The organism is Embleya sp. NPDC056575 (genome assembly GCF_042793325.1).
GTDB lineage: Bacteria > Actinomycetota > Actinomycetes > Streptomycetales > Streptomycetaceae > Embleya.
Window position 1 is genome coordinate 230687 of the sequence record NZ_JBHTVA010000004.1, and the last position, 51100, is coordinate 281786.

The following is a 51100-nucleotide window of genomic DNA, read 5'->3' on the forward strand; positions in this document are numbered from 1 at the left end:
ACCCACTTGGCGGTCTCGCCCGCGTACAGCTTCGACATCGAGCCCTCGGCCGCGGTGAACGGCTGTTTCGTCGCGGCCATCCACGAGGCGCGCCAGGTGAGCAGGCGGGCCGCGTCGATCCGGGTGCGCATGTCGGCGATGGTGAACGCGACGCCCTGGTTGTCGATGATGGGCCGGCCGAACTGCTCGCGGATCTGGGCGTATTCCAGCGCCACCTCGTATGCGGCGCGCGCGATGCCGACGGCCTGGGCCGCGACCGCCGGGCGCGACGACTCGAAGGTGGCCATCGCCGCGTTCGAGCGCGCGGAGGTGCCGGACCTGGCCCGCGCGATCCGCTCGTCCAGCTTGTCCTTGCCGCCGAGCAGGCAGTCGCCGGGCACCCGGACGTTGTCCAGGATCACCTCGGCGGTGTGCGACGCGCGGATCCCGTGCTTCTTGAACTTCTGTCCCTGGGACAGTCCCGGCGTGTTCGGCGGGATCACGAAGCTGGCCTGGCCCCGCGAGCCGAGCGTGGCGTCGGTGGTGGCGACCACGACGTGCACGTGTGCGATACCGCCGTTGGTGGCCCAGGTCTTGACCCCGTTGAGGGTCCAGTCGCCGGTCGCCTCGTCGTAGTCGGCCCGGGTGCGCATCGAGGAGACGTCGGAGCCGGCGTTCGGCTCGGACGAGCAGAACGCGGCGACGCGGACGTTGTCGGCAGTACCGAACAACTCGGGTGCCCAGGTGATGATCTGCTCCTGGGTGCCGTTGGCCACCAGGCCCGCCGCGGCGAGCGCGGTACCGGACAGCGCGAGGCCCAACCCGGCGTCGCCCCAGAACAGTTCCTCCATGATCAGCGGAATGCTCAGGCCGGTGGGGTCGAATGCCTGGGTGCTGAAGAAGTCCAGCGAATAGAGTCCGATCTTGGCGGCCTCCTGGATGATCGGCCAGGGGGTCTCCTCGCGCTCGTCCCACTCGGCGGCGGCCGGCCGCATGGTCTCCGCGGCGAAGGTGTGCACCCAGTCGCGGATGGTGGTCTGGTCCTCGTTCAGGGCGAGGCTGAAGGCGGTCATGGGTGGCGGGCCCCCGGGACATCGTCGAATTGTTACCGGCTGGTAGCTTGAGTGTGTCGCCGCCGCCGTGGGGCCGTCAAGGGGCGTCGAGAGGTGTCGACGAATCCGCCCGGCCCCGTCGACGCGACCGAGGCGCGCGGGGCACGGAACGCGGCGCGCCCGACGGTCAGATGCCGGGCCGATACCGGATCGGGTGCTCGTCCGGGACCTGCACCACACAGATGCGTACACCGTCGGGATCGGCGATCCACATCTCGTCGAGCCCCCACTCCTCGCGGCGCGGTGCGCGCAGCACGGTGGCGCCGCGGTCCACGAGTTCGCGGTGGGTGGCCGGCAGGTCCCGCACCTGGAGCCACAACCGCAGATCCTCGCCCCCGGGCCCGCCGCCGGTCGCGGTGCCGGAGACCTCGAGGAAGCCGCCGCCGAGAAAGAACACCGTCCCGCGATGGATCCCGGTACCGAACTCGCGGGCGATCGCGAGGCCGAGCACGTCGCGATAGAAGATCAGCGAACGCTCGGGATCGGCGGGGCGCAGCAGGATACGACCGGAAAGTACGTCCATCCTCCGAGTTTCGCCCCGATTCGGCCGTTTCCAACCCTCCCCGAGCCGAACCCGGGAGAGCGAGTCCCGGGTCGGACGAACGTGCGGGCGGGCGGGCGCGGGGGGTGGGCGCAGGCCCAGGTGGGCGGAAAGCGGCCGGCCCTCGGCACACCGGGCCGGCAGGGTGGGCGGTCGACGAAGGGTGGTATCGCATGGTGGGGAACGCGGAGCGGGTGCGCGGGAGCATGTTCGGGTTGGCGTACGGGGACGCGTTGGGCGCGCCGACGGAGTTCCTGTCGTACGCGCAGATCGTGCGCCGGTACGACCTGCCCGGCCCGATGGACCTGGAGGGCACGCCGGCCCAGGTCACCGACGACACCCAGATGGGCCTGGCGGTGGCCCGGGCGCTGATCGACGCGCGCGCCGACGGCGGGGCGTTCACCGCCGAGCGGCTGACCCCGCTCCTGGTGGACCGGTTCCTGGCCTGGTGGGACTCCCCCGACAACACCCGCGCGCCGGGCCACACATGCATGTCCGCGTGCGCGGAGCTGGCCGCCGGGCGGGCCTGGCCCGACGCCACCCGACGCGGCTCCAAGGGCTGCGGCGCCAACATGCGGGTCACCCCGCTGGGCCTGCTCGACGGCGTCGACGAGGCCGACCGCTGCGGCGCCGCCCAACTCCAGTCCGCGATCACCCACGGACACCCCACCGCGCTGGCCGCCTCGGACCTGACCGCGACCGCCGTACACGCGCTGCGCACCGGCGCGCCGATCGCCGAACTCCCCGCCCTGCTGCGCGCGCACGCCGAGGCGCGGCGCGAGGTGTACCGGGGCGACTGGCTCGGCGACGACCTGTGGCGCGGCCCGTTCGCCGACACCCCGGAGGGGTTCGTCGCGCGCGGCTGGGACGAGTGCCTGGCCGTGCTCGACCGGTTGGACCAGGCCGTGGCGGAGGGCGACCGCCGCGCGGACCCGTGTCGGATCACCGGTGCCGGGTGGATCGCCGAGGAGGCGCTGGCCACGGCGGTGTTGTGCGTCGTGCTGTATCCGGACGACCCGCGCTCGGCCGTCGCCCGGGCGGCCGGCTCCTCCGGCGACTCGGACTCGATCGCCGCGTTGGCCGGCGCCATGATCGGTGCCGCGCACGGCATCGACGCCTGGCCCGCCGCGTGGTCCGAGCGCATCGAGTACCGCGCCGAACTCGCCGAGACGTCGGCGGCCCTGGCCCGGTAGACCCGAGCACCAACGGGTTCGAACGTCGGATCGACGCCCGCCTTGCGTGTCCGTCGGGATTCTTTGCGAAGATTCACGGATGGGAAAGATCCATGCCGCCGACCGGGCGGCCTTCGCGTGGGTGGCCTCGCATCATGTGCCGTGGGCGAACAAGGCGTTGCCGGCCTTGTCCCGGGCGGCCAACCATTCGCGCCTGTGGGCGGTGACCGGCGCGGGGATGGCGCTTTCCGGCGGGCGCAGCGGACGCAGGGCGGCGTTGCGCGGCCTGGGTTCGGTGGCGCTGGCATCGACGGTGAGCAATGTGCTGCTCAAGAGCTGGGTACGCCGGCCGCGTCCGGTGATCGACGCGGTGCCCTTGTCGCGTCGGCTGAGCCGGCAGCCGTGGACCACCTCGTTCCCGTCCGGGCACGCCGCGTCGGCGGCGGCGTTCGCCACCGGCGTCGCGCTGGAGTCGCGCCCGCTGGGCGTGGCGGCCGGCGCGCTGGCCGGCTCGGTGGCCTTCTCCCGGGTGTACACGGGTGTGCACTACCCCGGTGACGTGCTCGCGGGCGCGGCGCTCGGCGCGGGCCTGGCGGCGGTGACACTGCGCTGGTGGCCGACCCGCCCGGTGGAGGCCGCGACCGCACCGCAACCCCGCGGCAAGGTGCCGTCGCTGGTCGACGGCGACGGCCTGGTGGTCGTGGTGAACGCCTCGGCCGGCCCCGAGGGCGACACCGCACAGCGGCTGCGCGAACTGCTGCCCGCCGCGAAGGTGGTCGAGCGCGGCCAGGACGGCGACCTGGTCGCGCTGCTGTGCGAGGCTGCCCGGGAGGCGCAGGTGCTCGGCGTCGCGGGCGGCGACGGCAGTGTGAACTGCGCGGCGCGGATCGCGCTGGACCGGGGCATGCCGCTCGCCGTCTTCCCGGCGGGCACGCTCAACCACTTCGCGGGCGACCTGGGGCTGACCCGGCTCGACGACACCGCGCAGGCGCTCACCGCGGGCGAGGCGGTCCTGGTGGACGTCGCCGAACTCCAGCGCGACCACTCGCACCCGTTCTCCGACGACGGCGAGGAGCTGGGCCCGGAGTTGTTCCTGAACACGTTCTCGCTCGGCGTGTATCCCGATCTGGTGCGCTTCCGCGAGGAGTTGGAGCGCAAGATCGGCAAGTGGCCGGCCATGCTGGTCGGCCTGGTCCGGGTGCTGCGGGACGCGGGTCCGGTGAAGATGCGGGTCAACGGTCGACCGAGGTCGTTGTGGCTGATCTTCCTCGGCAACGGGGAGTACGCCCCGGAGGGCTTCGCGCCCACCTATCGCCCCGACCTCACCGACGGCCTCCTCGACGTACGCATCGTCGACGCCTCCCGCCCGCTGGCCCGCACCCGGCTGGTCGCGGCCGTACTGTCCGGCACACTCGGCACCTCGCGGGTCTACGAGGCGTCCACGGCGCGCACGATGCACCTGTCCGAGATCCAGGAGGGCGCCGAACTCGCGGTGGACGGCGAGGTCCGCCCCGGCGCCTCCCAGCTCCGCATCGCCAAGGGCCGCCGGCTGATGGTCTACCGCCCGGACGGCGCCCTCCGCGACTGAGCACGTTCCGGCGGGGCCCGCCGGGGCGGCCCGGTCGCCGGTGGGCCGCGAGCCGGGCCGGTTCGACCTGCCGTCGCGGCCGGCCGACGTGAGGGCCTTCCCGATAGCGGACGCGGGGGTCCGTGGGGGCTAATGGTGCGGGCGGGGACGCCTGTGCGGGTCCCGGGGACCCCCGGTGGAAACCGGCGGGCGGGTTCCGCGCGTGGTGGGGGTGCGGGGCCCGAACGGGGGCACCGCTACGGTGTGGGCCGCCGGTCGATGGGCCGGGGGTACAGGCAGGTTTCGATCGGGGGCAGTGGTGGCGGTTTCGGGCGCGATATCCGGGTCGGCCGGACGCGTGGCGACGGTGTTGGCGGCGGGCCGGATGGCCGCCGGGGTGGTGTCGTTGGTGGCGCCGCGCGGAGGGGTGTGGTTGCGGCCCACGGCGGCCCGCGAGGCGTCGCTGCTCGGCCGCGGTCTGGGTGCGCGCGACGTGTTGTTGGGCGCGGGTGTACTGCGGGCGCTGGCCTCCGGGCGCGGCACCGCCGAGTGGGGCTGGTTCGCGGCGGCGTCGGATCTGGTCGACGGGGCGGGCGGGGCGCTCGAATGGCGGCGCCTGACCCCGGCGGAACGCACGTGGGTGGGCGCGGTGTTCGCGCTGGCCGCGTGCGAGGCGGCGGTGGCGCTGTCGCTGGCCGGCGGGGACACCGGGGCCCTGGATGGCGTCATGCCCGTCGTCCCCGACTAGCGCGTCACCGCGCGACCGGCTCCGTCGCGTCGGCGTCCTCCGTACCGCATCCGCCACGCCGGGTCCCCGTCCCGAACGGCCGCCGTCCACAACACGGTCGGCCGCCCGTCGCACGGGTCCCGGCTCGACCCCGAGGGGACCCCACCGTGGCCGTCAGCCTCAACCACACCATCGTCCCGGCGACCGACCACCGCGCCGCGGCCCGCTTCTTCGCGACCGTCATGGGCTTGGAGGAACTGCCCCCGGCCGGCGCCGCCGGCCACTTCGCCCCCGTGCGGGTCAACGAGCAGCTGACGCTCGACTTCATGACCGTGGCCGCCCCCGAGGGGCATCATCTCGCCTTCGACGTCGACCCCGACACGTTCGACGCGATCCTGGCCCGCATCCGTGCGGCCGGGATCCCGTACGGCAGCGACCCTCGCGACCGGACCAACGGCCGCATCGACCACCCCCTGTGTCCGCGCGGCCTGTTCTTCACCGACGACTCGGGCAACCTGTACGAGGTCATGTCCCCGGCCTGACCGACCGAACCGGCCCGACCCGCCCCGGCCCTTGCACCCCGATGCAAACCTTTCGACCGGGGCGTCGGGGTCGCTACCGTGGCGTGGGGGCCGTTGAAAGGATTGTCGCGGGGGTAGCATGCTCCGGTTCCACCTGACCGGCGAGGATCTCCACCGGTTGCGGTTGGCCGATCGGCTCGACCCGATGTGGGAGATCGCGTTCACCCTGCATCTCCTGCAAAGCCGGGAGCCGGACCTCGTGTTCGCCGCGTGGCGACAGGAGGTGTGCGCCGCGTTGGAGTCGGCCGACCTGACCCGGGCGGTCCGCGAACTCGCCCGGCTGTATCCCCGATCCGAGCCCTTCCCCGACTTCCTGGTGCCTCCGGGTACGGCCGGCGACCTGGATACGGGCATCGACCTGGTACTGGCCACCCCGTCCGCCACGATCGCCGCCGAACTGGCCCGACCGGCGTCCGGCAAACGGCCGTTGCCGAGTTGGGCGGCGGCCCTGGCCGATGGCGACGCGGCCGGTCTGCGGCGCTTCGGCCGACTGCTGCGCGCCTATCACACGATCGCGGTCGCCCCGTACGCCTCCCGGGCCGCGACCGCGTTCGAGGCGGATCGGGCGCAGCGCGCGGAGGCGGTGCTCTCCGGCGGGGTACGCGGCCTGCTCGGCAGCTTCCCGCCGCACCTGATGTCCTGGCACGACGACATCCTGAGCGCGCCCTGTCCGGTCGACGCCGACATCCGCGCCGAAGGTCGGTCCATCGTGATGATGCCGTCGTTCTTCTGCGGCCCGAACCTGTTCGCCGCGGTGCGGCCCGAATTCCCCATCGTGCTGACCTATCCCGTGGCCCGCCCGGCGAACTGGCTCGCGCGGGGCCGCGAAGCCCTCGACACGTCCACCGTCCCGCTCTCCCGACTCGTCGGCTCCGCTCGGGCCGCCGCGCTGGACGCGATCGGCAGCGGGGTCAACACCTCCCGCCTGGCCGCGATCATCGGCGTGTCCATGGCCACCGCGAGCCGCCACGCGAGCGTGCTGCGTGAGGCGGGCCTGGTCTCCTCCGAACGCCGCGGCCAGTCGATGGTGCACGTGCGTACCCGTCTTGGCACCGCGCTGCTCAACGGCCGGGTCCCCCGGATCTGACCGGCTCCGACGGCCGGCGGCGGCGCCCGTCGCGGGCGGTCGCCGACCGGAACGTCGGCGGGCGGGTCGTGTCACCCGTTTGCCCTATGCTCAACTCCCATGGTGGCGCGGCCGTTGGGCGAAATTGTCGAGGCAGGATGGGCCAAGGCCCTGGAACCGGTGGCGGGTCGCATCGCCGCCATGGGCGACTTCCTGCGAGGAGAGATCGCCGCGGGGCGACGCTACGTGCCCGCGGGCGCGAACGTACTGCGGGCGTTCATGCAGCCGTTCGCCGATGTGCGCGTGTTGATCGTCGGCCAGGACCCCTACCCGACCCCCGGGCACGCGGTGGGCCTGAGCTTCGCCGTCGCCCCGGAGGTGTGGCCGCTGCCGCCGTCGCTGATCAACATCTTCACCGAGATGAACCGCGACCTGGACGTGCCGCTGCCGACCAACGGCGACCTGACTCCGTGGACCAAGCAGGGCGTTCTGCTGCTCAACCGATCCCTGACCACCGCTCCCGGGCGCTCCAACGCACACCGGGGCAAGGGCTGGGAGGAGGTCACCGAGCAGGCGATCCGGGCGCTCGGTGAGCGCGGCACACCGCTGGTGACCATCCTGTGGGGCCGCGAGGCGCGCAACGCCCGGCCGCTGCTCGGTCCGGGCGCGGCGGTGGTGGAGTCGACCCACCCGTCGCCGAAGTCGGCCGACTACGGCTTCTTCGGCTCGCGTCCGTTCTCCCGCGCCAACGACCTCCTGGTCGCCCAGGGCGCACAACCCATCGACTGGCGCCTGCCGTAGCGCGGGGCGACCGAGACGAAACGCGCCGCCGACCGCCCGACCCTGGCGGAACACCCGCCCCGCCGACCGGCTCGACCGCAACCGCGACGACCGGCTCGGGCGTCCCCTCTCATGCACATCCCGTACACACCGTCGCCGGCGACGGAAGGGCGGATGATCTCGATAGGGTGGCGGCCGGTACACCCGGTCATGGGCCACCGCCGGTCGGGGCCGTCGCTTGGAGGAACCTTCTTCGATGTCAGGCAATAGCGTTCCCGGCCAGGGGGCCGCGCCGCGGCGCTCCCCCGAGGCGTTGCCGCCGCGTTCCAAATTGGCGATCACCGCGAGTCGGGTGACCGCGGCCATCTCGCGGCGCGCCGGCAAGGGCAGCGGCTCGGTCATCGGCGGCAAGCTCGCGCTGCGGCTCGCCCCGGACCTGCTCGCGCAGTTGTCCGTGGGGTTGCAGGTGGTGCTGATCTCCGGCACCAACGGCAAGACCACCACCACGCGTCTGGTCGCCGAGGCGATGCGCGCCGCGGGTCCCGTGGTGTCCAACGCGCTGGGCGCGAACATGCCTGCGGGAATCACCTCCGCGCTGGCCGGCGCGGGCGACGAGGCGCGCTACGGCGTGATCGAGGTCGACGAGAAGTACCTGGCCGGTGTCGCCCGCGACTCCGACCCGGTGGCCATCGCGCTGCTCAACCTCTCCCGCGACCAGCTCGACCGGGCGGCCGAGACCCGCATGCTCGCCGAGAAGTGGCGCGAGGGCCTGCGCGGGCGCGACGCGATCGTGGTCGCCAACGCCGACGACCCGCTGATCGTGTGGGCGGCCTCGTCCAGCAAGGACGTGCTCTGGGTCGCCGCCGGACAGACCTGGCAGGAGGACTCCTGGTCCTGCCCGCAGTGCGGTGGCGTGATGCAGCGTCCGGGCGACGACTGGTTCTGCTCGCAGTGCGACTTCCGCCGCCCCTCCCCCACGTGGTCGCTCGCCGGGGACCAAATGGTCGACCCGGACGGGCGGATCTGGCCGCTGCACCTGCAGCTGCCCGGCCGGGCCAACCGGGCCAACGCGGTCACCGCGGCGGCCATAGCGTCGTTGTTCGGCGTGCCCGTCGAGGCGGCCCTGGAGCGGATGAAGCACGTCACGGCCGTCGCCGGTCGCTACGACGTGGTCGACTACATGGGCCGCAAGCTGCGGTTGCTGCTGGCGAAGAACCCCGCCGGCTGGGTCGAGACGTTCTCGCTGATCAACCCACCGCCGACGCCGGTCATCCTGTCCGTCAACGCGCTGGACGCCGACGGCAAGGACACCTCCTGGATCTGGGACGTCGACTTCACCCAGCTCGCCGGCCGTCCGCTGTTCGTCCTCGGTCAGCGCCGCCTGGACCTGGCCGTGCGCCTGGAGGTCGCGGGCCTGCAGTTCCAGGTCTTCGAGACGGCCGCCCAGGCGGTGGCGGCCTGCCCGCCCGGCCAGATCGAGGTCATCGCCAACTACACGGCGTTCCAACAGCTGCGCAAGACGATCAAGGAAGCGGCACAGGCATGATCGGTGAGAGCAGGCTGCGCCTGGTCTGGATCTACCCGGACCTGCTCAGCACATATGGCGACCAGGGCAACGCGCTGATCGTGGAGCGGCGCGCGCTGATGCGCGGCATCGAGGTCGAGCGCGTCGACGTACGCTCCGACCAGCCCGTGCCCACCTCCGGCGACATCTATCTGATCGGCGGCGGCGAGGACCGGCCGCAGCGCCTGGCCGCGGAGCGGTTGCGCCGCGACCCGGGCCTGGCCACGGCGGTGGGCGCGGGCGCCGCGCTGCTCGCGGTCTGCGCGGGCTACCAGATCATCGGTACCGAGTTCATCGACGACCTGGACCAGCCCGAGGCGGGCCTGGGTCTGCTCGACGTGCGCTCCGGGCGCGGCGCGCCGGGCAAGCGCTGCGTCGGCGAGGTGCTGGCCGAGGTCGACCCGGCGCTCGGGCTGCCGGTGTTGTCCGGCTTCGAGAACCACCAGGGCGTCACGTACGTGGGCCCCGGCGCCAAGCCGCTGGCCAGGGTCACCCACGGCAACGGCAACGGCACGGGCGACGGCACCGAGGGCGCGTACGCGGGTCGGGTGATCGGCACGTACATGCACGGCCCGGTGATGTCCCGCAACCCGGCGCTGGCCGACCTGCTGCTGACCTGGGCCACCGGCGTGCCGCTGACCCCGCTGGGCGACCACTGGCACGAGCAGCTGCGCTCCGAGCGCCTGCGCACCGTGCGCGCCGCCGCCTCGAACTGACCCGCCCCGCACCCACATCGGGCCCGCATACCGTCGAGGTATGCGGGCCCGATCGTGTCTCGCCCCGGGCGGGCGCCGGTTCAGGGCGTGTGTACCGCCCCGTGCGGGTCCTCGCAGTGGCCGCGCGTGGCGCCGATGGACAGCACCGCCGGGTCGGCGTGGTCGACCTGGAGCGTGGTGTGGCTGATCGAGTACCGCTCGCGCAACCGCTCCTGCAGCCGGTCACGGACCCGGTGGCAGTCGTCGCCGGGCTCGACCAGGACGTGCGCGGACAGCGCCGGGAAGCCCGACGTGATGGTCCAGATGTGCAGGTCGTGGATCTCGGTGACGCCCTCGACCGAGGCCAGGTCGGCGCCGACCTCGTCCGGGTCGACACCCGTGGGGGCGGCCTCCAGGAAGATCCGCCACGACTCGCCGACCAGCGTGATCCCGGACTTGAGCATCAGCGCCGCCACGACCAGCGACGCGATCGCGTCCGCGCGGGCGAAGCCGGTGGTGAGCACCACGATGCCGGAGACCAGGGTGGCGATGAACGCCCACAGGTCGTTGAGGATGTGCTGGTAGGCGCCCTCGACGTTGAGACTGGAGCGGTTGGCCTTGGAGATCAGCCAGGCCGCGATCACGTTGATCACGATGCCGACCGCGGCGGTGACGATGACCAGGCCGCCCTCGACGTCGGGCGGCGTGATCAGCCGGCGCACCGCCTCGTAGGTGAACCACACCGCGAGCACCAGGAACGTGATGCCGTTGACCTGCGCGGACAGGATCTCCGCCCGCTTGAAGCCGTACGTCCACCGCCCCCGCGCGGGCCGGGCCGCGAGGCGCATCGCCACCAGCGCCAGGCCGATCGCGAACGCGTCGGTGACCATGTGGCCGGCGTCGGTGATCAGGGCGAGCGAACTGGCCAGGATGCCGACCGTGACCTCGACGACGATGAACGCGCCGATCAGGACGAGCGCGGCGGTCAGGTAGCGCCGGTCGGCGTCGGCGGCGACGCCGTGCGAGTGCCCGGCGTGGCTGCCGCCGCCGTGGTCGTGCCCGGCGTGCGCGCCGTGGTCGTGGTCGCGGGTGCTCATCGGGCCCCTCCGGGGATCTCGGTCGCGCAGCCGATGTGATCGGTGGCCGGGGCGTGGCCGATGTGCGCCAACGCCACGTCCAAAAGCAGGCGCACGTGGGCGTCCGCGAGGCGGTAGTAGGCCAGCCGCCCCTCCCGGCGCACCGTCACCACCTGGTGCGCGCGCAGCAGCCGCAACTGATGGGAGACGGCCGATTCGCCCTGCCCGCACGCGGCCGCGAGGTCGCGTACGCACAGTTCGCCCTCCAGGAGCGCGACCAGCAGGGTCAACCGCCCCGGGTCACCGAGCAGCGCGAACACGTCGGCCGTCTCGGCCAGGTGCGCGCCGTCGGGCAGCCGCGACCGCACCGAGTCCACCAGATCGGCGTTCACCGGCTGCGCCATCGGGCCACCTCCGTCGTCATTCCCATATGCCACCTCGCATCGGCTTCCACATCGTAACGTCTGAATAGATCTTCATACGAACACCTGCGCAAAACATAGGGGCAGGGGGTATGCGTTCGCAAGCGGGACGGGGCCGTTGGGGGGTTACCCCCACCCGAGACAGACCGGCTCGCGCGATGTCGCGCCACCCCGGAGCCGGCCGATCCTGGTGCACGCGGGAAGCACCGATTCGATCGCTCGACCCAAGCTCGTACCGCATCGGAACAGGAACCACGATGACCAAGCTGTTCGGCACCTGTGCCACGGTGGCAGCCGCCACCCTGCTCGCGACCACCGCGGGCATCGCGTCGGCCACGGCCGACACCGCGCCTCGCGAGCGCCCGTCACCCCACCAGGACGGCGTCTGGCGGGTGGACGGCTACGGCACCGTGCTGACCATCGAGAACGGCACGTTGCAGCAGTACGACACCACCACGATCAGCTGCCTCAAGGGCTCGACCGCGACCCGCGCGACGGTGGAGGGCGACACAGTCGGCTACCGGGCCGACAACAGTCGTGTGCTCGCCGTACGGGTGAACCCGAACCGCGGGCAGGCCACGCTGCGGTTCACCGACGCACCGGACCACCGCAACCTGCGCCGCGTCGCGGCCCTGCCGGCGGCCTGCTCCCGTCCCCTGCCCGGGGACCCGCGCACCACGTTCGACGTCTTTTGGCGGACCTTCGCCGAGAACTACCCGTTCTTCGCCGCCAAGGGCGTGGACTGGCGGGCCGTCGGCGATCGTCACCGGCCCCGGGTCGGCCCGAACACCACCGACGACGAACTCTTCGCGATCTTCCGGGAGATGCTGGACCCGCTCGACGACGCGCACCTGTACCTGAGCGGCGGCCCGAACCGCTTCTTCGCCGAGGCCCGCCCCGGCACGACCGCCCCGACGCCCGAACTCGACACGAGGATCAAGGCGTACATCCAAGAGCGCGACCTGGGCGCCGATCACCCGCTGACCGACTACGGCCAGGGTCGGATCAGCTACACGGACCTGCCCGACGGCCAGGGCTACCTGCGCGTCTCCGGCTTCCTCGGCTACGTCGAGGACCCCAAGGGCGGCTACAGCGTCAACGCCGCCGAACTCGACCGGGCGCTGAACTCCATCCTGACCACCGAACGGGTGGGGCGACTGCGCGGGTTGATCGTCGACCTGCGCGTCAACGGCGGCGGCGCGGACAACCTCGGCCTGAACCTGGCCGCCCGCCTGACCGACCGCCCCTACTTCGCCTACGCCAAGCAGGCCCGCAACGACCCCCTCGACCCCACCCGCTTCACCCGCGCCCAGCCCATCCAGGTCCGCCCCACCCCGGACGTACCGCACTACACCGGCCCGCTCGCGGTCCTGACCGGCGGCTCCACCGTCAGCGCCGGCGAGACCTTCACCCAGTCCCTGATGAACCGCCCCGGCCACACGGTCCGCATCGGCGAGGCGACCCAGGGCGTCTTCTCCGACGTCCTCGACCGGGCCCTCCCGAACGCCTGGCGGTTCGGCCTCCCCAACGAGGTCTTCCGCACCCGCGACGGCCGCACCTTCGACGGCACCGGAATCCCCCCGCACATCACCGAACCGGTCTTCACCGACGAGGAGTTCACCCACCACAGGGACTCCGCCTTCGACCGCGCGACGGCCGAACTCCGCGCCCGAACGCACTGACCCCGGCCTCTCTTCGGGACCTGCGCGGCGGGCCACGCGGCGCGGGTCCCGAGGACCGTCCGGAAAACTCGGGTGCGAGGGTCGTGCGTCACGCCTAGGCTGCACGTTTTGGACTCGGACGGGCGTCGAAACGACGGTCGGCGGATCGGAGACGCACGAGATATGACCAGTCGACTGTTCGCCGTCAGCTTCCGCGCGACCGACCCGACGGGCCTTGCTCGGTTCTGGTCGCGGATCCTGGGGTGGGCGACCGACACCGACAGCGCGGGCGAAGTCGCGATCCTGCCGCCGGATCCCGCCGGGTTTCGGGTGCGTTTCCTGCCGGGTCGGGAGCCGAGGATCGGCCGGAATCGTATGCACTTCGACCTGACGAGTGCCTCCCCGGAGGACCAGTCGCAGACCGTGGCGCGGGCGCTGGAGCTGGGCGGCCGGCACCTCGACGTGGGTCAACTCCCGGAGGAGACCCACGTGGTGCTCGCCGATCCGGACGGCAACGAGTTCTGCGTCATCGCGGCGGGCAACCGGTTCCTGTCCGACACCGGTCCCGGCCGCGTCGGCGCGCTCTCCTGCGACGGTACGCGGGAGGTCGGTTACTTCTGGAGCAAGGCGCTGGGGTGGCCGCTGGTCTGGGACCAGGACGAGGAGACCGCGATCCAATCCCCGGACGGCGGCCCGAAGATCACGTGGGGCGGCCCTCCGGTGGCGCCCAAGGCCGGCCCGAACCGGCTGTACCTCGACCTGGCGCTGCCCGCCGACGCCGACCGGGAAGCGGAGATCGCCCGGCTGATCTCGCTCGGCGCGACGCGCCCGGACGCCGCCGAGGACGCGGCCGGCCGGGTGTCGTTGATCGACCCCGACGGCAACGAATTCACCCTGCGCCGACCCCGATAGCCGCCTGTCGTCGGCGTTCGCTAGCTTTCGGGCATGTCGATCACTGCACACCCGGGCGACTCGGCGCGGCTGCCGGGGGATGTCCCGGTCGACCGCCATGTCGTGGACAAGCGTGCGAACGGTTCACGCCGCGTCCTGGTTCGGCGCGGGCACCGGCTGGACGTCCACGACGTGGACGAGTTCCTCGCGGGCGCGCCCGCCCCGATGGCCACGTTCCCCGTCCCGTGGCCCGGGTGGGAGCACGGCGCCGACGCGCTGAGCCCCGACGCGTCGTTCGTGGTGTTCTCCGGTCAGCGTGCGGTCACGGCCGTGGGCGCCGACGGCGAGCGGTTGTGGGAGTACCGGCACAGCTGTTGGGGACCGGTGGTCGGGCACACCCACACGGGCGACGAACAGCAGGTGTGTCGCGGCTTCGAAAGCGGCTCCTGCCACGTCTCCGACGACGGCCGACACGTCTGGGCCCACGTCGTGGTCGGCGGACACGACGTGGACTGGGACGACTGGCACGAGTGCTGGGTGGTCCTGGACGCCCGGGACGGACGGGAACTCGCCCGCATGCGGCTGGACAGCGCGGCCGGCGGCTCACACCACCTCTCCCACCCGGACGGAATCCACGTCGGCCTCTGCATCGGCATGGGCCAGGACGGCATCCTGCTGCACTGGGCCCGCCTGGACGGCGACACGCTGACCGGGTGGGACCTGAACGACGACATGGACCGCATCCTGACGGACGTCCACCCGGGTCACGACGGCTTCCTGACCGTCGAACACGACGGCGCCGACCTGCGACTCCACGCCCTGGACGGCACGGTGCTCGCCGAGGCGGACCCGGAGCCGAACGACGACGAGTCCCCGTCCTGGTGGGACCACACCTGCGGCTTCGTGGACGCCGACACGGTCATCGCCACCACGATCGATGCCGACGACGACGCGGATCGCCCGGTTCGACACTGGCTGTTGGACGCGCGGACCCTCACCGTCCGCGGCCCGGTCGCATACCCCACCGGCCCCATCACCGCCTACCCGTGCCCTCTCGGTGACGGGACCTGGCTGACCTACGACAGCGCGAGCAGGACGTTCGACCGCTGGAGCGAGACACCCTCCTGATCGCGGCGGACGGGGCCTCGGCCGGGCGGTCGGGGTCAGGGCAGTCTCGGGTCGCGGTCCAGCGCGGCCCACCAGCGGGCGGCCGGGGTGTGGATCTGCCGCCAGGTGGTGATGAACAGGTCGTTCGCGGTGCCGCCGGGCCAGTCGATCGGGAGTAGCGCGGCCGGCAGCCGTGGGTCGCGTTCGAAGGTCCGGCGCCACGCGTGCACCATGCGGGTGCGCAGGACGAAGGCCGCTTCGTCGGAGTCGGCGCGCGCGTCGGCGAATCGGGCGACGAAGTCGTCCAGGATCGTGCGCACCGCGGCCAGGTCCCACGCCTGTTCGACCAGCGCCCGTTCCCGCGCGGCGTCGCACACGGTCGACGTCATCCACGTCGCGTGTGCCGACAGGCCCTGCTCGGCGATCAGCGCGCGCAGTGCGTCCACCCCGCCCGGGTCGGCGGCGATCCACACCCCGCGGCCCAGGTCGCCGAAGCCCTCGAAGGCCAGTTGCTCCTCGACCACCGCCCGCGCCTCGCGCAGCGCCGCCGGTGGGCGGAACAGGAGTTGTCGCCACTGCCCCGACCAGGCCGTCTCCCGGGTCGCCCGGGCCAGCCGCTCGGTCCAGCCGGTCAGCAGGCGATACAACGACGGCGCGAGGGTCAGCCGGGTGTAGCGCCCCTCGGACCGGGCAAGCAGCCACCCCTCCCGGGTCAGCCGGGTGATCGCCCGCCGGGTCGCCGCCTCCGGCACCCCGAGCGTGTCGAGCGCGGCCACCACCGTGGGCGACCACACCCCGTCGTGCCCCGGCCAGCGCACGTACTCCCCCAGCACGGTCAGCAGCAGCGTGCGCGCACTCGGCCCGCCGTCGGCGGTGCGCCGGGTGCGCGGGCCGGTCGAGGTGCCCGCGGCCGACCCGGTCGGCGTCCCGCTCGCGCCCCTTGTTTCCTCGCCATCCGCCATGTAGGACATAACTCATCCAAGCACGTTCTTGTGTCCTGTGAAAGTCCCACGCGTCCGACGAAAGGCCAGCCCGTGTCAGAGGCCGCCCCACCGACCCGCTTCGGCGCGTTCATCGCGCCCTACCACGGCATCGACGGCAACCCCGCGCTGCAACTGCGCCGTGACCTCGACCTCGTCGGGCACTTGGACGCCCTCGGCTTCGAGGAGGCGTGGATCGGCGAGCACCACTCGGCCGGCTACGAAACGATCGCCTCCCCCGAGGTGTTCATTGCCGCCGCGGCCGAACGCACCACCCGGATCCGACTCGGCACCGGCGTCAACTCGCTGCCGTACCACCACCCGCTGGTCCTGGCCGACCGCATCGTGCAGCTCGACCAACAGTCGCGCGGGCGGGTGATGTTCGGCTCCGGGCCCGGCCAACTGGCCTCGGACGCCTTCATGATGGGCATCGACCCGATGCGCCAGCGGAGCATGATGGCCGAGGCGCTGGCCGCGATCGTCCCGCTCCTGCGCGGCGAGACGGTGACCATGAGGACCGACTGGTTCACCCTGGACCAGGCCCGACTGCACCTGGGCCCGTACACCCGCGCGGGCATCGAGACCGTGTGCGCCTCCACCGTCTCCCCGTCCGGATCGGTCCAGGCCGGCACCCACGGCATGGGCCTGCTCTCGCTCGCCGCCGCCGACCCGTCCGGCTTCGCCGCGCTGGCGACCAACTGGGACGTCTACGCCAAGACCTGCGCCGAGCACGGCCATGTCGCCGACCGCGAACGCTGGCGTCTGGTCGTCCCGATGCACCTGGCCGAGACCGTCGAGGCGGCGCGCGCGCAGGCCGAGTACGGGGTGCACCACCTCGTCGACTACATCCAGGGCCTGTCCGGGATGACCATGCCGTGGGGGGCGACGCCCGAGGCGGCGATCGCGCAGTGGACCGGCGAGGGTTTCCCCACCTTCGGCGTCGCGATGATCGGCACTCCGGCGCAGGCGATCGAGCGGATCACCGCGATGGCGGAGCGGTCCGGCGGCTTCGGCACGCTGCTGCTGCTCGACCTGCCGATCGCCCGGCCCGCCGACAAGTGGCGCAGCTACGAGTTGTTCGCCGAGTACGTGGTGCCGCATTTCACCGGTGCCAACCGCCCCCGACAGGCCTCGATGGCCTGGGCGAACGCGAACAGCGAACGTTTCATCGGCGCGCTGCGCCAGGCGGTCGTGGCGGCGATGACCGCGCCGGCGTCCTGACCGACCCCACCCGAGCCCCATCCACTCGAAGCCCAGGGAGACGCCCATCATGCGAGCAGCGGTACTGCGCGGCGGCACGTTCACCGTCGAGGACATCGCGGCCCCCGAACCCGGCGAGGGTCAGGTCCTCGTGGAGACGGTGGCCTGCGGGATCTGCGGCTCGGACCTGTCCGCGTACAAGCACACCGCCGAATTCCTTCGGGCCTCGATCGACTCGGACACCCCCTCGTTCGTCTTCGACCCGGACGCCGACCTGGTCATGGGCCACGAACTGGCCGCGCGTGTGGTGCGCCCGGGTCCGGGGGTGACCGGGTTCGAGCCGGGCGAGGTGGTGGTCGGGCTGCCGTGGGCGCTCGACGGCGGCGGTGTACCGCGCACCATCGGCTTCTCCAACACCTTCCCCGGCGGCTTCGGCGAGCGCATGGTGATGCAGGCCGCGGCGCTGGTCAAGGTGCCCGGACACGTACCGCCGCACGTCGCGGCGCTGACCGAGCCGCTGGCCGTCGGCTTCGGCAACGTGGCCCGCTCCGGCGCCGAACGCGGCGGCGCGGCGATCGTGATCGGCGCCGGCCCGATCGGCCTGGGCGCGGTCGCCGGGCTGATCGAACGCGGCGTCGCGCCCGTCGTGGTCTCCGAACCCTCGCCGCGCCGGCGCGCACTCGCCCGCGCGTTCGGCGCACACGTGGTGGTCGACCCGGCCGAGCGTGATCCGTTCGACGCGTGGCGCGAGGGCGCCGAGCCGGGGCAGCCGCTGACCGTCTTCGAGTGCTCCGGCAAGGCCGGCATGTTCGACCGGATCACCTACGCCGCGCCTCGCGGCGCCACGGTGTTGCTGATCGGGGTGTGCATGACCGAGGACACCTTCCGGCCGGTGGTGGGGATCTACAAGGACCTCACGGTGAAGATGTGCCTGACGTATCCGCCCGAGGAGTACCCGAAGACCCTCGCCCGGATCGCCGCCGGCAGCGTGGACGCGGCATCGCTGATCACCGGTCAGGTCGGCTTCGAGGGGGTGGCCGCGGCGATCGACACCCTGGGCCGCCCCGACGAACACGTCAAGGTCCTGGTGCGCCCCCACCTGACCGGCACGGAAGTTCATCCGCCCGAGGCGTGACGAACGCCGACCACCGGGCGTCAGGCCCGGCGGCGCTCGCCCCCGGAGCGGTGGGCGCGCGCAACACGCATCACGCGTACGGGTGGACCCGGGACGGCCGCCCCTGGCGCGCGCCGTGCGTGGACGGCGCGCTCGCCAGGGCGTTTCACCGACGCGCGCCCCCGAACGCCCCGCCGAGGCAGGCGTGGAAGTGTCGCAAACTGGACGCGGCGGGTGTCGGAATCGGTACGCTCCGAGGGAATTCCCTCGGAAGATCCGTACACCCGCCATCGGGGACATCATGAGCCACACCAGGCGCCGCAACGGCGCCGTGTCCGTCCGTCACGTGACCGCCACCGGCTCGGGAGGCGCGGCATGACCGTGCTCAACGATGCCCATCCGGTGTGTCGATTCGACCTGCCGCCGCACGAGGCGGAGGTGTCCGCTGCCCGTCGCAAGGTGGTCGCGATCGCCGTCGAGTGGGGCATGCCCGCCCACGGCGATCTGGTGGACACCCTGCGTCTGGTGGTCTCCGAACTGGTGACCAACGCGATCCGACACGCGGGCGTACTGACCCCCGCCATCGCGGTGACCGTGCGCGGCACGACCGAGGGGGCGCTCCACGTCGGCGTGCACGACCGACATCCGTTCTGCCCCAAGGCCCTGGTGGAGACGGTCGACGACGACAGCGGCCGCGGCCTGCTGATCGTGAAGACCCTGGTCACCGAGGCCGGCGGATACGCGGGGATCCAGCCGGACGCGACCGGCGGCAAGACCGTGTGGGTGTGCCTGCCGCTGCGCTGAGCCCCCGCGCGGGGCCGGGCCGGCCCTCGGTTTTGTCACATCGCCTCGCTCCCATCGGTCATGTCCGTGACACGACACGTGGATCCGGCTCGGCGGTACGGACGTGCGCGAGAAAGACAACCTGGGCGGCCGGCTGACCACGGTGGTCGCCCGGGTATCGCTGAACATGCCGCGTTCGCGCCGGACCCGCCGCGAGGATGCGCCGGAGGCGTTCGTCGCGGACCCCACGGTCTGCGCGGCCGAGGGAAACGACCCCGAACACCAGGCGCTGCTCGCCGACTCGGTCGGCACGGCGCTGCTCGTCGTCCTGGAGACCCTCGCACCGGCCGAACGGCTCGCCTTCGTGGCGCACGACATGTTCGCCCTGCCGTTCGACGAGATCGCACCCATCGTGGACCGCACACCCACCGCAACCCGACAGTTGGCCAGTCGGGCCCGCCGCCGGGCCCGGGCCGCACGACCGGCCCTGCTCGACGGCATCGCCGTCCTGGCCCGGGCACCGGGCGGCGAACCCAAGGTCGTCTTCGGATTCATCATCGCGAACGGCCGCATCGTCGGCATCGACCTGCTGTCCGACCCGGCCTACCTGCGCGACACGGATGTGCAACTGCTGGACGGATGAAGCCGCCGGACAGTCGCGGACCGGGCCCGGGCCAAGCACCGAACCGGGCACACGCCGGGGTTCGGTCCCGAACGAAGGCCACCACGCCGCGCCGACCCTCTCCGCTCACCACTTCAGATCGAACCGCTGCTCCACGACGTCGATCCCCCACGTGCGCGCGGGGCGCTCCTCGGTCGGGGTGAAGCCCGCCTGCTCGTACAGGTGTCGGGACGCGCCCAGGCCCGCGATGGTCCACAGATACACCCCGGCCGCGTCGCGCCGGCGGCCCTCGGTCAGCGCGACGTCGAGCAGCGCGCGGCCCACGCCGTGCCCCCGGGCGACCGGGTCCAGGATCACCCAGCGCAGCCGCATCAGGCCGTGCTCCTCGCGGGTCAACCCGACCGCGCCCAGGACCCGTTCGCCGTCGTCGGCCACCCACATCCGCCCGGGCCCGTCGTCCCCCTCCCGGGCCCGCGCCAGCGCCAGTTCGGCCATCCCGGCCGCGACCGACGCCTCCATCGTGGCGTCCATGCCGTACTCGCGGCTGTACAGCACCCCGTGCAGCGCGGCGACCGCGCCCAGGTCACCGGGGCGGTCGGCGTCCCGAATCCGCACGGTGCGCGGGCTCGATGTCGACGTCACGATCTCGAAAACCTTCACGAACGCCGCACCGACCCTCCACTGAAACAGTCGTTTCAGTGCAGGATATGCGGATGACCGCCGACGCGAAACCCCCCACCTCCGCCCGCCGCGACGCACTGCTCGCCGCGAGCGTGGCCTATGTCGCCGAACACGGCCTGGCCGAGTTGTCGCTGCGCCCGCTGGCCCGGGCGATCGGCTCCAGTCCGCGCGTCCTGCTCTACCTCTTCGGCTCGAAGGAGGGCCTGATCCGAGAGATCCTGGAGGTCGGCCGCGCCGAACAACTCGCCCTGGTCACTCGCGCCGACGGCCGCCCCGGCACCGCCCGCGACACCCTCGACCTGCTGTGGACCTGGCTGGTGGCACCGGAACGACGCGGCGCGCTGCGCCTGTTCTTCGACGGCTACGTACGGTCCTTCCAAGGCGACGCCCCGTGGTCCGACTTCGCCGTCGCCTCCCTCGACGAATGGCTCCCCCCGCTCGACCGCGTCCTGACCGACCACCGGGTCCCACCGACCCTGGTCCTCGCCACCCTCCGCGGCCTCCTCCTGGACCACCTGGCCGCCACCGACCCGAACCACACCCGCCGAGTGGAAGCCGCCTGGACCGCATTCCTCGACGGAATTCTCCCGATCCCTTGAGCCGAACAGCCGGGCGCGGGGCGGGCTCGCGTGGCCGGGGGGCGCCGTCGGGGGTCGGGTTCGCCGACGGCGCCTCGGGCGGTCAGGGCTCGAGGAGTTCGGCTTCCTTTTCCGGGGGCAGGCCGACCACCGGGCGGTCGGGGCGTTGGGGGGCTACTCCGCCCAGGGCGCGGAGCCAGGTCCAGGTGTCGGCCACGGTCTCCGCTGTCGGGCGGATGCGGAGACCGGCGGCCAGGGCCTTGCTCACGTCGCGGCGGTGGATGCTGTTGTAGTCCTCGCCCGCCGGGACCCACACCGGCAGTTCGATCCACGGCTGCACGTCGGCGGCCAGGATCGTCTCCGGGTCGATCCAGCGCAGTTCGGCGGTGGAGCCGGTGACCCGCACGCACAGGTCGAGCAGTTCGCCCATCGTGGTGTGGCCCGTCGGCGAGATCAGGTTGTACGGGCCGCTCAGGCCCGCCTCGGCGGCGTGCACCGACCATTCGGCCAGGTCGCGCGCGTCGATGAACTGCAGCGGGGACTCGCGCGGGCCGGGTGCGACCACCGGGCCGCCCCGGGCGATCCGGTTGAGCCACCACGGGAGGCGGCCGATGTTCTCGCGCGGGCCCAGGATCAGGCCGGCGCGCGCGTGCACGTACCGGTCGCCGAAGGCCCGCTCGACGGCGATCTCGGCGCCGCGCTTGGCGATCGGGTACGCCACGTCGCCGTCGTCGGGCGAACCCTCGACCAAGGGCGCCTCCTCGCCCACCCCGGGGAGCGTCGGGTCCGCGTACACCGAGCACGTGGAGATGTACACGTAGCGCCCGACCCGGTCGGCCAGCAGGTCGGCCGTGTCCCGCACCGCCCTGGGCGCGGCACTCCAGGTGTCCAGGACCACGTCCCACTCACCGTCGGCCAGCGCCGCGAGACCGCCCTCGACGGTGCGATCACCGACCAACGGGCGTACCTCGGGCGGTAGTTCGTACCGACCGCGGTTGAACACGGTGACGTCCCAGCCCCTGGCGAGCGCGGCGTCGGTCAGGGCCCGGCCGACGAATTCGGAACCACCCAGGATCAAAGTTCTCATGATCAGACTCTGCCCGCGTACGGTCGCCACGGGAAGGACCCTCTGCTCTCGGCGGAATCACCCGGGCCGCCGCCCCCACTCACCGCGCCGACCCGCGCGCGCACGGATGCCCCGCCCCGTCCCGGTCCACCGACTCCTGCTCGGCCAGTTCCCGATCCAGCAGCCGCAACAACCGCAGCAGCTCGGCCCGGTCCGCCTCGCCGAGCCGGTCGAACACGGCCGCCCCCGCGCCCTGACGGATCGCCCGGATCCGACGCACCTCGGCGCGCCCCCGCTCCGTCGGCTCCACCAACGTCGCCCGCCGATCCACCGCCGAGGCGCTGCGCCGGACCAATCCGCGCGCCGCGAGGTCGTCCACCACCGTCGTCGCCGAGCGCGGCACGATCTCCAGGCGCGCGGCGAGGTCCGCCATCCGCAGCGGCTCACCGGCGTGCACGAGCACCTTCATCGCGTGCGCCTGGGCGGGGGTCAGGCCCAACGGGGCGAGTTCGCGGCCGGCGCGGATCCGGATGCGCTTGGCCAGGCGCATGAACAGGTCGCCGATCGGCGCCGAGCTGGATTCCGGCGAACTCACGCGTGTCACGTCCCGAGGAGCGGGGATCCTGATGGATCCGGGTACACCCATTGTCTCCAAACCGGTCGCCCGGCCCCCAACCCCGTGTCGCCCGCCGGCCCCGAACCGTCACCCCCGGTCCCGAATGACGGGGGCGTGCCGGACAAACGCCGCGTCCCGTGCCGCGAGTTCCCGGCGTGGTCCCCCGGCGCGCAGCACCACGTCCAGCACGCGGTCGATCTCGCACGCGTAGCCCCCCGAGGCCCAGGCCGCGTTGGCCTCGACGACCGCCCAGCCCGCGTCGGTGCCGCCCACGTCCACCACGATCGCCGAGGGCAGGTCCGCCCCGGCCGCCGCCAGCACGTCGGCGCCGAACGCGAGCGCGTCCGGACCGCGCCGGCACGCCGCGATCGGCGCGATGTCGAGGTCGCCGTCGACGGCGTACCGCGACGCCGCGTGTACCGCCCCGTCCAGGCAGAACAGCCGATATTCCGCCCGGAAGACGACGGTCTCGCTGAGCAGCACCGCGGTGTCCGGGTCCGCCGCGTCGCTACCCGGCAGTTGGGTGCCGTCCCGGTACACCCGGGCCGGGAACGACTTGTCGTTCGGCGGCTTGACGAACATCGGCCGACGCAGCGTCCACGCGTGCGCCAACGTGGTCGCGGTGATCTCCCGCCGGGTCAGCTCGACCGGCAGCCGCGCCAACCAGTCCTCCGGCGCCTCCAGCAGCCCCAGGTCCAGATCGCGCGCGGTCGCGTCGGCGAACAGCGGACCCGCGTACAGGTGTGCCCGCGTGCCCATCAGGTCGGCCGGCGCCTGCCAGGTGTGCAGGCGGCGTACCGGCAGGTCGCGGCGGTGCGCGGCGCTCGCCAGCGCTCGGTCGGTGTCGGTGCTGCGCGGGGACAGGACCAGGACGCGGTCGGTGTGGGTCATCGGCCCAGGGTGTCGGGGACGGGCGCGGCGGGGCGAGTGTTTTTCGGCATCGAGGGCGTGGCATTGTTTCGGGCATGCTTCCCCTGGTCCATGCCATTCGTTACGTCACGCCCATGCGTGAGGGCGGCTCGTTGCCCGGGCTCGTCGAGGCCGACGACCTCGGCACCTACGTCGTGAAGTTCCGCAGTGCCGGGCAGGGGCCCAAGGTGCTGGTCGCCGAGGTCGTGGTGGGCGAACTGGCGCGTCGGCTCGGGCTGCCGGTGCCGGCGCTGGTCCGGGTCGAGGTGGATCCCGTGATCGCGCGCGGCGAGCCGGACCAGGAGGTACAGGAACTGGTGCGGGCCAGCGCCGGGCTGAACCTCGGGATGGACTTCCTGCCGGGCTCGGCCGACTTCACCCCCGCCACCTGGGAGCCGGACCCCGAACTGGCCGCGCGCGTGTTGTGGCTGGACGCGTTCACCTCGAACGTGGACCGTTCCTGGCGCAACCCGAACCTGCTGGTCTGGCACGGCCGGTTGTGGCTGATCGACCACGGCGCCTCGTTGTGGTTCCACCACGCGTGGCAGGCCGCCGCGTCCGCCGCCACGCGCGCGTTCGACGCGAGCGACCACGTGTTGGCCGCGCTCGGCGGACCGGGCCTGCTCAAGGCCGACGCCGAGCTGGCCCCGAGGATCACCCGCGAGCTGCTGACCGAGGTACTGGCCCTGGTCCCGGACGAGTGGCTGGAACCGGGCGACGCGGAGCGGGCGCTCGGGCTGGACCGTCCCGGCGCGCTGCGCGAGGCGTACATCGCGCACCTGCTGGCCCGCGCCGCCGCCCCGCGCGCGTGGTTGCCGGAGATCGCGCCCGAGGTGTCCGCGCGCCAGGGCGCCGCGCGGCCGTCGAACCGTCCGGATTGGCTCAAGTGATGACGATGGCCGTGCAGCGGGAATTCTTCGAGTACTCGATCATCCGGCTGGTGCCGCGCGTGGAGCGCGGGGAGTGTCTGAATGTCGGGGTGGCCCTGTACAGCCAGGCGTTCGACTTCCTGGGCGCGCGTACGCACGTCGAGCAGTCCAGGCTGTGCGCGCTCGACCCGGAGGCCGATCCGACCCAGGCCCGGGCGGTCCTGGCCGCGTGGGAACTGGTGTGCGCGGGCAGCGAGTCGGCCGGCGCGCCGGGCGCGGAACCGCTCGGCCGGCGCTTTCGCTGGCTGACCGCGCCGCGCAGCACGATCGTGCAACCGGGCCCGGTACACGGCGGGTTGACCGCGAATCCGGCGGCCGACCTGGATCGGCTGTTCGACCTCCTGGTGTTGTGACGGGTGCGGCCCTTCGTGGTGTGACGAGTGCCGCCATCCCTCGGACGCCGGCCCCGCACGCTGCGCGTTTGTGACCGGTCGTGATCTGTCGGTGGTCGAACGCGCTGCGCTACCGTGGCTCGCACGGGTGCGTTCCCGGACTCCGACGGAGGAGGCGACGATGATCCGTACCTACGGTCCGCAGAGTCGCGGCATGGTGGTCTGCACGCTCGTGCTGCTGACCATTCTCGGCCTGTACAGCGCGGTCTACGAAGCGGTCGCGTGGACGTGGCTGGTGTGGTCGCTCCTGGCGATAGTCACCGGCCTGCTCGTGGCCACCGATCGAGGCGTATAGCCGCGCCTGTCGGGACGTCCGGCGCCGCGCTCCGGGCCTCGGCGGACTCGCGGCGCGCGGATCGCTCACGCCACCGTGAACCCGTGCCGGTCACCCAACCGGGCCAGCGAGCGGCGGCCCGGGATGCCGTCGGCGTCGGAGCCGCTGTAGCCGAGCCTGCGCTGCCACTCCGCGTACGCCCGCACGGTCGCCGTGCCGTAGTGCCCATCGGCCAGGCCCTCGGCCAGCAGCCCCTCCTCGACCAGCGCGTTCTCGACCATGCGCGTCCCCATGTAGGTGACGGGCGTCCCGGCCCGCTCCGGGTCCGAACGTGCCGCCGCGACCAGTTCGGCCAAGTCCACGGCGGGCCGCTGGGCCGGGATCTCGACGTCCGGGCCACCCGTGGCGGCGGCCACGATCCCGGGGAAGACCAGCTCGGTGAACTGGCGCACCCGCGCATCGCCGGGGCAGGCGGTGCCGCCCTGCGACCACTGGGCGAACATCCGGTGGTAGCCGTAGCCCGGGTCGTCCCAGGCGCGGCACACCCGCAGCGGCAGGCCGTGCCGTTGGTGCAGCCACACGCCCAGCCGGATCAGGCTCGCGACCTGGGCGTCGGTCCACGGATCGGTGTGCTCCAGGTTGCTCGCGCTCTCGCAGCTGACCGCTCCGGTGCCGTCGGCCCGCCGGTTCGCCGAGGCGTTGGCGTCGGCACGGGTCTCGGTGCCGACGAACTGGAACAGACCACCGTCGTACGCGCAGCCGAAGTGCGACTCCAGGTTGGTCGAGTCGCGCCAGTACTCGTACATCCGCTCCCCGGACCACGGCGCGGCGATCGAGTGGAGGATCAACTGGGTGGGGCGGATGCGGGGCTGGGAGTCGGATTCGGGTTGTAGTTCACGTTTGGTGGCTCCGGAGTACCAGGCCATGGCGGTCCCCCTGGGATCGACTACGGGAAAGTCGCGAATGGCCATGGTCACGACGCTTCGCCCGGCTTTGGTCGATCTTCGGGAAATTCGAGCCAACCATCCCCGATTCGTCGATAATGCCCCACTGCGGGAGCCACTCCGGAGCCGGCTCGATACGTGTCCCGCGTCGGCCGAAGATGCCGGCCGCGCGCGTTCGACATCGGACGGTATCGGGGTGTTTCGGAGGATTTGCGGCGCTGGTTCGGTTACCGGCCGGTTGTCGAGTCTCCACAAGTATTAGGACGTCCTCTTTATCGGTGTCGATACCCCGGCGCCGACGTATCCCTGACAGCGTTGCGAGACAAGTGACCGGCTCGCGATCGTGCGCCGGTCATCTGTGTCGCGTTTTGACAAGGCTTCGACTGAGCTGGGGTGCGTTGTATGTCGCTCGGCAGGACCGATGTGGTGGTGACGGGGATGGGTGCGACCACGCCGTTGGGCGGGGATGTGCCCTCGACGTGGGCGGCCCTGCTGGCGGGCGAGTCGGGAATCGGCGCGCTGACGGATCCCTGGGCAGCCGACCTGCCGGTGCGGATCGCCGGGCGGATGAAGGTCTGCCCCGAGACGGTGCTCGACCGGGTCAAGGCCCGGCGGCTCGACCGCTGTCAGCAGGCCGCGCTCGTGGCGGCGCGTGAGGCGTGGCAGGACGCGGGCGCTCCGGCGGTCGAGCCGGAGCGGTTCGCCGTCGTGGTCGGCACCGGCATGGGCGGCGCCATGACGATGCTCGCGCAGCACGACCTGCTGGCCGAATCCGGGGTGCGCCGGGTGTCCCCGCACACCGTGCCGATGCTGATGCCCAATGGGCCGGCCGCGCAGGTGAGCATGGAACTGGGCGCCCGGGCCGGTGCGTACACCCCCGTAAGCGCGTGCGCGTCGGGTTCCGAGGCGATCGCCTACGGCCTGGACCTGATCCGCCTCGGCCGCGCCGACGTGGTGGTCGCGGGCGGTGCGGAGGCGACGATAGGCGCGCTGCCCATCGCCGGCTTCGCGCAGGCCCGCGCGTTGTCCACGCACGGCGGCGACCCCGCGACCGCGTCGCGTCCGTTCGACGTCACGCGCAACGGCTTCGTGATGAGCGAGGGGGCCGCGCTCGTGGTCCTGGAGCGAGCCGAATTCGCGGCGGCGCGCGGTGCGTTCGTACACGCGCACCTGGCCGGCGCCGGGGTCACCTCGGACGCGAACCACATCACCGCCGGGTACGGCCCCGGCCAGGTCCGGGCGCTGCGGCTGGCGATGGCCGAGGCGGGCGTCACCGGCGCCGACGTGGACCACATCCAGGCACACGCGACCTCGACCCCGGCCGGCGACGTGCTGGAGGCGGCGTCGATCACCGAGGCGATCGGTACGCACGCGGCGGTCACCGCGATCAAGTCGATGCTCGGCCACCTGTGCGGCGGCGCCGGCGCGATCGCCGCGGTCGCGGCGGTGTCGGCGCTGCGCGACGGGGTCGTCCCGGCCACGATCAACCTGGACTCGCAGGACCCGGACATCGACCTGGACGTGGTCGCCAAGGAACCCAGGGTCGGCCCGCTCAACGTCGCGGTGGCCAACGCCTTCGGCTTCGGCGGACACAACGCGACGCTGGTCTTCACGTCGGCCAACTAGGCCCTGTCCGGCGGATCTTGGCGGGTCCGCGCCGGGCGACGCCCGGGGAGCGAGCGCTCCGATCGGCTTCGGTCGGGGCGCACTCGGGCAGCGGGGCGCCCGGCGGTGGGCGGGGCGCCGGCGATGAAAAACCCGGTGCGTCGGGGCTGTGTCTTCCGCCAGGCTTGGTTCTGTGTTTTTATCGAGAATCCCGCGTGCATCGAGCAAATCAGGAAGCTCGTTTGCCTCATTCGTTTCTAGGCTGAAGCCTATGAAGACCACGGGGAAGAGCAGCGCGGACACCAGCGGCGAGGCGGCGGGCGGCGAGACCGGGAAGTCCGGTCCGATCGCCGCGTTCGCGCGCTTCGTGGTCTTCGGCGGCGGTACCGGGATCGCCTCCTCCGGTGCGCTGGTCGTCCTTTCCGGCACGATGCCGATCGCGGTCGCCAACGCGTTCGTGACCGTGGTCTCCACGGTGGCCGCCACCGAACTGCACAGCCGGTTCACCTTCGGCGGCGGCCGGGCCGGGCTGCGCGCGCACGGGCAGTCCGCGCTCAGCGCGCTGGCCGCGTACCTGGTCACCACGGCCGCGATGCTGGGCCTGCACGCGGCCGCCCCGGGCGCGGGCGTCCTGGTCGAACAGGGCGTCTACCTGGGCGCGTCCGGCCTGGCCGGGATCGGCCGCTTCGTGGTGCTGCGACTGTTCGTCTTCACCCGCCCGGCCGCCCGGCCCCGCCCGGCCACGCCCGCGCTGGCACGCGCCCAACTGGTGGCCGCGGCGTAGGGCGTGCGCCTCGGGCGCGGCTCAGCGTGCTTCGAGCGTCCACCACTGCGACGGGTGGTCGGTGTCCTCCCACTGCCGTACGGCCCCACCGACCTCCGTACTGCCGTCGGCGACCTCGAGCAGCAGCCCGCTGACGTAGTTGATCAGCGTGACCCGCCCCGCCTCCTCCGCGTGCTCCTCCAGGATCCACTCCTGGGCGCCGAAGTTGTTGGCCCGCCAAAGCTGTACGTAGGCCCCGTTCTCCACGGAGGCCCCGATCACGTCCAGCCGCCTCCCGGCGACCACGTGCTCCAGGTGATACACGGCCCCACCGGGATGGACCGCCGAGACCCGCCAATGTTGCGCGGTCGTCCCGTCGTCGGCCCCCTGCACCACGCGGGCCCCGCCCCCGGCCCGGCCCCCCTCGACCTCGAGCACGAGCCCACTGTGCACATTGCGCACCACGTACACACCCTCGCCGATTCCACCCACGCCGCGCTCCCGGACACCGAACAAACGATCTTGAACCCACCACCCTCCCACCCCCCGCCGACACCCGCCACGCCCACCGGACGCAGACCCGCGTCAGGCGCTCGTAGGCTTCACGCATGACGCGTCGTGTGCTGTACGTCGTGGCCGGGGCCGCTCCTGCGCTGCGTGAGCTCGGGAGCCTGGTCCACACCGTTCGCGGGGACGGCTGGGACACGTGTGTCACGCTCACTCCGACCGCCGCGGCATGGCTCGACGCGGGTCTCGACGACCTGGCGGCCGTCGCGGGCCGTCCGGTGCGCACCCGCGAGCGCGGGCCCGACGACCCGCGGCCGTTCCCGGCCCCGGATGCGCTGCTCGCCTGCCCGTTGACCTTCAACACCCTCAACAAATGGGCGCTCGGCATCTCCGACAACGTAGCCCTCGGCACCCTGAACGAGGCGCTGGGCGCAGGCATCCCGGTGGTCGCCGTGCCCTGGTTCAAGAGCGCCCTGGCCGCGCACCCGGCCTCGGTCCGGAGCCTGGACACCCTGCGCGCCTGCGGTGTCGGCCTGGTCCTCGACGAGGACGGCTCACCACTCGACGGCGACGACGCACACGACTGGTCCACGGTAATCGGCCGCCTGCCCACCCTCGCCCCGGGCCCATAACCGGCGCGTGCTCCATCCGAGTGCGCCGGCTACCGATCACGGTGGGCACGATGCCACGCTGACGGCATGGACGACACCCGCGACCCGCGCGATCCCGACGTCACGATCCACACCGGCGGCGCCCTCTGGCCCACCCCCGGCCAAATCCGCGCCGAACTCCCCGACGACGCCCGCGCCCAGTTCGAACAGGACTACCAACACGCACTGCGCGTCGCGGCCGAACTCGGCGACCTCGCCCAACTCGCCGACATCCTCGAACCTTGGCAACGGCGCCTCATCCACCACCGCGCCGGCGACTACGACGACATTCTCGACCGCGCCCGAGCCGTCCGCGCCGGCGAGGACGTGGGGGCGATCCCCCTCGCCCGACTCCAAGAGGCGGAGCGGTGAGCTACACGATCGAGTACCACCCGAAGGCCGAGTTGGTCCGGCGGACCCTGCCACGCACCGCCCTCAACGCTCTCGACACCCTGGAGCACCGGCTACAGCGCGACCCGTGGAGTGCCGGGAAACGCATGGCCGGCGGTCTGAAGGACACCCTGGAAGCGCCGTTCGGCCGCTTCGGGTTCGCCACCTGCGTAGTCCAGGACACGCGGGTACTGGTCAGCGTCATCAGCCTCACCTGGACCGGCTGACCTTGTCCCATCACCGTGCCGGACCGCGGGAAGGCGCCGCCCGCTGCTCCCGGGAGTGGGCGGCGCCTGCTTGGGGTGGCCCGTGGTCGGGCCCGGCTACTTGCCCGTGTAGTGGACCTGGAGTTCCTTGATGCCGTTGATCCAGGCGTGGCGAAGGCGCCTCGCGTCGGCGGCCTTCGTGATGTCGGGCATCGCGTCGGCGATGGCGTTGAACATCAGGTTGATCTCCATGCGCGCGAGCGAGGCGCCGAGGCAGAAGTGCGGGCCGCCGCCGCCGAAGCCCAGGTGCGGGTTGGGGCTGCGGGTGATGTCGAACTTCGTCGGGTTCTCGAACACGTCCGCGTCGAAGTTGGCCGAGCTGTAGAAGATGCCGACCCGCTGGCCCGCCTTGATCTCCTGGCCGCCGAGCACGGTGTCCTGGGTGGCGGTGCGCTGGAAGGACATCACCGGTGAGGAGTAGCGCACGATCTCGTCCGCCGTGGTCTCCGGGCGCTCCGCCTTGTACAGCTCCCACTGGTCGGGGTTGTCGAAGAACGCCAGCATCCCGTGCGTGATCGCGTTGCGCGTGGTCTCGTTGCCGGCCACGGCCAACAGCAGGACGAAGAAGCCGAATTCGTCGGAGGACAGGCTGCCGTCGGATTCGGCGGTGATCAGCCGGGTGACGATGTCCTGTGCCGGGCACGCCTTGCGCTCCTCGGCCATGCCCATCGAGTACAGCATCAGCTCGGCGGCGGCCTGCGCGCCCGCCTCCTGGGTCTCCGCGTACTCGGGGTCGTCGTAGCCGAGCATCTTGTTCGACCACTCGAAGATCTTCCGGCGGTCCTCCTGCGGTACGCCGATCAGTTCCGCGATCGCCTGAAGGGGCAGTTCGCAGGCGACCTCGGTGACGAAGTCGCCCGAGCCCTTGGCCTTGGCGTCCGCCACGATCTGCGCGGCGCGTTCGGTCAGCGCGGCCTGGAGGGCGTTGATCGCCCGGGGTGTGAAGCCGCGCTGGACGATGCTGCGCAGCCGGGTGTGCTCCGGCGGGTCTATGTTGATCATGATGAGCTTCTGCGCATCGATGTTGGACATGTCCATGCCCTCGGCGAAGCGGATGATCGCCGTGTTCTTGTTCGTCGAGTAGATCTCCGGCTTGGTGGAGACCTCCTTGACGTCCGCGTGCCGGGTGACCAGCCAGTAGCCGTCGTCGCCGAAGTTGGACACCTCGGGCGTCTGCGGCACCCACACCACCGGGGACGTCTTGCGCAGCAGCGCGAACTCGTCGAGCGGGATGCGCGTGGTGTACAGGTCGGGGTCGGTGGGGTCGAAGCCGTGGTCGAGGACCGGACACGTCATGGTGGAACTCCCGTTGCCGGAGGGTGTGCGAGGTCGCCGCGGGATCCGGCCGGGGACGGGTGCCGAACGTCGCGGTGGAGCGGTGGAGCTGTGAAGCGGTGGTGCGGTGAGCGCGTGCTCGATCAGACCCCGGCGACCGGGCCCGGCGCCCTGCGGCGCGGGCCCAGGAGCTTGCGGACCACACCCCGCAGGATGCGACCCAGCTCGTCGTCGGGCAATTCGGGGAAGGCGGCGACGGCGGAGTAGATGCCACCCATCGCCACCGCCGTCGACACGCGGTATTCGATCGAGTCGTCGACGTCGTCGAGGACTTCGCGCACCCGCGCGGTGATCGAGGCGAGTCGGGGCTGAATGGCGGGGTGGCGGCCTATCGCGACGTCCCGGTCGAGGATGACGGCGAGGGTGCGATACCGGATGAGGAAGTCGACGTACCCCTCGAACAGCAGGCGTTGGCGAGCGGTGGTGCCGCGCCTGCTCTCGGCGACCTCCAACACCCGGTCCAGATCGTTCAGGGCCGGGCGCAGCAGGGCGTCGAGCAGTTCGTCCTTGGTCCGGAAGTGGTAGTACAGGGCCGCCTTGGTCACTCCGACACGGTCGGCGATGGCCTGTAGCGAGGTGCCGGCGAAGCCGTGTTCGCCGAACAGCTCCTCTGCCGCCAGGAGCACCCGGTCGTAGGTGTCCTCCGGTGCCGGAATCGCCACGGGTCCCCCTTCCTGTTGGCCATGAACATACGTCGACCTTTGCCAATCGACAAGGCTGACGGGACGTCAATTTTGATCCCGGGACGGTTGTTCGCAAGGAAATCGGCTTGCCGCTCGGCCAGGAGCGGACCCGGACGGGCTGACGATCGGGCCGGTCCGGTGATCACCCCTCGGCCGCGTCCCGAGCACGGCCGATCACGCCCCGACCGCACCCGCCCACCCGAACCGCCCCGCCACACACGACGCGCCGGTAGGTTGCCGCCATGAACGACTTCGAGGCCCGCATCGAGGCCGAGCGGCAGCGGTCGGCCGGTCCGGCTTCCGGCGCCGGCCCGACCTCCGCCGCACATCGACCCGCCGAGCGCGTCGAGGCGCTGCTGGCCGCGACGGCGGCCGAGTTCGAGCGCCGGGGCGTCGCGGCACTACCCGTACTCGGCTACCCGCCGCCCGGCATGCGCTCGCGACTCACCGGCCGCCGACCGATCGTCGTGGCACACCGCAGACCGGTCCTGGACCTGTTCTCGCTCGACCACGCGGGTCGCCCGTTCCTGGAGCGCGACCCGTTCCCGGCCCGGCGGATCTGGCTGCGCACGTCGCATCCGGGCCGGGCAAGGGCTCTGGAGGCGGCCGTACTGCGCGCCGGCCTGACCCCGGACACCCTCATCCTCGACGAGGGCCCACCCATCCCCCTCGACCCGGAGGAGGCCGCCCGCGAGGGCCGGTTGGGCGGCCGCTTCGCCGTCGCGGCCGACGGCACCCTGCTGGTGTACCCGACGGCGGACGCGCCACCGATCCCGCTCGTCGAGGCACTGACGGCCGCCGTGACGGGCGCCGACGGCACACACCGCTAGCGCGCCCGATTCACTCCACGCCCTCCACGTACATCCCCCCACCGCTCGCCCGCGCCCGCAGCGCCGCCCGCAGTCGCGCGGCCCGCCCCGGCGGCATCGCCGCCGCGCCCTGATCCGGCGTCAGCAGGTGCCACGCCCGCAACTCGTCGGCCTGGAGTCGGATTTGCCCGATCCGCTCGGCCGTCAACACACCCCCGTCGAACAGCCAGCGCATACCGCCGCGATGCCCGCCCGCCGGCGTCACCCACTGCGCCACGAGCAGGTTCGGCGCACCGTCGAGGACGATCCCCAACTCCTCCCGCACCTCCCGGACGCAGCCCTCCCACGGCGACTCCCCCGGCTCCAGGATCCCGCCGGGAAACTCCAACCCGGGCTTGTAGTCCGGCTCGACGAGCAGCACCCGCCCCTCGGCATCGAAGAACAACGCCCCCGCGGCGCCGGTGATCCGCACGTCCGCCGCGTCTTTCGCCCGCCCATTCGCCTGACTGTCCATGTCCCGCAGTCTGGCCGAGCCGCCCGCACGCGCTCCGAGCGGGTCGCCGCGCATCCCACCCGCGTGTTCCCCCACCCGTCGGGGGCGCACGTACTCAGCCGCGCGTCGCCAGCCCGAAGACCACCACGTCGAGCAGCCGGGGCAACCGCTCCGGATCGTCCACCTCACGCTGCTCGTGCGCCCACGCGATCCCGTGCGCGAGGGTGAACAACCCGTCCGTGTCGATGTCGGCGCGCACCTCCCCCACCGCCTGCGCGCGGGTGAGCAGAGCGGCGCCGGCCTCGCGCATCGCATGGCAGGAGGCGTACAACTCCGACGTCTCGTCGGCGAGCGTGGCCATCAGCGCCGCGCTCATCCCCCGAAACGTACCGGCCCCCTCGATCAGCAACCGCAACCACGTGGCCAGCGCGTCCCGCGCGCGGTCGGCGTCGCGCAACGCCTCGGCCCGCGCGGTGAGGCCGTCGTACCGATCCCGCACCACCGCCTCGACGAGCGCGTCGCGCGTCGGGAAATGCCGGTACAGCGTCCCGATCCCGACCCCGGCCCGCCGGGCCAACTCCTCCAGCGACGCGTCGACGCCCTGCTCGCGGAACACCACCCGGGCCTCGGCGAGCAGCCGCTCGTAGTTGCGCCGCGCATCGGCGCGCATCGGCCGGCTCATCGGCACTCCCTCTCGAACGACACCACGATTGTCAAACGGAGCCTGCCTCCATATGGTGGAAGAGGCAAACCGGAGGACCCCTCCGGAATGCCGGGCGGAGCCGTGCCCCGGGCGGAGCCCTGTCCACAGGCGGAGCCATGCCATCGGGCGGAGCATGCCACGAAGCACCGCCGGCCCCACCCCGCACCCCACCCGCACACCCCGACGAACCGAAACGGAACCCGATGACGCACGACAAGACCGCCCTCGGCCGACTCGGCCTGTGGACCTTCGCGTTCGACGGTCGTCCCGCCGGCGCGGTACGCGACGCGGCCGCCGAGATCGAGGCCCTCGGCTACGGCGGCCTGTGGGTCGGCGAGGGCATCGGCCGCGAGGCCACGACGCATGCCCAACTCCTGCTGTCGGCCACGCGTACGCTCCCGGTCGCCACCGGCATCGCGATCATGTCCGAGCGCACCCCGCGCCTGATGGCCGCCGCCGAGGCCACGCTCAACGAGGCGTATCCGGGCCGCTTCGTGCTGGGCCTGGGCGGCCACCGCGCCGCCGGGCAGGCGGACATCCCCGGCATGCCCAAGGCGAACACCGCCCCGGCCGTCGCGGGCGTCGGCGCGTACCTCGACGAGATGGACGCCGCGGTACTCGTCGGCGACCCGCCCGAGCGCCCCGCCCGCCGTGTGCTCGCCGCCCTCGGCCCCGGGATGCTCGCCCTCGCCGGCCGCCGGACCTGGGGCGCGCACACCTACCTGGTCACGGTGGACCACACCGCGCTCGCCCGGGAGACGATGGGCCCGGATCCGTACCTGTCCGTGGCGCTGACCGTGGTCCCGTCCCCGACGGCCGACCGGACCCGGGCCCTGGAGGTCGCGCGCGGCTTCGTGGCCGGCTACCAGGCCGCCCGACACCAGGTGAACAACCTCCGCCGACTCGGCTTCAGCCGGGCCGAACTCGACGGCGAGGGCACGCGCCTGGTCGACTCCCTGTTCGCGATCGGCGACCCCGAGACCATCGCCAAGCGCGTCCGCGAACACCTCGACGCGGGCGCCGACCACGTCTGCCTCCAGGTCCTCACCCCGGACCAGGGCCGCATCCCGCTCGACGAGTGGCGCGAACTCGCGGCATTGATACCGGAGTTCGCCTGACCAGCCGGGCGCATGCCGGCGTTCCTACCGAGGGGCGTAGACCACGTGCTCGAAGGGCCACCGGGCGGCGAGCCACGCGGACACCTCGTGGTGGAGCGGAGCGTCGAGGTCGGCCCGGTCGGCCCGCACCCACGAGCGCACGTTGGTGATCGACGGGTCGTCCCGGTCGGGGTAGATGTACACACACCCGATGACGTCCTCGACGCCCTCCGCGCCCCCGACGGCGAGCACCGTATAGGTGAAGCCCACTCGCCGCGCGAAGTCGTCCGCGTGCTTGACCAGGTCGCGCAGGTTGTCCGCCGGGGCCATGCCCTCCGGCGGCGGCCAGTGGCGGCCGGCGAAACCCGGCGTGGCGCGGATGTGGTCGATACTCGAGGTCCACGCGGCGAGGTCGGCCTCGTTGTGCCGGGCCGCCAGGGGCTCCAGCCGGAAGGACGGCGTGCTCGGCGGCGGGGGGATCACGAAGTCGTCCGGGACGAGAGTGCTTTCGGCCATGATCGGAGCGTACGACAGGAAGCCGGTGGTCGCGCCCCACTCCTCTCCCGCGTCCCTGATCGCGTCCGCCAACGACGCGAACCCATACGTGCGTTCCGGGTCCCAATCGGTACTCCGCAACAACCGCTCCCGCATCCCCGCCCACCCCCGCGCCATGCCCGCCACCACCCAGGCGTCCGGCGCGTGGGCGGTCAACCGCAGTGCCGGGCGCAGCCACGAGGCGGCCTGCTCGGGCCAGGACACGACGCTCACCACCTCGCCCGGCCAGGCCGCCGCGAGCGCGTGTGCGGCGGCGGTGGACGCGCGGTCTCGGCCGTGTCCGATCGCCAGCGTGCGCCGACCGGCCAACTTCCGGAGCAGGTCGGCCAGTTCCGCCTCGGTGTGCGGCGCGGGCGGGCGGCCCTTCCAGCGGGCGTACTCGGCCGGCAGGCACACCGCGCAGGGCCGGAACCCCGCCGCCACCGCGTCCGCCTCGGTCGCGAAGAAGACCCGGCTCGCCACGTAGCCGCCGCGCGCGATCGCCCGCAACGCGCTGCGGCAGTCCAGCCGCCCGTAGAGCCGGCCGTTCGTGGTTCCGCCCAGGGCGCCGGGGATCGCACTGCGGTAGGGCCGCCCGTCCGGCCCGATCAGCGTGTACCCGCCACCCACGCCACCGGCACCGCCGTTCACGGCACTCACAGCGCTCACGTCACTCACGCCGCGTCGTGGAAGACGAGGCCGAGGGTGCGGCGCCGGCCCGAGTGGACCGTGCTGACCCCGTGCCGGACCGGGGCGGCCGACCAGCCCCGGGTCGAGCGGATCGGCCGGTCCCGGGTGGTGAAGACCAGCCCGTGCCCCTGCGGCAGGCTGATCGCGGTCCCGCGCGACTGCGCCCGGAAGCGCTGTTCGGCCAACAGGAATTCGCCGCCCGTGTAGTCGACGCCGGGCTCGTCGAGGCCGATCACCACCTGGAGCGGGAAGACCAGATCGCCGTACAGATCGCGGTGCAGCGCGTTCCAGTCCCCCGGCCCGTAGCGCAGCAGGATCGGCGTCGGCCGGGTCTGGCCCGCCGCATGACACATCGTCAGCCACTCGTCGAGGGTGTCCGGCCAGGGTGCCGGCCGGCCCAGCCGCTCCGCCCACGCACGGGCGATCGGCAGCAGGTGCGGGTAGCAGGACGCGCGCAGCGACGCGATCGGCTCCGGGACGGGTGCGGCGAAGTAGCGGTACCGGCCGGCCCCGAACCGGTGTCCGGCCATGTCGATCGTGGCCCGGAACAGTTCGGGTCGGTCGTACAGATCCGCGATCTCCCGGCAGGTGTCCGGGTCCAGGATCCGGTGGGTCAGCGCGTGGCCGTGCTCGTCGAGGCGCGCGGCGAGGTCGGTGCCGCTCGCCGGTTCGGCGGCGAAGAGGGTGTCCACGGCGCTCACCCCAGCCGCGCCGGCAGCGCGCCCTCGTGGTCGAGCAGGTATTCCTTGCGGTCGAGCCCGCCGGCGTAGCCGCGCAGCGCGCCGTCCGCGCCGATCACCCGGTGGCACGGGCGGATCAGGAGCAGCGGGTTGGCGCCGATCGCGGTGCCCACCGCGCGGACGCCCGCCCGCGAGGTGCCCACGCGTTCGGCGATCGCGCCGTACGTGGTCGTGGTGCCGTACGGGACCTCGTCGACCGCGGCCCAGATCCGCTCCTGGAAGGCCGAGCCGCGCGGGGCCAACGGCAGGTCGAAGTCGCGCAGTTCGCCCGCGAAGTAGGCGCCGAGTTGACGCACCGGCTCGGCGAACACGGTCGCGTCCGCACGCGAGTGGGCGGGCACCCGGGCCCCGCCCTTCTGGCCGGGTACGGACAGCGAGGTCAGCGCGACCGTGCCGTCGGCTCGCTCCTCGCCGATCAGCAGCAGCTCGCCGAGCGGGCTGTCGAGGGTGGTGTGGACGGTCATCATGGCACCTTTCGCCAAGACCGCGGCCGTGGGCCGCGAGTACCGATCCCGGTGCGACACCGGGGCTTCCACCACCCACTGTGCGCGATCCGCGGCGCACCGTCCGGCGGGAATCGGACATGGCGTTGAGGCCGGAAGGCACGTCGCGTCGCGGCTCGAAGGCACCTCGCGTCGCGGCCCGATCCGGTGGCGTGCGAAAGCCCGAAAACGCGTTCCCCGAGCCGCCGCCGGATCATGCACGATGGTCCCATGATCGAAACCGACCGCCTCCTGCTCCGCCGCTGGCACGACGACGACCTGCCCGCGCTCACCGCCATGCACGCCGACCCCGAGGTGATGCGCTACGTCGGCGGCGGGCTGCCGCTTACCCCCGAAGAGAGCGCCGCGGCCCTGGCCCGCTACGAACGCGACTGGGAGGCACGCGGGTTCGGTCTGTTCGCGATCGAACTGCGCACGCCCGACCCGGGCCCGGTCGGCACGGTCGTCGGCTGGGCGGGCCTGGCCGTACCGGAGTTCCTGCCGGAGATCCTGCCCGCCGTCGAGATCGGCTGGCGACTGGCCCGGCCGTACTGGGGCCACGGCATCGCCACCGAGGCCGCCGTCGAGGTGCTGCGCTTCGCGTTCGAGTACGCCCGCGTCCCGCGCCTGGTGAGCGTGTGCCACGTCGACAACGCCGCCTCGGCCAACGTGATGACGAAGCTCGGCATGACCGAGGAGCGCCGCACCGTGGTCCCGGGCCGCGACAATCGGGTCCTGGTCACCGAACTCTCCCGGGGTCGCTACCTGCGCGGCCGGGCCTGACCGCCCGCAACGTGCCGCTCGCGTCGTCCCGTGCGTCGATGCTCTACTGATGCGCGGCTCCGGCCGCCGACCGGTCCGATCCGGTTCGATCCGATCCGAGACGAGTGCGCACAACAGGGAGAGTGGCGTCGTGGGTTCTGCTTCGGGTATGCCGCGCTGGGGTCGGACCGTGCCGGCCCTGGCCGGGGCCGCGGCCGGGGCGGTGTGGCTCTGGCGGCATCAGGGCGATCTGATGATGCGGCGTCCGGTGAACGAGTGGACCTTCACCCACATGCACGCGCTGATGCCCAAGACCGTCGTCCCGCGCGCCGCGACGGCGTCCCCGTGGCCGGAGCGGCCCGAGTCGATCGAGGCGACCTACACCCTCGACCGGGTCGAGCGCCCGCTCGCGGACCTGCACGCGCGCACCTTCACCACGTCGTTCCTGGTGCTGCATCGCGGGGCGATCGTGCACGAGGGTTATCCGGGCCGCTGCGCCGGGCCGGGTGTGCGCTTCCAGGCGTTCTCCCTGACCAAGTCGGTGACCTCGATCCTGGTCGGCATCGCACTGGCCGAGGGCGCGATCACGAGTCTGAACGACCCGGTCGTGACGTACTGCCCGGACCTGGCCGGGACCGCGTTCGAGGGGCCCACCGTCGAGCAGGTGTCGGACATGTGCAGCGGCGTCGGCGCGGTCGAGGACTGGACCGTCCCGGACAGCGCGATCAACCGCTTCGAACGCGCTGTCACCGGCGGCGGATCGATCCTGGACGTGATCCGCTCGCTGCCCCGGATGAGCCCGCCGGGCACCGCGTTCAACTACTCGACGATCGACACGCAGGTGCTGGGGTGGGTCCTGGAAGGCGCGACGGGGATGCCGCTCGCGGAGTACGCCGCAAGCCGGCTGTGGTCCCGGATCGGCACCGAGGACGACGCGTACTACTTCCTCACCCGGGGTCGCCCGCGCACCGCGCTCGGCGGCGGCTCGCTCAACGCGAGCACCCGCGACCTGGCCCGGATCGGCCTGCTGATGGCCCGCGACGGCGAGTGGGCGGGCGAGCGGATCGTGCCGAAGGAGTGGGTGGCGCGCAGCCGCGGCCGCGACGTTCCGCACATCGCGGTCGGCGCACTCGGCCCGAGCGGCCGACCGCACTACGGCTATTCGAGCCAGTGGTGGACCCTCGGCGGCGCGCGGCGCGCCTTCACCGGCATCGGCGTCTTCGGCCAATACCTCTACGTGGACCCCGAAGCCGACGTCGTCATCGTCAAGACCAGCGCCTGGCCCACCGCCGACGACGAGCTCCTGGACCGGGAAACCATCACCGCCTTGCGGGCGTTGGCGGACCACCTGAACCGGCGCTGAGTCCGGGCGCCGCGGCTACCCCGAGACGCAGAACTCGTTGCCGTCCGGGTCCTGCATGGTGGTCCAGTTCAGCCCGGGCGCGCTGCGATCCCCCACCACCGTGGCGCCGAGCCCGACCAGCCGGTCGACCGCCGCGACGCGGTCGGGGGCGGAGAAGTCGATGTGCAGCCGGTTCTTGCCGACCCGCGGCTCCGGCACCTGCTGGAAGCCGAGGACCAGCGGCTCGGCCGCGACCATGACGAACTCGCCGAAGTCCTGGGCGATCTCCACGCCCAGCGCGTCCGCCCACCAGGCGGCGAGCCGGCCCGCGTCGGCGCAGTCGATCGTGATCATGTGGGGTGTCAGTTCCATGCGCGCACGATATGAGCCCGGACCGACATCGCGGGCGGACCTTCGCTGACCGGAGTGTCGCAGCCCGCGCCGACATCAGCTACGGGCGATGCCGCGCATCAGCGTGCGGGCGGTGCTCGCGGCGAATTCGGCCACCGGCTGACCGTCCTCGACGCCCATGAAGTGCCGCAGGAACGCCCGCTGGTAGCACGCGCCCAGGAGCAGCGCGGCGGCCGCGTCGGGATCGACCTCGGGCGCGATCCGGCCCCGATCGCGCTCCACCGCGAGGTAGTCGGCGAGCATGCGCAGCGGTACCTGCGGACCGGCGCCGATGCCGCGCAGTGCCTCGCGGTGCCGGTGCAGCAGCGCGGGTTCGGCGAACAGGGACGAGGCGATCGGCATGCTCTCCTCGTAGAACTCCACGGCGCGGCGCACGATCGCCGCCAACCGCCGCTCCACGGCGCCGCCGCCCGCGTCCGCGCCCGCCCCGGACCCGGCCGACTCGCCCGCCTCGCCCGACTCGCCCGCCTCGCCGGAGAGTTGCGCGAGCAGCGGCCCCAGTGGCGGCAGCCGCTCCTGGAGGACCGCGACGAACAGCTCCTCCTTGCCGGTGAAGTGCTTGTACAGCGCGGCCTCCGAGCACCCGGCGGCACGCGCGATCTCCTTCGTGGTGGTCCGCGCCAGGCCGAGCGTACGCATCAGATGCTCGGCGGCGTCGACGATGCGCTGCCGGGTGGGCGCCGGCGCCTGCCGGTCCGCGCCCGAGTGGGGCGAGTGGTGCATCGGGGCGGTCGTCCGTTCGTCGTGGGCGGTCCGGGCCGGGCTTGACGTATTGGTGAGCAAGTATTCACCATGGAGGGGTGAGTGAACACTCACCCACCTCGGGAGGCGACACATGAGGCTCACCGTTCTCGGCGCGACGGGCGCCACCGGCGGACACGTCCTGCGGCAGGCCGCGGCGGCCGGACACAAGATCACGGCCGTGGTTCGGGCACCGTCCCGGCCCGACTTCGAACACCCGAACATCGACGTCGTCCGGGCCGACGTGACGAATCCGGCCGAGTTGCGCGAGGCGATCGACGGGCACGACGCGGTGCTCTCCGGCATCGGCCCGCGCAACCGCAAGGCCACCGGGATCGCCGCCGCCGCGACCGCCGCGATCATCACCGCGATGGCCGACACGGGCGTGCGGCGCCTGGTGACGATCAGCGCCGCGCCGGTGGGCCCGACACCGTCCGAGGACTCGATCCTCGTCCGCAAGGGCCTGATCCCGATCCTGCGCTCGATGCTCAAGGACGTATACGCGGACCTGGCGGCGATGGAGGCCGAACTCGCCCGCAGCGACACCGACTGGACCGCGATGCGACCGCCGAAGCTGACCAAGGCGGCCGTCACCGGCGTGTACCGCACGCAGATCGGCGGCAGCGTGCCACGCGGCGCCACGATCGCCCGAGCCGACGTGGCACACGCGATGCTCGCGGTCCTCGACGACCCGGCGACGTACCGCCAACCGGTCGGCATCGCGTACTGAACCCGCGCCGAACAGGCACACGCGAGCCCAACCCACGCGAGCGCACGCGCGGCCCGATGGTGGGACCGCCCGGCGGCGGGGTACACGCGGGCATCCGGCACCGACCCCCACCCGGAGGCAGCCACCATGGCCCAGCGCACCTCGGCCGGCGGACCCACCATCGCCGTCCGCCGCGTCTACGACCCCGTCGACCCGGACGACGGCCTGCGGATCCTGGCCGACCGCCTGTGGCCGCGCGGGATCACCAAGGCCGACGCCCGTCTCGACGACTGGGCCAAGGAGTTGACCCCGTCCACCGAGCTGCGCCGCGCGCTGCACGGCGGCAGTGTCACCGAGGCCGAATTCCGCGCCCGCTATCGCGCCGAACTCGACTCCCCGGCAGCCGAATCCGCCCGCACCGCGCTACTGACCCGAGCCGGCACGGGGCGGGTGACCCTGCTCACCGCCGTCCGCGATCCGTCCCACAGCCACGTCCCGGTCCTGATCGCGTACCTGAGCGAAAAGGGTTAGGTCAGGTCCGCCCAGGTCCCGCCGACCATGACCGCCCTGACGGCGGTGAGTGCCCCGATGCGGCCGACGGGGTCGCCCTCGCACAGCAGCAGGTCGGCGTCGTGGCCCGCGCGGAGCCGGCCCTTGCGGTTGCCGAGGCCCACCGCGTCGGCGGCGAGGGAGGTGGCGGACGCGAGGGCGTCGGTCGCCGAGACGCCGCCCCACACCAGGTCGGCGACGGCCGCCGGCAGGCTTCCGTGCGGCTTGGCGGCGCTGATTCCCGAGTCCGCTCCGGAGACGATGCGGACCCCGGCGCGGTGTGTGCGGGCCACGTGGGCGAGCCGGACCTCCCGGGTCGCTCCGATGCGCTCCAGCAACTCCCGCGCCGCCGGCGGCGGGAGCGCGTCGGGGTCGGTTCCGAGCGTGGGGCACACGGGGATGCCCCGGGCCGCGAGTCGGTCCAGCAGGTCGTCGGAGATCCGCACGCCCTGCTCGGTCAGGCAGGTCAGGTGCTCGATCCCGTCGGCGTGCGCGGCCAGGGCCTGTTCGACGGCGGGCAGGTTGTGCGCGTGCACCGTCACCGGCAAGCCGGCGGCGTGTGCCTCGTCCACGATCAGGCGCAGCTCCGCTTCGGTGAACTGGCAGTGCATCAGGTCGGTGCCCGGCGTCATCGTGCCGCCGCTGCCCATCACCTTGACCACGTCCGCCCCGCGCTCGGTCCGCTCGCGCACCGCCGCGCGCAATTGCTCCGGCCCGCCGGCCTGGGTACCGAATCGCCAACAGTGGCCCCCGGCACTGGTGATCGGCGGCCCCGCCGCCAGGATCGTCGGCACGGCCCGCCCGTCCGGCGCCCGATCGCGCCGCCGCAGCACCGACCAGTCGCGGTCGCCGAGATCGCGCACCACGGTCACCCCGACGGCCAGTTCGCGCCGCAGCGAGTCGTCGATCACGGCGTCGAGTTCGGCGGCGGAGTACTCGGGCAACCGGTCGAGCGCGCCGTCACGACCGTCGCCGCCGAGGTGGCTGTGCAGGTCGAACAGGCCGGGAAGGACGGTCGCCGTGGGGTGGTCGACCACCTCCCAGCCGTCCGGCACGTGTGCCTCGCCCGGTTCCAGTGCGACGATCCGACCGTCCGCGACGAAGACCGATACCGGCCCGGGCAGTGCGTGTTCGCCGTCGAAGGCGCGTGCGGCTCGGATCACCAGCATGTCGTTCACGTCCCTTCGGGGCCGGTCCCTGACCCCGCAAACCCTAGCCGGGACACGGCCGAAGCAGCCGGAACATCGGTGAAGGAACGGGGTCGGTCTACCCGTGGGCGTTCTCCGGCAGCGGCAACATCGCCCTCGGGTCCTGGCCGGCGAACCACATGCCGATCACGATCGCCGCGGTCGCCTCCAGGTATCCCGCTCGGTCCAGGCCGCCGACCGGCAGCGGTACCGATCCGATGTCGGCGACCAGGGTCTGTGCCACGGCCAGCGCCGTCGGGTCGTCACCGCACAGCGGTACGCCGAGGCCGGTGGCATGCGGGCCCGCCCACACCTCGGCCGCGCCCAGGTGGAACGCCTTGACCACGTGCGCCCCGGGCGCCGCCGCCGCGAGCGCGTCGGCCGCCGCCGGGCCGCCGTCCGTGCTCAACATCAGGCCGCCCGGTCCGGGGACGATCGGGTTCGAGCAGTCGAGGAGGGCCTTGCCGACCAGGCTCGGCGCCAGCGGCGGGACCACCTCACCGACCGCCGCGTACCCGACCGCCACCAGCACCGCCTCCCCGTGCCCGGCGGCCTCGGCGAACGTGCCCGCCCGCGCCCCGATCCGCTCGGCGAGCACCGCGGCCCGCTCCGCCGACCGGGCCCCGACCAGCACGTCGTGCCCGGCCCCGACCCACTTGGCCCCCAGCGCCGCCGCCATGTTGCCCGCACCCAGTATTCCGATTCGCATCGCGCTTCTCCCCATACGACCTACGACGTGTGTCTTTCCGACCCCACGACGCTAGGCGCGCCGATGCACACCGTTCGGTAAGTAACGACCGGGTGAGAATGGGTGCCATGACCGAGCACGAAGGCGAGTACGTCGCCGACTGCCGCGCCCGCGTCGCCTTCGACCTGCTCACCAACCGCTGGAACAGCGTGGTCGTCTACGCGCTGGCCGACGGCCCGATGCGGCCGGGCGCGCTGGCCGCGCGGATCGGCGGGATCAGCGCGAAGGTCCTCACCGAGACGTTGCGCCGGCTCGAATACCACGGCCTGGTGGACCGCCGAACCTACGCCGAGGCGCCACCGCGCGTCGAGTACGCGCTGACCGACCTGGGCGCATCCCTCCTGGTCCCCTTCCGGGCGCTGGGCGAGTGGTCCCTCGAATACGGCCACCGCGTCCTGGCCGCCCAGGACGCGGCTGAGGCCGCGGCGAACACCGGATGACATCCGCCGCGGCCCGGACCTCGTCGACGAACATCGGGGGCACCCCCGCGGCCCCCGAAGCTCACCGACGCAGTCGCGCCGCCGGCACGGTGGTGAGCAACACCGTCGCCGCGATCCACAACGCCGTCACCTCGCCCGCGCGGTGGAAGCCGCCGCCGACCGACAGGTACAGCGTGCCGAACACGGCCACCCCGAGCACCTGGCCGAGCTGGATCATCGTCACCATCAGGCCGGACGCGTCCGACGCCTGCGGCAGCGGCACCCGGCGCAGCGCCAGCGTCATCACCGGGCTGTACGCCACCCCGAGACCGAAACTGCCCACCGCCATCGTGGCGAGCAGCACCGGCAGCGGCTGCCCGGTGCGGAACGTCCACGCGTTGGCCGCGAAGCCGAGCGCGCCGATCGGCATCCCGATCATCGGCAACCGCGGATGCCACGCGGCGGGCAACACCTGCCAGCGCAGCGACACCGTCGCGAACACCAGCGAGGCCGGGATGAAGGTCAACCCCGCCTCCAGCGCCGAGTAGCCCAGGCCGCCCTGGACGTACAGCGCGGTGGAGAACATCAACCCGCCGAACGCCGTCATCGCGAGCAGCAGCGTCACCGCCCCCGGCAGCACCCCGGGCACCCGCAACAACGACGCCGGGATCAGCGGATGCGACGCACGCCGTTCGACGAACCCGAACAGCACGAACAACACCACGCATCCGGCCAGGCTCACCCACCCCCAGGTCGGCCAGTCCAACTCGTGCCCCATCACCAGCGGGACGACCAGGGCCAGCAGGGCGGGGGCGAGCAGGGCCAGACCGGGCAGGTCCAGGCCGCGTGCCGAGGGGATCCCGCCGTCGGGCAGCACCCGCCGCGCGAGCACGTACAGCACGATCCCGACCGGGATGTTGATCAGGAACACCGGCCGCCAGGACAACCCGAACAGGTCGGCGCTGACCAGGAGTCCGCCGAGCACCTGCCCGGCGACCATGCCACCGGCGATGGTCGCGGCGTAGCGCCCCATCGCCCGGGCCCGGTCGGCCCCGGCGTAGGTCGCCTGGATCAGATTGAGCACTTGGGGCACCATCAGCGCGGCGCCACCGCCCTGGACGGCGCGGGCCGCGATCAGCGATGTGTCGTCCCAGGCGAGCCCGCACGCCAGCGACGCGGCGGTGAAGACGACCAGGCCGACGCCGAAGACCCGGCGGAAACCGTGCCGTCCGCCGAGCCGGGAGCCGGTGACGATGAGCATCGCGTAGACGATGGTGTAGCCGGAGACGACCAGTTGCAGACCCGCGCCGCTGGTGTCCAGATCGGTACGGATGGTGGGGCCGGCGACGTTGACGACCGACGTGTCGAGCAGGGCCATGAACTGTGCGGTGAGCAACGCCGTCAGCAGGAGCGGATGGGCGCGCCGCGCCGTGGCCGGCGCGGCTGTTGTCGTGGTCATGCAAGGAGCGTGCGGGGGCGGCGATCCTGTTGCCGAGAGCCTGTCGATCCTGGTACCGAGAGCACCTGGCAGCCCGGCCCGGGAGCGGCGAGGATGGCCGCATGAGCACCAACACCGCCAGCCGGCGCACCGAGTTGGGCGCGTTCCTGCGCAGTCGGCGCGAGCGCCGCACCCCGGAGGAGGTCGGCCTGCCACCGGGTCTGCGCCGACGCACGCCGGGGCTGCGCCGCGAGGAGGTGGCGCTGCTCGCCGGGGTGGGGGTGACCTGGTACACCTGGCTCGAACAGGGTCGGCCGATCAACGCGAGCATCCAGGTGCTGGACGCGGTCGCACGCACCCTGGGTCTGGACCCGGCCGAGCGCACCCACCTGTACCGCCTCGCGCAGGTGCCCTGGGAGGTCGCGCCTCCGCCGGGGGCGACGCTGCCGGCGGAGATCCAGGAGATCCTGGACACGCTGGTCCCGCATCCGGCGGCGGTGTACAACGCCCGCTACGACGTGTTGGCCTGGAACGGCGCGTACTCCAGGCTGTTTCCGAGCATGGCCGACATGCCGATCGAGGAACGCAACGCGATCTGGGCCACGTTCACGTCGCGGGAGACGTGCAATCCGTTCATCGACCGGGCCTTCGAGGAACCGCGCATGGTCGCCGAGTTGCAGACCGCGTTCGCCCGGCACGTCGGTGAGCCGGAGTGGGAGTCGTTCGTCAGCCGACTGGCCGACGCCAGCCCGGAGTTCGCCCGACTGTGGGCCCGCCGTGAGGTCAATTCGGGCAGTCGGCACATCAAGCGGCTCCTGCATGTCGCGGTGGGCCGGCTGGATCTCTCGGCCACCCGGTTGCAGCTGAACGTCCCGGAGACCCGGATGATGGTCTACACCCCGGCCGACGACACGACCCGCGCCCGGATGGCCGAATTGATGGCGATGCCGGTCACTCCGTGGTGCTGCGACGAATGCCATACGAAGGCCATGCGGCGGCGCCGCGAAACGCTCCACGGCACGCCGAACGCACCCGGCACGGACCCCGACCCGATCCCGGAACCGGCGCGGATGTCGTAGGGGCCGGCCCGGGCGGATGCCGTGCGGACCCGCCCCCGCTCAGATGTCGTACGCCACCGTCACCGGCGCGTGATCGGACCAGCGCGCGTCGTAGCTGTCCGCCCGCTCGGTCACCGCCGTCAGCGCCACGTCGGCCAGTTCCGGGGTCGCGACGTGGTAGTCGATCCGCCACCCGGCGTCGGTGTCGAACGCCTTGCCACGGTACGACCACCACGAGTACGGCCCGGGGCCCTCGGGGTGGATCCGGCGGACCACGTCGTGCCAGTCGGCCGCGCCGAACAGGTCGGTGAGCCAGGCCCGCTCCTCGGGCAGGAACCCGGACTTCTTGACGTTGCCCTTCCAGTTCTTGATGTCGTGCTCGGTGTGCGCGATGTTCCAGTCCCCGCACACCAGCGACTCGCGCCCGCCGATCGCGGCCGTCGCGCGCATCACCTTCAGGTGCGCGAGCAGGTCGGCCATGAACCGGTTCTTCTCCTCCTGCTTGGGCGTCTCCGCCTCGCCGGTGGGCAGGTAGAGGCTGGCCACGGTCACCTTGGGCAGGTCGACCTCGATCCACCGCCCGGACGCGTCGAACTCGGCCGACCCGAAGCCGATCCGCACCGCGCTCGGCCGGATCCGGCTGTACACCGCGACGCCGGCCCGGCCCTTGGCGGTGGCGGGCGCGTAGTAGGCGTACCAGCCCTCGGGGTCGCGGACCTCGTCGCTGAGCTGGTCGGGCGTGGCCCGTACCTCCTGAAGGCACACCACATCGGCCTCGGTGGCGCCCAGCCACTCGGTGAAGCCCTTGCCGGCCGCGGCCCGCAGCCCGTTCACGTTGGCGGTGGAGACGGTGATCATCGGTGCAGATTAGCCCGTTTCGGCCCGGCTGTGCGGCGGGGGGGGGTGGGCCGGCCCGGCCGTCGGACACGGCGCGGAGGTGGGCCGGGCCGGGCGTCGGGCGCGGCGGCCCCCGGTCAGTCGAACATCGTCGCGTGCAGCGGCAGCCACGCGGCGCCCGGGCAACGGTCGGCGACCTCGGCCCGCCCGACCCACTCGGCCGCCCCGCACTCCGAGCCCGGCTCCGGGCGGGTGGGCGCGCCCGGGTCGGGCAGCCGCACGGCGTGGAAGGCCTGGAACGCCCTGGCCGGATACCGATAGCCGGCCGGCGGCGGCTCCGACAGGGTGATCCGCTGGCCGCCGAGCAGCGTCAACCGGCCCGCGTCCAGGCGCAGCCCCGTCTCCTCGGCCAGTTCCCGCGCCGCCGCCAGGGCCGGCGTCTCGCCCGGATCCAGGTGCCCACCCGGCACCTCCCAGCCGCGCCCCGGCCGGTCGACCCGGGTGAGCAACGTACGTCCCGGCGCGTCCACGGCGAACACGAAGCCGGTGGTCACGGCGTAGCCGGCGGGCACCTCGTCGCAGCGCAGCAACTCCATGCGATGCGCGACGGGGATCCAGTCCACGGTGAGCGATGCCAACACGATCGACGCCATGGGCCCATCCTGGCGGACCGGATCCCGGCCGGTGCCGGCGGAGTCCTCCCCGCCCGCCCGTACCGAACGACCGCAGGTGTCGTAAGCCTGGCGTTTGCCCAGGTCAGGGTGTTGTCGTGAGCGTCCCGGCGAGCCCGCCTCAGGGGACCTTAGGCAACCTTAGGCGACCTTACGTCGGCTTAGGCCGGCTCGGATCGGCTTAGGTATCCGGGGGGCGACGGATCCCCGGATAGATGCGGCATCCGCCTCATGTCCCGACCCCCACTGGGGCGCGAAGCTGTTACCACGAGCCGGGGAGACCGGGTCGAAGTAGCAGAAGGTGGACACAGTGATCGAGTACGAGCTTTACAAGAACCGTCAGCAGGAGCTTCTCACCGCCGCCAGTCGGGACCGGATGGTCGTGGCGGCCCTGCGCAGCCGGCGCGCCGCCGCAAAGGCCCGTCGGGCCGAGCGGGTGCAGCAGGAGGCGGTACAGAGCGCCGCGGCGATCGAGTCGCTGCGCATGCGTCGGAACCTGCAACTGCTCACCCGGTGACGGCGGCGATGACCCCCGACCCGCAGGCCGGCCCGACCGCACGATGTCGAATCCGGCCCGAGGAGCGGCACCGTCGCACGACGGCACCGAAGAGCACCCGACGACCCCGAGTGGACATACGTCCCTCGGGGTCGTTTCACGTGTGCCCCGATCGCCGAGACCTCCGCCGACGGGCGGGCCGGGCGGGGGCCGGTCCTCGGCGCGGGCGGATACCGTGTCCGGGTCCATCGCAGTGATCCACGGGAAGGTCCGACCGATGCACGTCGCGCTGTTCACGCTCGGGGGCACGATCGCCATGGCGGGCACCGACGGGTCCGCCGCCGGTCCGGTGGTGAGCCGGCTCACCGGCGCGGACCTGACCGCCGCCGTTCCCGGCCTGACCGAGTCGGGCGTGCGGCTGCGCGTACAGGACGTGCGGGCCGTACCCAGCGCCGACCTGACCTTCGCCCGGATCCTCGACGTGGTCGCCGCCGGATCGCGCGCGGTCGCCGAAGGCGCTGCGGGCGTTGTGGTCACCCAGGGCACCGACACCCTGGAGGAGACCGCCTACCTGGTCGACCTCGTGTGGCCGCACCCGGAGCCGTTCGTCCTCACCGGGGCGATGCGCAACCCGACCCTGGCGGGCCCCGACGGGCCGGCCAACCTGCTCGCCGCCGTGCGGGTCGCGGCGGCCGAACCGGCGCGCGGGCTCGGCGCGTTGGTGGTCCTGGGCGACGAGATCCACGCCGCACGCCGGGTCCGCAAGACACACAGCAGCAGCACGAGCGCGTTCGCCTCGCCCGACACCGGGCCGCTGGGCCGGGTGGTCGAGGAGCGGGTCCGGATCCTGACCGCTCCCCCACGACACACCCCGCTGCCGACGCCCCCGGCCGATGCCCTGGCCGAGACCCGCGTGGCGCTGTACCCGGCGACTTTCGACGACGACGGCGCGCTGCTCGCGGGCCTCCCGGGCGGCCATCGGGGGCTGGTGGTGGCCGGATTCGGCGTCGGCCACGTCTCGTCGGCGCTCGCCCCGACGCTGGGTGCGCTCGCCGAACACATCCCGGTCGTGCTGACCTCGCGCACGGGCGCCGGCCCCGTGCTGCGCCACACCTACGGCGCGATCGGTTCGGAGACCGACCTGCAACGCCGCGGCCTGCTCGACGGCGGCCTGCTCGACCCGTACAAGGCCCGCGTACTGCTGCGCCTGCTCCTCGCATCGGGCGCGGATCGCGCCGCGATCACGGAAGCGTTCACCGAACACGGGTGAGCGGGGGCGGCCGGGCGCGTCGCCGCGTTCGGCGCGGGCGGCTCGCGTCGGCACCGGCGCGACCGCCGTGGCGCGGTCACCCTCCCGCGCCGGCGAGGAAGTGCCGGACATCGGCCGCCAGCACCGACAACTGCTCCCCCGCCGCCAACACCGTCGTCGCCGAGGCGGTCCAGCGGCCGTCGGCGCTACGCCACGGCCGCAGTTCCCAGGTCAGCTCCACCCGGCCCCCCGACCGGAACACCGCCCTGACGGTCAGATCCCGATCGTCCGTACGCCAGGTCCGCTCACCGTCCCATCCCCCGAAGTCCCGGGCGAGGTCCGTCAAAAAGCCGTCGATCTCGGTCGCCTCACCACTCCAGCCCACCACCCGCTCCAGACGCGCGGCCAGCCCCGGCCCGCACAACTCGACCGTGTAGTTCACCAGTCGCGACGCCGGGGAGTGCGCGACGGCGACCTCGTCGTCCGGGCTGAACGCGTCCCGAAGACATATCCGGGTATCCCGGTCGTCGGCACACCGAACAACCACGTCGCGCACAGCGCTCGACTCGTCCGGCTCGTCCGCTTCATTCGCCGCGTCGAAGTGGGGATGCATCCGCCGAACCGTAGGGCAGACCACCCGCCCCCGTCATTCCGGTTACCCCGAAGCCCGACCCGGGCGGGCTACTTGCCCCCGCGCCGCGTGGGCG

60 protein-coding genes (1 of these 60 only partly in view) are annotated in these 51100 nt (G+C 72.7%); 34 read left to right on the plus strand and 26 right to left on the minus strand.

Annotated features, from left to right (window positions below; translation table 11 throughout):
* Both ACFRCG_RS04485 and ACFRCG_RS04490 read right to left on the minus strand, forming a co-directional pair.
* Window positions 1-1052 carry the 5' portion of an acyl-CoA dehydrogenase family protein gene (locus ACFRCG_RS04485; protein ID WP_380028674.1) on the minus strand. The gene continues 163 nt to the left of window position 1, outside the view, so only the first 1052 of its 1215 coding nucleotides appear in the window; its start codon is at window positions 1050-1052; its stop codon lies off the left edge, out of view.
* Between the two features lie 166 nt (window positions 1053-1218).
* Entirely contained in the window at window positions 1219-1614 is a 396-nt protein-coding gene (locus tag ACFRCG_RS04490; protein ID WP_126639908.1) for a VOC family protein, read from the minus strand.
* A 191-nt stretch (window positions 1615-1805) separates the two neighbouring features.
* Here ACFRCG_RS04490 and ACFRCG_RS04495 point away from each other — a divergent pair, with 191 nt between their 5' ends.
* The 8 genes from ACFRCG_RS04495 (at window position 1806) to ACFRCG_RS04530 (ending at window position 9805) form a co-directional block, all read left to right on the plus strand.
* Window positions 1806-2825, plus strand: a complete 1020-nt coding sequence (locus ACFRCG_RS04495; protein WP_380028676.1) for an ADP-ribosylglycohydrolase family protein — start codon at window positions 1806-1808, stop codon at window positions 2823-2825.
* 79 nt (window positions 2826-2904) lie between these two features.
* On the plus strand, window positions 2905-4392 hold the full coding sequence (locus ACFRCG_RS04500) for a phosphatase PAP2 family protein (protein WP_380028678.1): 1488 nt from the start codon (window positions 2905-2907) through the stop codon (window positions 4390-4392).
* A gap of 337 nt (window positions 4393-4729) precedes the next feature.
* Complete coding sequence (locus ACFRCG_RS04505; protein ID WP_380028681.1) at window positions 4730-5119, plus strand: hypothetical protein; 390 nt, start codon at window positions 4730-4732, stop codon at window positions 5117-5119.
* A 146-nt stretch (window positions 5120-5265) separates the two neighbouring features.
* A complete protein-coding gene (locus ACFRCG_RS04510) occupies window positions 5266-5640 on the plus strand; it encodes a VOC family protein (protein ID WP_380028683.1) in 375 nt (124 codons plus the stop codon).
* A 118-nt stretch (window positions 5641-5758) separates the two neighbouring features.
* Window positions 5759-6766 (plus strand): ArsR/SmtB family transcription factor, encoded by a 1008-nt coding sequence (locus ACFRCG_RS04515; RefSeq protein WP_380028685.1) that lies wholly within the window; start codon window positions 5759-5761, stop codon window positions 6764-6766.
* 99 nt (window positions 6767-6865) lie between these two features.
* Window positions 6866-7546 carry a uracil-DNA glycosylase gene (locus ACFRCG_RS04520; RefSeq protein ID WP_380028687.1) on the plus strand — a complete coding sequence of 227 codons (681 nt, stop codon included), beginning with the start codon at window positions 6866-6868 and terminating at the stop codon, window positions 7544-7546.
* A gap of 235 nt (window positions 7547-7781) precedes the next feature.
* Entirely contained in the window at window positions 7782-9071 is a 1290-nt protein-coding gene (locus tag ACFRCG_RS04525) for a MurT ligase domain-containing protein (RefSeq protein WP_078974029.1), read from the plus strand.
* On the plus strand, window positions 9071-9805 hold the full coding sequence (locus ACFRCG_RS04530; RefSeq protein WP_380002067.1) for a type 1 glutamine amidotransferase: 735 nt from the start codon (window positions 9071-9073) through the stop codon (window positions 9803-9805). The genes ACFRCG_RS04525 and ACFRCG_RS04530 overlap by 1 nt, the downstream gene beginning before the upstream one ends.
* An 80-nt stretch (window positions 9806-9885) precedes the next feature.
* On the opposite strand, the gene ACFRCG_RS04535 is transcribed toward ACFRCG_RS04530, so the two are convergent.
* On the minus strand, window positions 9886-10881 hold the full coding sequence (locus tag ACFRCG_RS04535; protein ID WP_380028689.1) for a cation diffusion facilitator family transporter: 996 nt from the start codon (window positions 10879-10881) through the stop codon (window positions 9886-9888).
* Window positions 10878-11264: a helix-turn-helix transcriptional regulator gene (locus ACFRCG_RS04540; RefSeq protein ID WP_078974031.1), complete on the minus strand. Its 387-nt coding sequence runs from the start codon at window positions 11262-11264 to the stop codon at window positions 10878-10880. The genes ACFRCG_RS04535 and ACFRCG_RS04540 overlap by 4 nt, the downstream gene beginning before the upstream one ends.
* A 275-nt stretch (window positions 11265-11539) precedes the next feature.
* Between ACFRCG_RS04540 and ACFRCG_RS04545 the strand changes: the two genes are divergently transcribed.
* The 3 genes from ACFRCG_RS04545 (at window position 11540) to ACFRCG_RS04555 (ending at window position 14962) form a co-directional block, all read left to right on the plus strand.
* Window positions 11540-12964 carry a S41 family peptidase gene (locus tag ACFRCG_RS04545; RefSeq protein WP_380028692.1) on the plus strand — a complete coding sequence of 475 codons (1425 nt, stop codon included), beginning with the start codon at window positions 11540-11542 and terminating at the stop codon, window positions 12962-12964.
* Between the two features lie 162 nt (window positions 12965-13126).
* Window positions 13127-13855: a VOC family protein gene (locus ACFRCG_RS04550; protein ID WP_380028694.1), complete on the plus strand. Its 729-nt coding sequence runs from the start codon at window positions 13127-13129 to the stop codon at window positions 13853-13855.
* Between the two features lie 33 nt (window positions 13856-13888).
* Window positions 13889-14962 (plus strand): hypothetical protein, encoded by a 1074-nt coding sequence (locus tag ACFRCG_RS04555; protein WP_380028696.1) that lies wholly within the window; start codon window positions 13889-13891, stop codon window positions 14960-14962.
* A 35-nt stretch (window positions 14963-14997) separates the two neighbouring features.
* On the opposite strand, the gene ACFRCG_RS04560 is transcribed toward ACFRCG_RS04555, so the two are convergent.
* Window positions 14998-15912, minus strand: a complete 915-nt coding sequence (locus ACFRCG_RS04560; protein WP_380028699.1) for a PaaX family transcriptional regulator C-terminal domain-containing protein — start codon at window positions 15910-15912, stop codon at window positions 14998-15000.
* A gap of 63 nt (window positions 15913-15975) precedes the next feature.
* Here ACFRCG_RS04560 and ACFRCG_RS04565 point away from each other — a divergent pair, with 63 nt between their 5' ends.
* The 4 genes from ACFRCG_RS04565 (at window position 15976) to ACFRCG_RS04580 (ending at window position 19661) form a co-directional block, all read left to right on the plus strand.
* Window positions 15976-17142 carry an LLM class flavin-dependent oxidoreductase gene (locus tag ACFRCG_RS04565; protein ID WP_380028701.1) on the plus strand — a complete coding sequence of 389 codons (1167 nt, stop codon included), beginning with the start codon at window positions 15976-15978 and terminating at the stop codon, window positions 17140-17142.
* 49 nt (window positions 17143-17191) lie between these two features.
* On the plus strand, window positions 17192-18256 hold the full coding sequence (locus ACFRCG_RS04570; protein ID WP_380028703.1) for a zinc-binding dehydrogenase: 1065 nt from the start codon (window positions 17192-17194) through the stop codon (window positions 18254-18256).
* A 354-nt stretch (window positions 18257-18610) separates the two neighbouring features.
* The gene (locus ACFRCG_RS04575; RefSeq protein ID WP_380028705.1) at window positions 18611-19039 is read left to right on the plus strand and encodes an ATP-binding protein; all 429 of its coding nucleotides are present in this window, start codon (window positions 18611-18613) and stop codon (window positions 19037-19039) included.
* A gap of 103 nt (window positions 19040-19142) precedes the next feature.
* Window positions 19143-19661 (plus strand): sigma factor-like helix-turn-helix DNA-binding protein, encoded by a 519-nt coding sequence (locus tag ACFRCG_RS04580; protein ID WP_380028707.1) that lies wholly within the window; start codon window positions 19143-19145, stop codon window positions 19659-19661.
* A gap of 105 nt (window positions 19662-19766) precedes the next feature.
* On the opposite strand, the gene ACFRCG_RS04585 is transcribed toward ACFRCG_RS04580, so the two are convergent.
* The gene (locus ACFRCG_RS04585; RefSeq protein ID WP_380028709.1) at window positions 19767-20282 is read right to left on the minus strand and encodes a GNAT family N-acetyltransferase; all 516 of its coding nucleotides are present in this window, start codon (window positions 20280-20282) and stop codon (window positions 19767-19769) included.
* Between the two features lie 71 nt (window positions 20283-20353).
* Between ACFRCG_RS04585 and ACFRCG_RS04590 the strand changes: the two genes are divergently transcribed.
* Window positions 20354-20920, plus strand: a complete 567-nt coding sequence (locus tag ACFRCG_RS04590; RefSeq protein ID WP_380028711.1) for a TetR/AcrR family transcriptional regulator — start codon at window positions 20354-20356, stop codon at window positions 20918-20920.
* An 82-nt stretch (window positions 20921-21002) separates the two neighbouring features.
* Here the strand turns inward: ACFRCG_RS04590 and ACFRCG_RS04595 are convergent, their stop codons facing one another.
* The 3 genes from ACFRCG_RS04595 to ACFRCG_RS04605 all read right to left on the minus strand — a co-directional run bounded on the left by ACFRCG_RS04595 (window position 21003) and on the right by ACFRCG_RS04605 (window position 23472).
* Window positions 21003-21986, minus strand: coding sequence for an SDR family oxidoreductase (locus ACFRCG_RS04595; RefSeq protein ID WP_380028713.1), 984 nt, complete (start codon window positions 21984-21986; stop codon window positions 21003-21005).
* A 79-nt stretch (window positions 21987-22065) separates the two neighbouring features.
* Window positions 22066-22560 (minus strand): MarR family winged helix-turn-helix transcriptional regulator, encoded by a 495-nt coding sequence (locus ACFRCG_RS04600; protein ID WP_380028715.1) that lies wholly within the window; start codon window positions 22558-22560, stop codon window positions 22066-22068.
* A 108-nt stretch (window positions 22561-22668) separates the two neighbouring features.
* Window positions 22669-23472: an ATP-grasp domain-containing protein gene (locus tag ACFRCG_RS04605; RefSeq protein WP_380028717.1), complete on the minus strand. Its 804-nt coding sequence runs from the start codon at window positions 23470-23472 to the stop codon at window positions 22669-22671.
* Between the two features lie 74 nt (window positions 23473-23546).
* Here ACFRCG_RS04605 and ACFRCG_RS04610 point away from each other — a divergent pair, with 74 nt between their 5' ends.
* The 3 genes from ACFRCG_RS04610 (at window position 23547) to ACFRCG_RS04620 (ending at window position 25106) form a co-directional block, all read left to right on the plus strand.
* A complete protein-coding gene (locus tag ACFRCG_RS04610) occupies window positions 23547-24380 on the plus strand; it encodes a HipA family kinase (RefSeq protein WP_380028719.1) in 834 nt (277 codons plus the stop codon).
* Window positions 24380-24772, plus strand: a complete 393-nt coding sequence (locus ACFRCG_RS04615) for a DUF3037 domain-containing protein (RefSeq protein WP_078974045.1) — start codon at window positions 24380-24382, stop codon at window positions 24770-24772. The genes ACFRCG_RS04610 and ACFRCG_RS04615 overlap by 1 nt, the downstream gene beginning before the upstream one ends.
* Window positions 24773-24932: 160 nt before the next feature.
* Window positions 24933-25106, plus strand: a complete 174-nt coding sequence (locus ACFRCG_RS04620) for a hypothetical protein (protein ID WP_160161587.1) — start codon at window positions 24933-24935, stop codon at window positions 25104-25106.
* Window positions 25107-25171: 65 nt separating this feature from the next.
* Here ACFRCG_RS04620 and ACFRCG_RS04625 read toward each other — a convergent pair whose 3' ends face one another.
* Complete coding sequence (locus tag ACFRCG_RS04625; protein WP_380028721.1) at window positions 25172-26011, minus strand: N-acetylmuramoyl-L-alanine amidase; 840 nt, start codon at window positions 26009-26011, stop codon at window positions 25172-25174.
* Between the two features lie 420 nt (window positions 26012-26431).
* On the opposite strand from ACFRCG_RS04625, the gene ACFRCG_RS04630 reads away from it, so the two are divergent.
* Together ACFRCG_RS04630 and ACFRCG_RS04635 are read left to right on the plus strand one after the other, a co-directional pair.
* Window positions 26432-27655, plus strand: a complete 1224-nt coding sequence (locus ACFRCG_RS04630) for a beta-ketoacyl-[acyl-carrier-protein] synthase family protein (protein ID WP_380028723.1) — start codon at window positions 26432-26434, stop codon at window positions 27653-27655.
* 250 nt (window positions 27656-27905) lie between these two features.
* Window positions 27906-28418 carry a GtrA family protein gene (locus ACFRCG_RS04635; RefSeq protein ID WP_380028726.1) on the plus strand — a complete coding sequence of 171 codons (513 nt, stop codon included), beginning with the start codon at window positions 27906-27908 and terminating at the stop codon, window positions 28416-28418.
* Between the two features lie 21 nt (window positions 28419-28439).
* Here ACFRCG_RS04635 and ACFRCG_RS04640 read toward each other — a convergent pair whose 3' ends face one another.
* Window positions 28440-28889, minus strand: coding sequence for an RICIN domain-containing protein (locus tag ACFRCG_RS04640; protein WP_380028728.1), 450 nt, complete (start codon window positions 28887-28889; stop codon window positions 28440-28442).
* Between the two features lie 116 nt (window positions 28890-29005).
* On the opposite strand from ACFRCG_RS04640, the gene ACFRCG_RS04645 reads away from it, so the two are divergent.
* The 3 genes from ACFRCG_RS04645 (at window position 29006) to ACFRCG_RS04655 (ending at window position 30171) form a co-directional block, all read left to right on the plus strand.
* The gene (locus tag ACFRCG_RS04645; protein ID WP_380028730.1) at window positions 29006-29536 is read left to right on the plus strand and encodes a flavoprotein; all 531 of its coding nucleotides are present in this window, start codon (window positions 29006-29008) and stop codon (window positions 29534-29536) included.
* Window positions 29537-29602: 66 nt separating this feature from the next.
* Complete coding sequence (locus ACFRCG_RS04650) at window positions 29603-29926, plus strand: DUF6247 family protein (RefSeq protein WP_380028732.1); 324 nt, start codon at window positions 29603-29605, stop codon at window positions 29924-29926.
* Window positions 29923-30171 (plus strand): type II toxin-antitoxin system RelE/ParE family toxin, encoded by a 249-nt coding sequence (locus ACFRCG_RS04655; protein ID WP_380028734.1) that lies wholly within the window; start codon window positions 29923-29925, stop codon window positions 30169-30171. The genes ACFRCG_RS04650 and ACFRCG_RS04655 overlap by 4 nt, the downstream gene beginning before the upstream one ends.
* 96 nt (window positions 30172-30267) lie before the next feature.
* Here ACFRCG_RS04655 and ACFRCG_RS04660 read toward each other — a convergent pair whose 3' ends face one another.
* Together ACFRCG_RS04660 and ACFRCG_RS04665 are read right to left on the minus strand one after the other, a co-directional pair.
* Window positions 30268-31506: a cytochrome P450 gene (locus tag ACFRCG_RS04660; protein WP_380028736.1), complete on the minus strand. Its 1239-nt coding sequence runs from the start codon at window positions 31504-31506 to the stop codon at window positions 30268-30270.
* A 122-nt stretch (window positions 31507-31628) separates the two neighbouring features.
* Window positions 31629-32207: a TetR/AcrR family transcriptional regulator gene (locus ACFRCG_RS04665; protein WP_380028738.1), complete on the minus strand. Its 579-nt coding sequence runs from the start codon at window positions 32205-32207 to the stop codon at window positions 31629-31631.
* 263 nt (window positions 32208-32470) lie between these two features.
* Here ACFRCG_RS04665 and ACFRCG_RS04670 point away from each other — a divergent pair, with 263 nt between their 5' ends.
* Window positions 32471-33058: a hypothetical protein gene (locus ACFRCG_RS04670; protein ID WP_380028740.1), complete on the plus strand. Its 588-nt coding sequence runs from the start codon at window positions 32471-32473 to the stop codon at window positions 33056-33058.
* Window positions 33059-33068: 10 nt separating this feature from the next.
* On the opposite strand, the gene ACFRCG_RS04675 is transcribed toward ACFRCG_RS04670, so the two are convergent.
* Together ACFRCG_RS04675 and ACFRCG_RS04680 are read right to left on the minus strand one after the other, a co-directional pair.
* On the minus strand, window positions 33069-33551 hold the full coding sequence (locus tag ACFRCG_RS04675; RefSeq protein WP_380028743.1) for an NUDIX domain-containing protein: 483 nt from the start codon (window positions 33549-33551) through the stop codon (window positions 33069-33071).
* A gap of 94 nt (window positions 33552-33645) precedes the next feature.
* Window positions 33646-34212, minus strand: coding sequence for a TetR/AcrR family transcriptional regulator (locus ACFRCG_RS04680; RefSeq protein WP_380028745.1), 567 nt, complete (start codon window positions 34210-34212; stop codon window positions 33646-33648).
* 224 nt (window positions 34213-34436) lie between these two features.
* On the opposite strand from ACFRCG_RS04680, the gene ACFRCG_RS04685 reads away from it, so the two are divergent.
* The gene (locus tag ACFRCG_RS04685) at window positions 34437-35351 is read left to right on the plus strand and encodes a TIGR03620 family F420-dependent LLM class oxidoreductase (RefSeq protein ID WP_380028748.1); all 915 of its coding nucleotides are present in this window, start codon (window positions 34437-34439) and stop codon (window positions 35349-35351) included.
* 24 nt (window positions 35352-35375) lie between these two features.
* On the opposite strand, the gene ACFRCG_RS04690 is transcribed toward ACFRCG_RS04685, so the two are convergent.
* Genes ACFRCG_RS04690 through ACFRCG_RS04700 form a run of 3 tightly spaced genes read right to left on the minus strand, consistent with a single transcriptional unit; the run spans window position 35376 to window position 37758 of the window.
* Window positions 35376-36524 carry a hypothetical protein gene (locus tag ACFRCG_RS04690; RefSeq protein WP_380028750.1) on the minus strand — a complete coding sequence of 383 codons (1149 nt, stop codon included), beginning with the start codon at window positions 36522-36524 and terminating at the stop codon, window positions 35376-35378.
* A 14-nt stretch (window positions 36525-36538) separates the two neighbouring features.
* Window positions 36539-37255, minus strand: coding sequence for a 2OG-Fe(II) oxygenase (locus ACFRCG_RS04695; RefSeq protein WP_380028752.1), 717 nt, complete (start codon window positions 37253-37255; stop codon window positions 36539-36541).
* On the minus strand, window positions 37252-37758 hold the full coding sequence (locus ACFRCG_RS04700) for a methylated-DNA--[protein]-cysteine S-methyltransferase (protein WP_380028800.1): 507 nt from the start codon (window positions 37756-37758) through the stop codon (window positions 37252-37254). Before ACFRCG_RS04700 ends, ACFRCG_RS04695 begins: the two co-directional genes overlap by 4 nt.
* 249 nt (window positions 37759-38007) lie before the next feature.
* On the opposite strand from ACFRCG_RS04700, the gene ACFRCG_RS04705 reads away from it, so the two are divergent.
* Both ACFRCG_RS04705 and ACFRCG_RS04710 read left to right on the plus strand, forming a co-directional pair.
* Entirely contained in the window at window positions 38008-38559 is a 552-nt protein-coding gene (locus tag ACFRCG_RS04705; RefSeq protein WP_380028754.1) for a GNAT family N-acetyltransferase, read from the plus strand.
* A 148-nt stretch (window positions 38560-38707) separates the two neighbouring features.
* Window positions 38708-39901 (plus strand): serine hydrolase domain-containing protein, encoded by a 1194-nt coding sequence (locus ACFRCG_RS04710; RefSeq protein ID WP_380028756.1) that lies wholly within the window; start codon window positions 38708-38710, stop codon window positions 39899-39901.
* Window positions 39902-39916: 15 nt separating this feature from the next.
* Here the strand turns inward: ACFRCG_RS04710 and ACFRCG_RS04715 are convergent, their stop codons facing one another.
* Both ACFRCG_RS04715 and ACFRCG_RS04720 read right to left on the minus strand, forming a co-directional pair.
* Window positions 39917-40252 carry a VOC family protein gene (locus tag ACFRCG_RS04715; RefSeq protein ID WP_380001652.1) on the minus strand — a complete coding sequence of 112 codons (336 nt, stop codon included), beginning with the start codon at window positions 40250-40252 and terminating at the stop codon, window positions 39917-39919.
* 75 nt (window positions 40253-40327) lie between these two features.
* Window positions 40328-41014, minus strand: coding sequence for a TetR/AcrR family transcriptional regulator (locus tag ACFRCG_RS04720; protein ID WP_380028758.1), 687 nt, complete (start codon window positions 41012-41014; stop codon window positions 40328-40330).
* A 112-nt stretch (window positions 41015-41126) separates the two neighbouring features.
* Here ACFRCG_RS04720 and ACFRCG_RS04725 point away from each other — a divergent pair, with 112 nt between their 5' ends.
* Window positions 41127-41762 carry an NAD(P)-dependent oxidoreductase gene (locus ACFRCG_RS04725; protein WP_380028760.1) on the plus strand — a complete coding sequence of 212 codons (636 nt, stop codon included), beginning with the start codon at window positions 41127-41129 and terminating at the stop codon, window positions 41760-41762.
* A gap of 126 nt (window positions 41763-41888) precedes the next feature.
* Complete coding sequence (locus ACFRCG_RS04730; RefSeq protein WP_380028762.1) at window positions 41889-42272, plus strand: DUF488 domain-containing protein; 384 nt, start codon at window positions 41889-41891, stop codon at window positions 42270-42272.
* Here ACFRCG_RS04730 and ACFRCG_RS04735 read toward each other — a convergent pair.
* Window positions 42269-43459, minus strand: coding sequence for an amidohydrolase family protein (locus tag ACFRCG_RS04735; RefSeq protein ID WP_380028764.1), 1191 nt, complete (start codon window positions 43457-43459; stop codon window positions 42269-42271). The genes ACFRCG_RS04730 and ACFRCG_RS04735 overlap by 4 nt on opposite strands.
* Window positions 43460-43556: 97 nt before the next feature.
* Window positions 43557-44186, minus strand: coding sequence for an NADPH-dependent F420 reductase (locus ACFRCG_RS04740; RefSeq protein WP_380028766.1), 630 nt, complete (start codon window positions 44184-44186; stop codon window positions 43557-43559).
* A gap of 107 nt (window positions 44187-44293) precedes the next feature.
* Here ACFRCG_RS04740 and ACFRCG_RS04745 point away from each other — a divergent pair, with 107 nt between their 5' ends.
* A complete protein-coding gene (locus ACFRCG_RS04745; RefSeq protein ID WP_380028768.1) occupies window positions 44294-44665 on the plus strand; it encodes a winged helix-turn-helix transcriptional regulator in 372 nt (123 codons plus the stop codon).
* Between the two features lie 61 nt (window positions 44666-44726).
* Here ACFRCG_RS04745 and ACFRCG_RS04750 read toward each other — a convergent pair whose 3' ends face one another.
* Complete coding sequence (locus tag ACFRCG_RS04750; RefSeq protein WP_380028770.1) at window positions 44727-46103, minus strand: MFS transporter; 1377 nt, start codon at window positions 46101-46103, stop codon at window positions 44727-44729.
* 101 nt (window positions 46104-46204) lie between these two features.
* On the opposite strand from ACFRCG_RS04750, the gene ACFRCG_RS04755 reads away from it, so the two are divergent.
* Window positions 46205-47161: a helix-turn-helix transcriptional regulator gene (locus tag ACFRCG_RS04755; RefSeq protein ID WP_380028772.1), complete on the plus strand. Its 957-nt coding sequence runs from the start codon at window positions 46205-46207 to the stop codon at window positions 47159-47161.
* A 39-nt stretch (window positions 47162-47200) separates the two neighbouring features.
* Here ACFRCG_RS04755 and ACFRCG_RS04760 read toward each other — a convergent pair whose 3' ends face one another.
* Together ACFRCG_RS04760 and ACFRCG_RS04765 are read right to left on the minus strand one after the other, a co-directional pair.
* The gene (locus ACFRCG_RS04760) at window positions 47201-47998 is read right to left on the minus strand and encodes an exodeoxyribonuclease III (RefSeq protein ID WP_380028773.1); all 798 of its coding nucleotides are present in this window, start codon (window positions 47996-47998) and stop codon (window positions 47201-47203) included.
* Window positions 47999-48114: 116 nt separating this feature from the next.
* Window positions 48115-48630 carry an NUDIX domain-containing protein gene (locus ACFRCG_RS04765; RefSeq protein WP_380028776.1) on the minus strand — a complete coding sequence of 172 codons (516 nt, stop codon included), beginning with the start codon at window positions 48628-48630 and terminating at the stop codon, window positions 48115-48117.
* Window positions 48631-48949: 319 nt separating this feature from the next.
* On the opposite strand from ACFRCG_RS04765, the gene ACFRCG_RS04770 reads away from it, so the two are divergent.
* Together ACFRCG_RS04770 and ACFRCG_RS04775 are read left to right on the plus strand one after the other, a co-directional pair.
* Window positions 48950-49165, plus strand: a complete 216-nt coding sequence (locus tag ACFRCG_RS04770) for a hypothetical protein (protein ID WP_380028778.1) — start codon at window positions 48950-48952, stop codon at window positions 49163-49165.
* 256 nt (window positions 49166-49421) lie between these two features.
* Window positions 49422-50414: an asparaginase gene (locus ACFRCG_RS04775; RefSeq protein WP_380028781.1), complete on the plus strand. Its 993-nt coding sequence runs from the start codon at window positions 49422-49424 to the stop codon at window positions 50412-50414.
* A gap of 76 nt (window positions 50415-50490) precedes the next feature.
* On the opposite strand, the gene ACFRCG_RS04780 is transcribed toward ACFRCG_RS04775, so the two are convergent.
* Window positions 50491-51006: a DUF6228 family protein gene (locus tag ACFRCG_RS04780; RefSeq protein WP_380028783.1), complete on the minus strand. Its 516-nt coding sequence runs from the start codon at window positions 51004-51006 to the stop codon at window positions 50491-50493.
* Window positions 51007-51100 lie beyond the last annotated feature (94 nt).

Excerpts from the sequence above, each read along its gene's own strand:
- ACFRCG_RS04490 (WP_126639908.1), bottom strand. The coding sequence starts at position 1,614 with ATGGACGTACTTTCCGGTCGTATCCTGCTGCGCCCCGCCGATCCCGAG.
- ACFRCG_RS04495 (WP_380028676.1), top strand. The coding sequence starts at position 1,806 with ATGGTGGGGAACGCGGAGCGGGTGCGCGGGAGCATGTTCGGGTTGGCG.
- ACFRCG_RS04500 (WP_380028678.1), top strand. The coding sequence starts at position 2,905 with ATGGGAAAGATCCATGCCGCCGACCGGGCGGCCTTCGCGTGGGTGGCC.
- ACFRCG_RS04515 (WP_380028685.1), top strand. The coding sequence starts at position 5,759 with ATGCTCCGGTTCCACCTGACCGGCGAGGATCTCCACCGGTTGCGGTTG.
- ACFRCG_RS04520 (WP_380028687.1), top strand. The coding sequence starts at position 6,866 with ATGGTGGCGCGGCCGTTGGGCGAAATTGTCGAGGCAGGATGGGCCAAG.
- ACFRCG_RS04525 (WP_078974029.1), top strand. The coding sequence starts at position 7,782 with ATGTCAGGCAATAGCGTTCCCGGCCAGGGGGCCGCGCCGCGGCGCTCC.
- ACFRCG_RS04535 (WP_380028689.1), bottom strand. The coding sequence starts at position 10,881 with ATGAGCACCCGCGACCACGACCACGGCGCGCACGCCGGGCACGACCAC.
- ACFRCG_RS04540 (WP_078974031.1), bottom strand. The coding sequence starts at position 11,264 with ATGGCGCAGCCGGTGAACGCCGATCTGGTGGACTCGGTGCGGTCGCGG.
- ACFRCG_RS04545 (WP_380028692.1), top strand. The coding sequence starts at position 11,540 with ATGACCAAGCTGTTCGGCACCTGTGCCACGGTGGCAGCCGCCACCCTG.
- ACFRCG_RS04550 (WP_380028694.1), top strand. The coding sequence starts at position 13,127 with ATGACCAGTCGACTGTTCGCCGTCAGCTTCCGCGCGACCGACCCGACG.
- ACFRCG_RS04555 (WP_380028696.1), top strand. The coding sequence starts at position 13,889 with ATGTCGATCACTGCACACCCGGGCGACTCGGCGCGGCTGCCGGGGGAT.
- ACFRCG_RS04560 (WP_380028699.1), bottom strand. The coding sequence starts at position 15,912 with ATGTCCTACATGGCGGATGGCGAGGAAACAAGGGGCGCGAGCGGGACG.
- ACFRCG_RS04570 (WP_380028703.1), top strand. The coding sequence starts at position 17,192 with ATGCGAGCAGCGGTACTGCGCGGCGGCACGTTCACCGTCGAGGACATC.
- ACFRCG_RS04575 (WP_380028705.1), top strand. The coding sequence starts at position 18,611 with ATGACCGTGCTCAACGATGCCCATCCGGTGTGTCGATTCGACCTGCCG.
- ACFRCG_RS04590 (WP_380028711.1), top strand. The coding sequence starts at position 20,354 with ATGACCGCCGACGCGAAACCCCCCACCTCCGCCCGCCGCGACGCACTG.
- ACFRCG_RS04595 (WP_380028713.1), bottom strand. The coding sequence starts at position 21,986 with ATGAGAACTTTGATCCTGGGTGGTTCCGAATTCGTCGGCCGGGCCCTG.
- ACFRCG_RS04605 (WP_380028717.1), bottom strand. The coding sequence starts at position 23,472 with ATGACCCACACCGACCGCGTCCTGGTCCTGTCCCCGCGCAGCACCGAC.
- ACFRCG_RS04610 (WP_380028719.1), top strand. The coding sequence starts at position 23,547 with ATGCTTCCCCTGGTCCATGCCATTCGTTACGTCACGCCCATGCGTGAG.
- ACFRCG_RS04615 (WP_078974045.1), top strand. The coding sequence starts at position 24,380 with ATGACGATGGCCGTGCAGCGGGAATTCTTCGAGTACTCGATCATCCGG.
- ACFRCG_RS04620 (WP_160161587.1), top strand. The coding sequence starts at position 24,933 with ATGATCCGTACCTACGGTCCGCAGAGTCGCGGCATGGTGGTCTGCACG.
- ACFRCG_RS04625 (WP_380028721.1), bottom strand. The coding sequence starts at position 26,011 with ATGGCCTGGTACTCCGGAGCCACCAAACGTGAACTACAACCCGAATCC.
- ACFRCG_RS04630 (WP_380028723.1), top strand. The coding sequence starts at position 26,432 with ATGTCGCTCGGCAGGACCGATGTGGTGGTGACGGGGATGGGTGCGACC.
- ACFRCG_RS04635 (WP_380028726.1), top strand. The coding sequence starts at position 27,906 with ATGAAGACCACGGGGAAGAGCAGCGCGGACACCAGCGGCGAGGCGGCG.
- ACFRCG_RS04645 (WP_380028730.1), top strand. The coding sequence starts at position 29,006 with ATGACGCGTCGTGTGCTGTACGTCGTGGCCGGGGCCGCTCCTGCGCTG.
- ACFRCG_RS04650 (WP_380028732.1), top strand. The coding sequence starts at position 29,603 with ATGGACGACACCCGCGACCCGCGCGATCCCGACGTCACGATCCACACC.
- ACFRCG_RS04660 (WP_380028736.1), bottom strand. The coding sequence starts at position 31,506 with ATGACGTGTCCGGTCCTCGACCACGGCTTCGACCCCACCGACCCCGAC.
- ACFRCG_RS04670 (WP_380028740.1), top strand. The coding sequence starts at position 32,471 with ATGAACGACTTCGAGGCCCGCATCGAGGCCGAGCGGCAGCGGTCGGCC.
- ACFRCG_RS04675 (WP_380028743.1), bottom strand. The coding sequence starts at position 33,551 with ATGGACAGTCAGGCGAATGGGCGGGCGAAAGACGCGGCGGACGTGCGG.
- ACFRCG_RS04680 (WP_380028745.1), bottom strand. The coding sequence starts at position 34,212 with ATGAGCCGGCCGATGCGCGCCGATGCGCGGCGCAACTACGAGCGGCTG.
- ACFRCG_RS04685 (WP_380028748.1), top strand. The coding sequence starts at position 34,437 with ATGACGCACGACAAGACCGCCCTCGGCCGACTCGGCCTGTGGACCTTC.
- ACFRCG_RS04700 (WP_380028800.1), bottom strand. The coding sequence starts at position 37,758 with ATGACCGTCCACACCACCCTCGACAGCCCGCTCGGCGAGCTGCTGCTG.
- ACFRCG_RS04705 (WP_380028754.1), top strand. The coding sequence starts at position 38,008 with ATGATCGAAACCGACCGCCTCCTGCTCCGCCGCTGGCACGACGACGAC.
- ACFRCG_RS04710 (WP_380028756.1), top strand. The coding sequence starts at position 38,708 with ATGCCGCGCTGGGGTCGGACCGTGCCGGCCCTGGCCGGGGCCGCGGCC.
- ACFRCG_RS04715 (WP_380001652.1), bottom strand. The coding sequence starts at position 40,252 with ATGGAACTGACACCCCACATGATCACGATCGACTGCGCCGACGCGGGC.
- ACFRCG_RS04720 (WP_380028758.1), bottom strand. The coding sequence starts at position 41,014 with ATGCACCACTCGCCCCACTCGGGCGCGGACCGGCAGGCGCCGGCGCCC.
- ACFRCG_RS04725 (WP_380028760.1), top strand. The coding sequence starts at position 41,127 with ATGAGGCTCACCGTTCTCGGCGCGACGGGCGCCACCGGCGGACACGTC.
- ACFRCG_RS04730 (WP_380028762.1), top strand. The coding sequence starts at position 41,889 with ATGGCCCAGCGCACCTCGGCCGGCGGACCCACCATCGCCGTCCGCCGC.
- ACFRCG_RS04735 (WP_380028764.1), bottom strand. The coding sequence starts at position 43,459 with ATGCTGGTGATCCGAGCCGCACGCGCCTTCGACGGCGAACACGCACTG.
- ACFRCG_RS04740 (WP_380028766.1), bottom strand. The coding sequence starts at position 44,186 with ATGCGAATCGGAATACTGGGTGCGGGCAACATGGCGGCGGCGCTGGGG.
- ACFRCG_RS04745 (WP_380028768.1), top strand. The coding sequence starts at position 44,294 with ATGACCGAGCACGAAGGCGAGTACGTCGCCGACTGCCGCGCCCGCGTC.
- ACFRCG_RS04750 (WP_380028770.1), bottom strand. The coding sequence starts at position 46,103 with ATGACCACGACAACAGCCGCGCCGGCCACGGCGCGGCGCGCCCATCCG.
- ACFRCG_RS04755 (WP_380028772.1), top strand. The coding sequence starts at position 46,205 with ATGAGCACCAACACCGCCAGCCGGCGCACCGAGTTGGGCGCGTTCCTG.
- ACFRCG_RS04760 (WP_380028773.1), bottom strand. The coding sequence starts at position 47,998 with ATGATCACCGTCTCCACCGCCAACGTGAACGGGCTGCGGGCCGCGGCC.
- ACFRCG_RS04765 (WP_380028776.1), bottom strand. The coding sequence starts at position 48,630 with ATGGCGTCGATCGTGTTGGCATCGCTCACCGTGGACTGGATCCCCGTC.
- ACFRCG_RS04775 (WP_380028781.1), top strand. The coding sequence starts at position 49,422 with ATGCACGTCGCGCTGTTCACGCTCGGGGGCACGATCGCCATGGCGGGC.
- ACFRCG_RS04780 (WP_380028783.1), bottom strand. The coding sequence starts at position 51,006 with ATGCATCCCCACTTCGACGCGGCGAATGAAGCGGACGAGCCGGACGAG.